The organism is Acidiferrobacterales bacterium (assembly GCA_028820695.1).
Lineage (GTDB): Bacteria > Pseudomonadota > Gammaproteobacteria > Arenicellales > JAJDZL01 > JAJDZL01.
Window position 1 is genome coordinate 1 of record JAPPIB010000013.1, and the last position, 57,671, is coordinate 57,671.

Annotated in this window: 47 protein-coding genes, 1 tRNA gene and 1 pseudogene (1 of these 49 running past the window's edge); 23 read left to right on the plus strand and 26 right to left on the minus strand. The window is 48.3% G+C overall.

Features of this window, described 5'->3' with window-relative positions:
- Nucleotides 1-87: 87 nt before the first annotated feature.
- The 9 genes and pseudogenes from OXI60_01800 to OXI60_01840 all read left to right on the plus strand — a co-directional run bounded on the left by OXI60_01800 (nucleotide 88) and on the right by OXI60_01840 (nucleotide 12,653).
- Nucleotides 88-534, plus strand: a pseudogene (locus OXI60_01800) (DEAD/DEAH box helicase family protein).
- A 195-nt stretch (nucleotides 535-729) separates the two neighbouring features.
- Nucleotides 730-2,880, plus strand: coding sequence for a helicase-related protein (locus OXI60_01805; GenBank protein MDE0308553.1), 2,151 nt, complete (start codon nucleotides 730-732; stop codon nucleotides 2,878-2,880).
- Nucleotides 2,881-3,212: 332 nt separating this feature from the next.
- Nucleotides 3,213-7,535: an HNH endonuclease signature motif containing protein gene (locus tag OXI60_01810; protein ID MDE0308554.1), complete on the plus strand. Its 4,323-nt coding sequence runs from the start codon at nucleotides 3,213-3,215 to the stop codon at nucleotides 7,533-7,535.
- Between the two features lie 137 nt (nucleotides 7,536-7,672).
- The gene (locus OXI60_01815; GenBank protein ID MDE0308555.1) at nucleotides 7,673-8,233 is read left to right on the plus strand and encodes a hypothetical protein; all 561 of its coding nucleotides are present in this window, start codon (nucleotides 7,673-7,675) and stop codon (nucleotides 8,231-8,233) included.
- Between the two features lie 233 nt (nucleotides 8,234-8,466).
- Entirely contained in the window at nucleotides 8,467-9,138 is a 672-nt protein-coding gene (locus tag OXI60_01820) for a hypothetical protein (protein ID MDE0308556.1), read from the plus strand.
- Nucleotides 9,139-9,269: 131 nt separating this feature from the next.
- On the plus strand, nucleotides 9,270-9,833 hold the full coding sequence (locus OXI60_01825; GenBank protein MDE0308557.1) for a hypothetical protein: 564 nt from the start codon (nucleotides 9,270-9,272) through the stop codon (nucleotides 9,831-9,833).
- A gap of 8 nt (nucleotides 9,834-9,841) precedes the next feature.
- The gene (locus tag OXI60_01830) at nucleotides 9,842-10,243 is read left to right on the plus strand and encodes a hypothetical protein (GenBank protein ID MDE0308558.1); all 402 of its coding nucleotides are present in this window, start codon (nucleotides 9,842-9,844) and stop codon (nucleotides 10,241-10,243) included.
- 174 nt (nucleotides 10,244-10,417) lie between these two features.
- Nucleotides 10,418-12,088 carry a DUF262 domain-containing protein gene (locus OXI60_01835; GenBank protein ID MDE0308559.1) on the plus strand — a complete coding sequence of 557 codons (1,671 nt, stop codon included), beginning with the start codon at nucleotides 10,418-10,420 and terminating at the stop codon, nucleotides 12,086-12,088.
- A gap of 175 nt (nucleotides 12,089-12,263) precedes the next feature.
- Entirely contained in the window at nucleotides 12,264-12,653 is a 390-nt protein-coding gene (locus OXI60_01840) for a hypothetical protein (GenBank protein MDE0308560.1), read from the plus strand.
- Between the two features lie 313 nt (nucleotides 12,654-12,966).
- On the opposite strand, the gene OXI60_01845 is transcribed toward OXI60_01840, so the two are convergent.
- The 4 genes from OXI60_01845 to OXI60_01860 form a co-directional block, all read right to left on the minus strand.
- Entirely contained in the window at nucleotides 12,967-13,833 is an 867-nt protein-coding gene (locus tag OXI60_01845) for a hypothetical protein (GenBank protein ID MDE0308561.1), read from the minus strand.
- 689 nt (nucleotides 13,834-14,522) lie between these two features.
- On the minus strand, nucleotides 14,523-15,644 hold the full coding sequence (gene mcrC / locus OXI60_01850; GenBank protein MDE0308562.1) for a 5-methylcytosine-specific restriction endonuclease system specificity protein McrC: 1,122 nt from the start codon (nucleotides 15,642-15,644) through the stop codon (nucleotides 14,523-14,525).
- Between the two features lie 9 nt (nucleotides 15,645-15,653).
- Nucleotides 15,654-18,140, minus strand: a complete 2,487-nt coding sequence (locus OXI60_01855; protein MDE0308563.1) for an AAA family ATPase — start codon at nucleotides 18,138-18,140, stop codon at nucleotides 15,654-15,656.
- 125 nt (nucleotides 18,141-18,265) lie between these two features.
- Nucleotides 18,266-18,661, minus strand: coding sequence for a hypothetical protein (locus OXI60_01860; protein ID MDE0308564.1), 396 nt, complete (start codon nucleotides 18,659-18,661; stop codon nucleotides 18,266-18,268).
- Between the two features lie 476 nt (nucleotides 18,662-19,137).
- On the opposite strand from OXI60_01860, the gene OXI60_01865 reads away from it, so the two are divergent.
- Together OXI60_01865 and OXI60_01870 are read left to right on the plus strand one after the other, a co-directional pair.
- Nucleotides 19,138-19,737 (plus strand): DUF6088 family protein, encoded by a 600-nt coding sequence (locus tag OXI60_01865; protein ID MDE0308565.1) that lies wholly within the window; start codon nucleotides 19,138-19,140, stop codon nucleotides 19,735-19,737.
- Nucleotides 19,734-20,777, plus strand: coding sequence for a nucleotidyl transferase AbiEii/AbiGii toxin family protein (locus OXI60_01870; protein ID MDE0308566.1), 1,044 nt, complete (start codon nucleotides 19,734-19,736; stop codon nucleotides 20,775-20,777). The genes OXI60_01865 and OXI60_01870 overlap by 4 nt, the downstream gene beginning before the upstream one ends.
- 226 nt (nucleotides 20,778-21,003) lie before the next feature.
- On the opposite strand, the gene OXI60_01875 is transcribed toward OXI60_01870, so the two are convergent.
- Both OXI60_01875 and OXI60_01880 read right to left on the minus strand, forming a co-directional pair.
- The gene (locus tag OXI60_01875; GenBank protein ID MDE0308567.1) at nucleotides 21,004-21,285 is read right to left on the minus strand and encodes a type II toxin-antitoxin system YafQ family toxin; all 282 of its coding nucleotides are present in this window, start codon (nucleotides 21,283-21,285) and stop codon (nucleotides 21,004-21,006) included.
- The gene (locus OXI60_01880; GenBank protein MDE0308568.1) at nucleotides 21,272-21,535 is read right to left on the minus strand and encodes a type II toxin-antitoxin system RelB/DinJ family antitoxin; all 264 of its coding nucleotides are present in this window, start codon (nucleotides 21,533-21,535) and stop codon (nucleotides 21,272-21,274) included. The genes OXI60_01875 and OXI60_01880 overlap by 14 nt, the downstream gene beginning before the upstream one ends.
- Before the next feature lie 359 nt (nucleotides 21,536-21,894).
- On the opposite strand from OXI60_01880, the gene OXI60_01885 reads away from it, so the two are divergent.
- The 4 genes from OXI60_01885 to OXI60_01900 all read left to right on the plus strand — a co-directional run bounded on the left by OXI60_01885 (nucleotide 21,895) and on the right by OXI60_01900 (nucleotide 24,327).
- Nucleotides 21,895-22,173 (plus strand): type II toxin-antitoxin system RelE/ParE family toxin, encoded by a 279-nt coding sequence (locus OXI60_01885; protein ID MDE0308569.1) that lies wholly within the window; start codon nucleotides 21,895-21,897, stop codon nucleotides 22,171-22,173.
- A 30-nt stretch (nucleotides 22,174-22,203) separates the two neighbouring features.
- Nucleotides 22,204-22,506 (plus strand): HigA family addiction module antitoxin, encoded by a 303-nt coding sequence (locus OXI60_01890; GenBank protein ID MDE0308570.1) that lies wholly within the window; start codon nucleotides 22,204-22,206, stop codon nucleotides 22,504-22,506.
- 530 nt (nucleotides 22,507-23,036) lie between these two features.
- Nucleotides 23,037-23,417 (plus strand): DUF6088 family protein, encoded by a 381-nt coding sequence (locus OXI60_01895; protein ID MDE0308571.1) that lies wholly within the window; start codon nucleotides 23,037-23,039, stop codon nucleotides 23,415-23,417.
- Between the two features lie 25 nt (nucleotides 23,418-23,442).
- Nucleotides 23,443-24,327: a nucleotidyl transferase AbiEii/AbiGii toxin family protein gene (locus OXI60_01900; protein ID MDE0308572.1), complete on the plus strand. Its 885-nt coding sequence runs from the start codon at nucleotides 23,443-23,445 to the stop codon at nucleotides 24,325-24,327.
- Between the two features lie 114 nt (nucleotides 24,328-24,441).
- Here the strand turns inward: OXI60_01900 and OXI60_01905 are convergent, their stop codons facing one another.
- The gene (locus OXI60_01905; GenBank protein MDE0308573.1) at nucleotides 24,442-25,116 is read right to left on the minus strand and encodes a GntR family transcriptional regulator; all 675 of its coding nucleotides are present in this window, start codon (nucleotides 25,114-25,116) and stop codon (nucleotides 24,442-24,444) included.
- A 569-nt stretch (nucleotides 25,117-25,685) separates the two neighbouring features.
- Between OXI60_01905 and OXI60_01910 the strand changes: the two genes are divergently transcribed.
- Nucleotides 25,686-27,626 (plus strand): methyltransferase domain-containing protein, encoded by a 1,941-nt coding sequence (locus OXI60_01910; protein MDE0308574.1) that lies wholly within the window; start codon nucleotides 25,686-25,688, stop codon nucleotides 27,624-27,626.
- Between the two features lie 212 nt (nucleotides 27,627-27,838).
- On the opposite strand, the gene OXI60_01915 is transcribed toward OXI60_01910, so the two are convergent.
- From OXI60_01915 to OXI60_01930, 4 genes are all read right to left on the minus strand, one after another.
- The gene (locus OXI60_01915; protein ID MDE0308575.1) at nucleotides 27,839-29,335 is read right to left on the minus strand and encodes a tripartite tricarboxylate transporter permease; all 1,497 of its coding nucleotides are present in this window, start codon (nucleotides 29,333-29,335) and stop codon (nucleotides 27,839-27,841) included.
- Nucleotides 29,336-29,344: 9 nt separating this feature from the next.
- Nucleotides 29,345-29,863, minus strand: coding sequence for a tripartite tricarboxylate transporter TctB family protein (locus tag OXI60_01920; GenBank protein MDE0308576.1), 519 nt, complete (start codon nucleotides 29,861-29,863; stop codon nucleotides 29,345-29,347).
- A 102-nt stretch (nucleotides 29,864-29,965) separates the two neighbouring features.
- Nucleotides 29,966-30,886: a tripartite tricarboxylate transporter substrate binding protein gene (locus OXI60_01925; protein MDE0308577.1), complete on the minus strand. Its 921-nt coding sequence runs from the start codon at nucleotides 30,884-30,886 to the stop codon at nucleotides 29,966-29,968.
- Nucleotides 30,887-30,925: 39 nt separating this feature from the next.
- Nucleotides 30,926-31,804, minus strand: a complete 879-nt coding sequence (locus OXI60_01930; protein MDE0308578.1) for a hypothetical protein — start codon at nucleotides 31,802-31,804, stop codon at nucleotides 30,926-30,928.
- Between the two features lie 128 nt (nucleotides 31,805-31,932).
- On the opposite strand from OXI60_01930, the gene OXI60_01935 reads away from it, so the two are divergent.
- Both OXI60_01935 and OXI60_01940 read left to right on the plus strand, forming a co-directional pair.
- On the plus strand, nucleotides 31,933-33,402 hold the full coding sequence (locus tag OXI60_01935) for an aldehyde dehydrogenase family protein (protein MDE0308579.1): 1,470 nt from the start codon (nucleotides 31,933-31,935) through the stop codon (nucleotides 33,400-33,402).
- 90 nt (nucleotides 33,403-33,492) lie between these two features.
- Nucleotides 33,493-35,073 carry a sulfatase-like hydrolase/transferase gene (locus tag OXI60_01940; GenBank protein MDE0308580.1) on the plus strand — a complete coding sequence of 527 codons (1,581 nt, stop codon included), beginning with the start codon at nucleotides 33,493-33,495 and terminating at the stop codon, nucleotides 35,071-35,073.
- A 44-nt stretch (nucleotides 35,074-35,117) separates the two neighbouring features.
- On the opposite strand, the gene OXI60_01945 is transcribed toward OXI60_01940, so the two are convergent.
- The 3 genes from OXI60_01945 to OXI60_01955 are packed head-to-tail and all read right to left on the minus strand — an operon-like array spanning nucleotide 35,118 to nucleotide 38,550.
- Nucleotides 35,118-36,401, minus strand: coding sequence for a glutamine synthetase family protein (locus tag OXI60_01945; protein ID MDE0308581.1), 1,284 nt, complete (start codon nucleotides 36,399-36,401; stop codon nucleotides 35,118-35,120).
- Nucleotides 36,402-36,432: 31 nt separating this feature from the next.
- Nucleotides 36,433-37,695, minus strand: coding sequence for a cytochrome P450 (locus tag OXI60_01950; GenBank protein ID MDE0308582.1), 1,263 nt, complete (start codon nucleotides 37,693-37,695; stop codon nucleotides 36,433-36,435).
- Nucleotides 37,696-37,740: 45 nt separating this feature from the next.
- Nucleotides 37,741-38,550 (minus strand): acetoacetate decarboxylase family protein, encoded by an 810-nt coding sequence (locus tag OXI60_01955; protein MDE0308583.1) that lies wholly within the window; start codon nucleotides 38,548-38,550, stop codon nucleotides 37,741-37,743.
- Nucleotides 38,551-38,820: 270 nt separating this feature from the next.
- Here OXI60_01955 and OXI60_01960 point away from each other — a divergent pair, with 270 nt between their 5' ends.
- The 4 genes from OXI60_01960 to OXI60_01975 all read left to right on the plus strand — a co-directional run bounded on the left by OXI60_01960 (nucleotide 38,821) and on the right by OXI60_01975 (nucleotide 43,546).
- Nucleotides 38,821-39,711 carry a fumarylacetoacetate hydrolase family protein gene (locus OXI60_01960; GenBank protein MDE0308584.1) on the plus strand — a complete coding sequence of 297 codons (891 nt, stop codon included), beginning with the start codon at nucleotides 38,821-38,823 and terminating at the stop codon, nucleotides 39,709-39,711.
- A 63-nt stretch (nucleotides 39,712-39,774) separates the two neighbouring features.
- Nucleotides 39,775-40,233 carry a HipA domain-containing protein gene (locus tag OXI60_01965; GenBank protein ID MDE0308585.1) on the plus strand — a complete coding sequence of 153 codons (459 nt, stop codon included), beginning with the start codon at nucleotides 39,775-39,777 and terminating at the stop codon, nucleotides 40,231-40,233.
- 114 nt (nucleotides 40,234-40,347) lie between these two features.
- Complete coding sequence (locus tag OXI60_01970) at nucleotides 40,348-41,280, plus strand: DMT family transporter (GenBank protein ID MDE0308586.1); 933 nt, start codon at nucleotides 40,348-40,350, stop codon at nucleotides 41,278-41,280.
- Between the two features lie 247 nt (nucleotides 41,281-41,527).
- Nucleotides 41,528-43,546 (plus strand): CocE/NonD family hydrolase, encoded by a 2,019-nt coding sequence (locus OXI60_01975; protein MDE0308587.1) that lies wholly within the window; start codon nucleotides 41,528-41,530, stop codon nucleotides 43,544-43,546.
- 88 nt (nucleotides 43,547-43,634) lie between these two features.
- Here the strand turns inward: OXI60_01975 and eutB are convergent, their stop codons facing one another.
- Nucleotides 43,635-44,618 carry a hydroxyectoine utilization dehydratase EutB gene (gene eutB, locus OXI60_01980; GenBank protein ID MDE0308588.1) on the minus strand — a complete coding sequence of 328 codons (984 nt, stop codon included), beginning with the start codon at nucleotides 44,616-44,618 and terminating at the stop codon, nucleotides 43,635-43,637.
- A 386-nt stretch (nucleotides 44,619-45,004) separates the two neighbouring features.
- Here eutB and rpoD point away from each other — a divergent pair, with 386 nt between their 5' ends.
- On the plus strand, nucleotides 45,005-46,774 hold the full coding sequence (gene rpoD, locus OXI60_01985) for an RNA polymerase sigma factor RpoD (protein MDE0308589.1): 1,770 nt from the start codon (nucleotides 45,005-45,007) through the stop codon (nucleotides 46,772-46,774).
- Nucleotides 46,775-46,881: 107 nt separating this feature from the next.
- Here rpoD and OXI60_01990 read toward each other — a convergent pair whose 3' ends face one another.
- The 11 genes from OXI60_01990 to mutY all read right to left on the minus strand — a co-directional run.
- Nucleotides 46,882-48,393, minus strand: coding sequence for a tripartite tricarboxylate transporter permease (locus OXI60_01990; protein ID MDE0308590.1), 1,512 nt, complete (start codon nucleotides 48,391-48,393; stop codon nucleotides 46,882-46,884).
- A 12-nt stretch (nucleotides 48,394-48,405) separates the two neighbouring features.
- Complete coding sequence (locus OXI60_01995; GenBank protein MDE0308591.1) at nucleotides 48,406-48,888, minus strand: tripartite tricarboxylate transporter TctB family protein; 483 nt, start codon at nucleotides 48,886-48,888, stop codon at nucleotides 48,406-48,408.
- Between the two features lie 64 nt (nucleotides 48,889-48,952).
- On the minus strand, nucleotides 48,953-49,936 hold the full coding sequence (locus OXI60_02000; GenBank protein MDE0308592.1) for a tripartite tricarboxylate transporter substrate-binding protein: 984 nt from the start codon (nucleotides 49,934-49,936) through the stop codon (nucleotides 48,953-48,955).
- Nucleotides 49,937-50,121: 185 nt separating this feature from the next.
- Nucleotides 50,122-51,150 (minus strand): sterol desaturase family protein, encoded by a 1,029-nt coding sequence (locus OXI60_02005; protein ID MDE0308593.1) that lies wholly within the window; start codon nucleotides 51,148-51,150, stop codon nucleotides 50,122-50,124.
- A gap of 181 nt (nucleotides 51,151-51,331) precedes the next feature.
- A tRNA-Phe gene (locus tag OXI60_02010) sits at nucleotides 51,332-51,404 on the minus strand.
- A gap of 390 nt (nucleotides 51,405-51,794) precedes the next feature.
- Nucleotides 51,795-52,817: a zinc-dependent alcohol dehydrogenase gene (locus OXI60_02015; GenBank protein MDE0308594.1), complete on the minus strand. Its 1,023-nt coding sequence runs from the start codon at nucleotides 52,815-52,817 to the stop codon at nucleotides 51,795-51,797.
- A gap of 9 nt (nucleotides 52,818-52,826) precedes the next feature.
- Nucleotides 52,827-53,561: an ABC transporter ATP-binding protein gene (locus OXI60_02020; protein MDE0308595.1), complete on the minus strand. Its 735-nt coding sequence runs from the start codon at nucleotides 53,559-53,561 to the stop codon at nucleotides 52,827-52,829.
- Nucleotides 53,562-53,639: 78 nt separating this feature from the next.
- Nucleotides 53,640-54,332 carry an ABC transporter permease gene (locus OXI60_02025; GenBank protein MDE0308596.1) on the minus strand — a complete coding sequence of 231 codons (693 nt, stop codon included), beginning with the start codon at nucleotides 54,330-54,332 and terminating at the stop codon, nucleotides 53,640-53,642.
- A 133-nt stretch (nucleotides 54,333-54,465) separates the two neighbouring features.
- Complete coding sequence (locus OXI60_02030) at nucleotides 54,466-55,443, minus strand: ABC transporter substrate-binding protein (protein MDE0308597.1); 978 nt, start codon at nucleotides 55,441-55,443, stop codon at nucleotides 54,466-54,468.
- A 298-nt stretch (nucleotides 55,444-55,741) separates the two neighbouring features.
- Nucleotides 55,742-56,011 carry an oxidative damage protection protein gene (locus tag OXI60_02035; GenBank protein ID MDE0308598.1) on the minus strand — a complete coding sequence of 90 codons (270 nt, stop codon included), beginning with the start codon at nucleotides 56,009-56,011 and terminating at the stop codon, nucleotides 55,742-55,744.
- Between the two features lie 726 nt (nucleotides 56,012-56,737).
- A protein-coding gene (gene mutY, locus OXI60_02040; protein ID MDE0308599.1) for an A/G-specific adenine glycosylase crosses the window boundary here: on the minus strand, nucleotides 56,738-57,671 show its 3' portion. Its footprint extends 170 nt past the window's final position; only the last 934 of its 1,104 coding nucleotides appear in the window; its start codon lies off the right edge, out of view; its stop codon occupies nucleotides 56,738-56,740.

The window sequence follows — 57,671 nt, forward strand, 5'->3', positions numbered from 1 at the left end:
CCTGCCTTAGCCTATGCCTCATTTTAAAGAAATTGAAATATTTAGACGCACACCCATGCCGCACTCGCACATTGGACCGTTTCATCGAAACCATGCACAATAGTTATGCCAACTGGAACCGGTAAAACAGAAACGATGCTGGCACTATTTACCGCTGTCTATATCAAGAGGTTGATGGTTGTCGTGCCAAATGCGGCGTTGAGGGATCAAATTGCTGAAAAGTTTCTGACACTAGGGATTTTAAAAGGTGCAGGTGTCTTGGAATCGTGTGCCGAGTTTCCTGTTGTTGCTACGTTGAAACGCCGCCCAACTTCGGTAGAGGATGTAGATGAAATATTTGAACGAGCCAATGTTATCGTGACGACGATGCAAATAGCTGGCCAATGCAATGAGAACGTTCAAGAACACATGGCAGAGCACTGCTCCCATTTGTTCATAGATGAAGCACACCATATTGCCGCTCGAACTTGGCAGGTATTCAGGTCAAAATTCGATGCACGAATCGTAGTTCAGTTTACAGCGACACCGTTTCGTACTGATGGAAAAAAAGTTGATGGCAAATTCATTTATGTGTATCCGCTCGCGAAAGCTCAGAAAGAAGGGTACTTCCGAAAAATTCAATTTCAAGCAGTCCAAGGTTTGGATGACGTTGAAGCCGACACCGAAATAATAAAGCTAGTGGGTAACCAATTGAAAGCTGATCTTGCTAACGGATTCGACCATCTTGTGATGGCTCGTGTAAATAAAATCGATCGAGCAATCGCAATTCATAAACTCTACGAGAAAAATCTGCATGAATTCAATCCGGTGATTGTTCATAGCAGAATGAGTGGTTCTGAACGGACTAATGCTATCGCTATGCTACAGAGTCGCAACAGTCGAATAATCGTGTGTGTCGATATGTTGGGTGAAGGATTTGATCTTCCACAACTCAAAATTTCAGGTTTGCACGATCGCCACAAGAGCGTTGCCATCACTTTGCAATTTACTGGTCGATTCACGCGCGATTGTGGAAACATTGGCGATGCGACCGTAATTGCCAACATTGAACAGTCGGATATTGATGATGCTTTGCGTTCGCTCTACGCAGAAGATGCCGATTGGAACTATCTCTTAAAGATTTTGAGCGAAAAAAAAACCACTCGACAACTCAAGCGTGCAGAAGTGTTGGAAGGATTTAATGAGAGTTTGGAGGGGATTCCACTCCAAACGCTCAATCCAAAAATGAGTACAGTCGTTTACAGGACAAACTGTGCGGAGTGGCGACCTCAGAACATCGATGAAATTATGCCAATTGCCAGCGTTTACTCTGGCCCAGTGATAAACGAAGCGGAGCGCCTCGCTGTGTTTGTTACACGGGATCAGACAAATGTTAAGTGGAGTTCTACGAAAGAGGTTGTGAATGTCGAATGGAACTTGTACCTAGTGCATTGGGATCGAAATACGAATCTGCTCTATATAAACAGTACCAAGAAAAATGACCTCCACGAGAAACTTGCGAAAGCTATATGCGGTGATTGCGCGATCCGAATCCATGGTGAGAACGTGTATCGCATACTAGATGGAATCAATCGCTTGATGTTGGCAAACCTTGGTCTAAGCCACCCACTCGGCCGCTACATTCGTTACACGATGTTTGTCGGGTCCGATATTACCACACAGTTGAACGCTGCGTCATACAGCATGAAAAGAAAGTCGAATCTCTTCGGTCTTGGATACAGAGGTGACGGAAAGGTAACGGTGGGGTGTTCGGCAAAGGGGAAAATATGGTCGATGCAGTCTGCTGGAGATTTTAGTGAATGGCTTGATTGGTGTCGGTTAATGGGTTCCAAGTTGATCGATGAATCAATTACAACGAATAGTTTCATCCATAATCTAATTCAACAAGAGGTGATCACGGAGCGTCCAGCAAAACCACCAATAGCGGTACATTGGCCAGAATCGCTACTAGTAGAGTTTGAGGAGCGAATTAAATTCAGGTTCGGTTCAGGAGAATGGGTTGGTTTTCATAATTGTGAAATTGATGTTGCACATCATAATGAATCATTACCGATAAGATTCACAGTTTCGACCGAAACAGCGACCGCTACATTTGAAGTTCGACTCAGCGAAGGCGGTGCCGAGTATCCGCAGATTGATGGACCACCTGTACTGATTGACTATAAGGAAGAGCAGCCGGTTTCAGAGTTGTTTAAAAATGACGCGCCACACATCCATTTCGCAGACGGCGACTTTCTAATTTTCAACGAGTTGTTTAAGTTACCGCAACGGGAGGATCGAATCGTTTTTGATTTAAACAAGATCGAAACACGCGATTGGAGTGGCACTGACTTGAATTCCGAATCTCAAGGTCAAGGCAAAAATCCACGGTCGATTCAGCGGGCAGTTATTGAAGAACTGTTGGCGCTTGAACCGAGGATTGACGTTGTTTTTGATGACGACGGCTCTGGAGAGATTGCAGACGTGGTTGCGGTCTCCGAAAAAGGCGAGCAATTGAAAGTAGAACTATTCCACTGCAAGTATGCGCATGGGGCTGCACCGGGAAATCGTGTTTCGGACCTGTATGAGGTATGTGGGCAGTCGCAAAAATCTGTGCGTTGGCGAGAGAATCCAGGTCGAGTTCTGAAACGGATGGTGAAGCGAGAGAATGATCGGCTCACAGCGGGACAGGTGTCGCGCTTTGAACGAGGAAATCTCGGAATTCTAAAAAGCTTAGTTTCACGCTGGCACGAACTTGAATTGGATTACCGTGTATGGATTGTCCAACCGGGTCTTTCAAAGACGAAAATCGAACCAAAACAGCTAGACTTATTAGCAGCTACTGAGATCTACCTGCTTGAGACTTATAGGATTCCACTTCGAGTGATTGCCAGTAAATAGAATGGCTTGGCGAATTCTCCTGATAAATCGCAATCTCATATTAATTTGTTACAACCTGGGAGCGATATTAGCAGCAATCTATACGGCGTTGGAGCAGAATTCAGGGCAAAGTTTAATGATCTAAATCTGGACAGTTTTCTGGATGTAACTTCATCTTGTTTAGATTGAAAAATTGGATCTGAAATTTTCGAAGAAATCACTTGGTAACGGGAGTTCACGTCTGATCCGTGACAGTAATATTGTGACACAGAAACGTTGTTGGACTTTCTACATTCGACAAACTTGGCTGGGTATTCCAGCAATACTTAATTCCTTGGATGCGGATTAACTGTATGAACGACATAGACAAATACCATGACATTGAGTTAGTTGAAGGCAACGAATTTGTTACAGAAGTAGACGAAATTCCTATCGTCTGGAATTTTTTTGTAGGTCTTGACCGCAATGATCTTATCGCAGAACTTGTTCAAAACGATATTGACCAAGATGCTACTAGGACAACTGTCCGATTTGAAAAAGATCAATTGATTTGTGAAGGAAATGGCCAACAAGTGGATTCCGACGGTTGGGCGCGCCTTAGAAAATTGCAAGGTGCAGGTAACAGTGTGCCGGCAAAACGAGGGAAAATTGGTGTAAAAAACCACGGCCTCAAAACTTCGTTTACTATCGGGGATGAGATTCACCTGTCTTCTGCTGGACAGAAAATAATTCAAACTCTATATGCGGAAGGTAGAGACAAACCACCACGTCCCGGTGCATCTAAGGAACCGGTTCAAGACCCGGATGCTCCAGAAACCGGTTGTCGCGTAGTCATTATGCGGCGTAGTGAAGAAATTACCCCTAGCGTGGGAGAAGCGATTACGCTTGCGGTTACTGATCAAACGGAGATGGATGAATTGTTCGAAAGGTCCTGCCAAAGAATTCCAGATCAGTTCATAGGAATCGTTTCGCCATACGCTATCAAGAAGTTCGAGTTAGAGCTTAGTCACTGGCAACTTGGGACGGTCAGCTTCAAATTCAATTGTTCGTATCCCAAAAAAGTAAAGAGAAAAAACAAATACTTTGAGATCTTTCGCAGGCGTTGTACTGTCAGTGGAAACAAGGACCCACTTCCATCGAAATTAGTAGAAGAAGTTTCAATTCGAACGTTTCCTCTAGAAAGACAGCTTAAGCAGCGCATCCCATTTTTCTATAAACGTGATCGCAATCGTTACTTCGTTGAGGTTTCTTGGTTTGTGAACAGTAGAGGAAAACCTATAGGTGGTGTAGGAAAATACCGATATCCAATTGGCTATCCGGAGGGTTCAACTAACGCATATACAGGGCATGGTATGTCCTTTAGTGCACCGATCGTATCTAATACTGAACGTCACGGTCCTGCAGCGAATGATTCGACAAACAAGCTATTAAGTGGGTTATGTGAAGATCTGTTGGTTGACACTATTGAGTTCCACCTGATTAAGAGGTGGGGAGTGAACGGATTGAATCCCCTTATCCCGAACCTAAAGATAAGTAATAGAGACGAAATAGTACGACCTCTATTGGCAAAAATTGCAAGTAACGGTGCTATGCCTACACTTGCATGGAAAGCTGCAACCCTCCGGGTAACAAAATCCAAGAAACAAAAAACACGGTCTAAGTTATCCGCTGTGCTAAACCGAGTAAGCAGGGAGGATATTCTTGTAAAGCCGAAGTATCAATTCATAATTCCGATTACACTTGGGGAAGAAGTTGAAGAAATCAATGTGCCATTAGCCGCAGTTTCTCCACGATCAGAATTTCAGCTAGATTCAAACATTGACTCTGAACTACTTAAGTTTCTCGTCGATGGCAAAACCGAAGGGTTTTGTGATGAATTCATAACTTTTGATGAGAACGACGCGTTCGCTCGAATTAAACAGGAGGGAAACAAATGGTTCCCTGTATGCACCAATATTGAAGCTGAGTGTGCCGAACCACAATTTGTGCGCTATTACCTTGATGTGATTCACAGTTGGCTTAATCGCAAAGACAAAAATAGCGACAATGATCTTGAGAATGTTTTGCAAGAAACATTATTGCTCCCTGATTCGAATGTCAACCCGGTTCGATTCGATGAGTTGTATGCTAGCGCGCCTCTGCCAAGCGAAATACCAAGTTTGAATTTGCCACATGTTTTACACCCTGACGTGGCCAATCATCCCATATTCAATAGAACGAAATGGCGTAGACCAACATTCAAGTTTAAAGACTTCATTGAGAGCGGGAAAATACAGAATTCGGATCACTTAACAAAGAAACAATTTTGGGATTGGTATTGCCAAAATAAACGAAAGATTTCCAAGCGAGACCGCGCTAAATTGGCTCAAATTGAAATTTGGCCAGACAAAACTATGAATTTCTTCAGAATTTCGGATTTTTGCGCTCCAAAGGATAGGCGAATCGCAAAGATTCTTGAGAACGCGATAAAACAACCGCATGAGAGTGTTCTCAGTTTGAATCTTGTAACTATTGGCAAGAAAGGAAAAACTTCAATTCGATGCATTCCCACACAAAATGAAATCGACACTTGGATATTCAAACGTATCGAGCAGTTTTCAATTGGCGATTTCCCGGATAATCAAGAGAAAGAATCGTTAAAACGATTCGAAACTGAATTAATAGTCCTATTGAAGAATCGAGGCATTGCGAAACTGTTTCAACATAATGAAGCGATACTTCCCGCGTTAGCGAAGGATGGGTCAATTCAGCCTCGAAATCAACTCGTTATTCCGAGCAGAGAGAATAGTCGTATCGAACTGAGAAGCAGGTTCTTGCTGACAAAAAGTTCTGCTAGTATGTCACTAGACAAGATTTCTAGTGCTCTGCCAACACCAAAATTGGATATGCTTCTGTCAACTTTCAAGGAAGACCCTCAAAATGATGGTGCTTTACACGCACGTCTAGATTTGTTCATTAGGCTTACTCAGGATACTGGGGATACACTTCACGAGATCACTGAGACGCCTATCATACCAGTTAGAAACGAGTATAGATCACCTTGCGAACTCGCATTCAAGGCTGGAGGCAGCAAACCTGACTACTACGGAGAGTGGAAAATCCGAATTCCCGGGAAGGGTCTTTCCCAAGATGATCAAACTCGTTACAGGAAAATCGGAGTCACTTCTGCAACACTAAATTCGTCGACAAGCATTAAGTTTTTCAGGTGGTTGTCGAGGCAGAGCAGCGATGTCCTCGAGAAGCACTTAGGATGCATTCTGCATCAATTTAGAGATAAAAATGGCCCCGGTGACTGGATTAATGATTATCCCTATGACTCTGTGATTCCAACATTAAATCGTTCCAATTATCAATTAGTTTCTCTGAACCATGCGAGAAAGAAACCTGTATACATTCCCGATGTGGTTGAATCGCTCGCTAAGAAAGTCAATGAGAATGATCGGTATGTTTCTCTAGCTGTGATTTCGGTTAAAGGGATTCGGAATCCAATTTCAGGGAGTTTGAAAGATTTAGGCGTGCGTTCACTAAAAGAAGCTTTCGGCGAACCTCAGTGTGTCACAGGTCGCGGTGCAAGAGAAGAAAAATCGTCTGAATTTGTAGAAATTTTTCAACGACTGAATGAACGAAAATTTCATAAAGATGTTATGAAAAACTTTGATTCACTTGGAGTCGATTCCGGCCTAATGAGACAAAACTGGCAACACCGACTGTCAACGATTAAGAAGTTAGTTATTGCCGATAAAGTCGATGTGACTTACCGATTCCGACGTAGAAATTACACAATTGAGGAGAAAGCAGGTTTTGACCAACAGTCTGGAGTGTTCTATGTAAACAAGAAGTTTGGTAAGGATACAGAAATAGTGTGCGAGGCAATTGCTCGGCAATTAATTTTCAAATCATCAGCACAAACGATGCACCACTTGACATTAAAGCGGGCCTTGGAAATGGAATTTAAAGATCGAGGATTAGAAGTAACGGCATCGACTGTTTCTAGTGAGAAAACCAGTTCGAACACGGATACCCCAAATGACGGAGATGGTGTAATTATTGACGATACCGAAACTGCGGAAGCAACCTCTGGACATTCTCCATTTGAGCCGGACTCTAAAAAAAACGTTCCGGTACTAGTTCCCTTTTCTGAAGGCGATTCGGGTTCATCAGAACTTTCACGGGCCGGTGCGGATATAGATAATGAAACAAACTCTGGGGAACATCGTAGTTCGTCTTCGAAACAATCAAATATACAATCAACTAAACTTGAAGAAAAGCACAAGAGAGAAATTAGAGACCATTATGCTAATCATTGCCAAGTCTGCCTTTGTGAACAAAATCCAAATATTCTTGCCCCCAAAAAAAGTTATGTAGAATTTTCGGAACTAAGACAAAAATTGATTGAGATTCACCACGTAGACCCAAAACATGCGGAAGGTGCGAGGCACGCTGGCAATTTGATTTCTTTGTGTAAATTTCATCACGATAATTTTGGTCGGAGACTTGCAAGAGAATGGATTACAAGCGCACTCAAAGATAATCCTCAAAGCGAAACAATCCTATTTCCAAGCGATAGAGGCAAATTTAAACTAAAGGGTAAGATAGTGAAAATCAAGTTCCGAGATAAGGGAGATTCCATTTCTATTTTTTTTGATGATCGACATGCTGATTACTGGCTCAACTGAATATTCAGATAAAGTTGAATTGGTAACATATAGGGAATGTGATTGAGGAAAATACTTGTTCAAGAATGATCGGGAAAGATTTGTGAGCCCCAGTGGGCTGAGACAGCGCGGTGTAGGGGCTATAACCTTTTGAATACATGGATTCTATCATCTCTATTTCCGATCAATTGTCTAAAATTAGAGATAGTGTAGAAAACATTCCTGAGCATCTCGGTTCCGGGATTTACGCGATTTTCGCAAAAAATTTAGACTGTCTAGCTGAATTCACCATACCATCGAGTGGAGTAATCTATATTGGTATATCTAATCGACTTGAATTGAGAAATCACTTTAAAGCAAAATATAGTGGATTTTCGACTATACGCCGTAGTATTGGAGCGATTCTTAAGAATGAACTTAATTTGTCAGCGGAGCCACGGTCGAAAGGTAACTCAGAGACAAACTATAGGGATTTTCGATTTACTGGAAACGGTGAAAAGTGCCTTAGCCTATGGATGCAATCAAATTTGGAGTATTCAATTGTCGATCTTGAGGGAGATTTGATCGAAATAGAAACTTGTTTGATTTCGCAAAATGAACCACCACTTAATTTGACAAAGTACGAAAATTACCAAAAGAAACGCATTCGGCACCTAAGAAATCAATGTAAAGAAGAAGCAAAGAAAATTTGGGAATGCAATCATTTGGCCAAGCGATGATCAAATGACTGACACTGTTTTTAGTGAAAAGGACGTAGAAATTCTGTAGTAATTACAAAGAAAGAAAATTTACCAAAATTGGAATTTCAATTTAGATTCGGATACGTTTTTAACCACACCCACCAAGTTGAATTTTCAGAACTCATTGAAATGAAAAAAAACATGAATGGAATCAACTTGTAACTACTTTACGATGCTACGCGTGTTCGCCTACTAAATACCTAGATAACGGAATGCAATCTCAAGAACCTCGCAAAGTTGGAGAAATTACGCTGTTTGAGTTTTCTGTGGTGATCGCAGCAAATTTCAATAATCCGGCAATTCTGAATCCAGATTTCCTGCGTTACAACAAAATTGTTGATAATCAGTACGAAGTAAACGATTCACCTATTACAACTCCAGCATTTTCTCAAGTTAAATTCAACAATGGAATCTCTGTTACTTCAACTCCTGATCAATTAGTTTTCCAACAAATTAGAGACGAATTGAATTCAAATGAAATTTGCTCTCCATCAATTGCGATGCGCTACCTAAAGTGCGTTCCGCATGTTTCTTATAGTGCCGTAGGGATTAATCCGAAAGGGTATTCTGTAAATCGGTCTGAGAATCATGTTTTGAATATGCTGAGAGAGGGGGGCTCATGGATAACCTTCAAAGATACCAGCCCTACTGTAACGTTGAAAACAGCCTATGACTTTGGCGGCAGAAAGATCGCTCTTGAAATATCTGAATCGCATCAGTTGACAGCGAGCAAGAATATAACAGGAACAGTATTCCAGGCAAACTTCCATCACGAATCAAAAGGGCAAAATGTGGGTTCTCGTATCAAACATTTAAATTCCATACTAGAATCGTGGAACCGTGATCTAATAGAATTTTTTGTTCTAGTAGACAAGTATTGTTAAGAAAACTTATGTCTGAGCAAACTACACAACTTACCATTGAAAGTTCGACTAATGAAACTATGCCGTCGTCACAGGCATTTTGGCGAGACCAACAATTGTCTCGGAATTCTCATCCCGACTTTCAATTTACGATGTACAGATTCAATCGTGAGAATTCATCAAATTGGCTTGTGTCTGATTCTGAGTGGATGCCGCTTACAGCACAAGAAATAGATTTACAAGTCGCTGACAATCCTTTCGGAGACGCACTTTTGTTGACGGCTCAACTAATGGTTACGAGAGTTGACCAAAGGTTGTGGGAATCTCTAGCCGAGTATCTTTTACGTGGTGCAAATGGATTTAGGGTGCAACTTGCTCAAGCTTTGAATGAACTTGATGAAATAGTGGATGAAGCAGAGTCAGAGGGATACGAAATTCCAAACAGTACTGCGATAGACAATGCAGAATACATAACAAAGCGCATTTACGATAAATTGTCACACCCGTTTCAAATATATCCAATGCCGGATGGAGAAGTTGCCATTGATGTTACAGATGAAGATGGAAGTTCCGTGTTGATACTATGTCGTCCAGACGGTGGTACGCTGTGTTTTGTGAACATTAATGGAAATCAACGTAGAGCACACTACTCCAACTCCGACGCACTCCCAGATGGTTTCATGTGTGAAGCCCTTGAGGAACTTCAACAAGAATAAATTTCGTAGTGGCGTATCACAGCAAGGTTGATCCGACTGAAGAGCTTGGGCGGGGGATATTTTCAAGTAGCATTGCGAAACGGTCCCGACGTGCGATTCCTAAGAATGTATTTCTTGAAAGGGAAGGGAATGCACGGATATCCGTTGATCGATTGAGTATAGCACCAGCTATCGAATCCATTAGAATTGCTGACGAAGTTGCCGTTCAGCGAAATAGGAAATTTTACGGTTGGGCAATTATCAGTGCTGAGAGTGCGAGCCAGAATGGACGATCGGTGGAAGCTTCTGCACTCATCCACAATCAGTTTCATGCTGATATCGTTTTGCCGCCTGAGGCAAATAAAAGAGAAGAACAAATTATGCATGCGCAGTTGTTGGCTGACCTCTCAAACTGGCGTGCACGCCCATGATAAAACAACGCGCGCAGAATTTTATCCCTAGGCAAATGGTGTATTCTTCGTGTACGTTCTGACGCAACTTATTCTCTAGTTTCAGATATTTACACTCACTTCCGAAGCATCATATTCGCTCGCTCCGGCCCCATCGAGTCGCAGTTATTCGCCAATATGTAAGGAGATTCAAATATGGATATTCAACCACAACTATTGCCATTGACAAAATTACTCGATGGTCGTTTGTTTTCCATTCCCGATTACCAACGTGCATATAGCTGGGGTTCACAGCATAGAGCGGATCTGTTTGAAGATATAGAGAATATTTTCCAAAATGGAAAACATGAAAGTCATTTTATGGCGACAATAGTTTGTTTGCGCAGAGAATCTAAATTTCCAATTGGAACAGACGAATATGATAAACTCGACATAGTGGACGGACAACAACGATTGACAACAATTGTCCTGCTTTTGAACGCTATAAAACTGGAACTGAAGCGATGCGATCAAAGTTATGTCGAAAGAGAGTTACGAGAAATTTCTGAATTATTGGTTAAAGAGAGTAGCGACAATCTTATCCTATTACAAACCAATCAAGACTCATCCTTTTATTTCTTCAACTTTATTCGTTATGGGACGGTGGTTTCTGTAGATCAAGGGAAAACTCTGGCTGATCGAGAGCTCTTGAAGGCGATTGAAGATTGTCAAGAATTCCTGCGTAACCGGAGAATGGATGAACAGAAACTTTTAGAATTGTATTCCTGCATAAAGAATCGATTATTCTTTGTTTTGTACGAGATATCTGAGGAGAAACTTGTATACACTGTTTTTGAGGTTCTCAATAGCCGTGGAATTGAAGTATCTTGGCTAGACCGCCTCAAGTGCATATTAATGGGTAAAGCATATGAGTTGCCCAATTCCAGTGAACAATTGATTCCAGAACTTCACACCATCTGGCGCAACATTTATAAAGAAATCGGTTTACATCAAGGGTTGAGTTCAGAGTCCCTGCGTTTCGCTGCAACACTTTATCAATCCGGCAAGCCAAGTAAACCGCTCAGTGAACCAGACGCAGTTGCTGAGTTTAGAGATAAGGCTGTCGATGCTTCAAGTATTAGAACGGCCGCCCAGTGGCTTCTCAACGTCACTAAAGCCTGCGACAAAGTCTTTGCGGATTCTCGACGAAATGCAATAACAAAAATATCTCAAGCGCGTCTACTGGTTGTCGCAATTCACCTTCGGGATGATATAAATGAGGATGATAAAGAAAAGCTATTGATTTTATGGGAAAAGACCACATTTCGAATCTACGGAATGTTGGGTAAAGACGCTCGTACACAAGTAGGTAATTATGTTCGGTTATCGTGGAGAATTAAAAAAGAGAATCTATCGGTTAAGGAAATTCAATCTGAAATCCAGTCTATTGGCAAAGGATTTCCGATCAATGATGCTGTTGAGTCTCTTCGAAATTTTAACTGCTACGAAGGATGGGGAGAAGAACTAAGGTATTTTATGTTTCGATACGAAGAGTATTTGGCAAAAAAAGAGGGGCAGGATATTTCAAAAAAACAATGGGAACTAATTTGGCAGAAAAGTACATCGGAATCGATTGAACACATCTGGCCTCAGAGTACAGCCCCAGAAGACATTAAGCATAGAATTGGAAATCTTATGATTTTACCGCTAGGCTTAAACAAACAGTTACAAGATAATCATCCTAACCAGAAATTTGCTGCGTATGAAAGGACTGGGCTTTATAGTGCGACAGAGGTACCTCCCAGAACCAGAAGGTGGTCGAAAAAGGCAGTGAACAATAGAGAGCAAAGACTATTGGAGTTTGCAAGAATAGAATGGGGAGATTAGACGCGAGCTGTTCTAAATTTTACTATGTCGTTAGTGCATCGGTGTTGTTTTGCATTATCACCTTTTTCCGTTGAGCCATCCCTCAACATAATTGTGCGATACAAGCATTGCAACCGCAAATGGTTCGTCGTTGGGGGAAAGTCGCCTTGAGTAGCGTGCTGTCCAGAATACAAGAATGAAACAAGATGATTTCAATAGTGGCATTCCAGAGGATGTCTGGGAGTCGGCTAAAGAGGAGGCGCGGAAGGCGATGATCGCTGTTGCAAAACGCAAAGAAGTAATTACGTACTCTGATCTCGTTAACAAAATAGTTAGTTGTCGGTTGGAACCTCGAAGTCAGGAATTAGCGCACATGCTGGGAGAAATCTCATCGAACGAACATGGGGCCGGACGCGGAATGTTGTCAGTCTTGGTTGTACACAAGTCGGGAGACTGCATGCCTGGGCCAGGATTCTTCGAATTGGCGAGTTTGCTTGGAAGCAACGTAGAGGATCACATGGAGTTCTGGATCCGAGAATTGAAGAAAGTGCATGAGACATGGTCATCCGCACCAAGTGCACAATGAATAATGTATTCGGAAAAGACAAATGGGTGTACCGAATATCTTTACTTACGCCACGAAGGAACTATCGCAAGACGCGGTGATTTGCTGGCTAGCGGCTTGCGCGAGCCATGCGCCGCGGGGTGAATTACGTTATTGCGTTCGTTCAATATTTGCAAAAAATTCATTCTTTGTAAAAGTTCGACACAGCCCTTTCGTACATATCAAATCCAGCTAATTGGACCATTGCAAACTGCAATCAGGAGAGGACTTTAGATGACATACCAAGTAGCATACACAAAATTGAAGCTGAAAAATTCTATTGATCAGTAAATTGTTATGGTTTCGACCTTGTTATCTCACACATGAAGCGAATAGCGTCTTTGACGCGAGTTTTTGTGGAGTCTAATTGCGCTAATGAGAATTTTCCAGCGGGACCATGTGTGCCCGCATTTAGTTCACCAAAGAGCATTAAGACATTGTCAATGTCAGCACTGACAAAATTCTCAAACGTGTCATTAGCCCTACCATGTCTATTGAGACAATAGTGAATCTTTGCGCGGCGTGTGGGGGAGCCGTCTTTTGTTTTGTCGCAGTCGGGAGAATGAATTAAAACATCAGATTTCGGTGCGTTTATGTCTAAAATTTGTGTAATTATCTCACGAGAACTAGAGCAAAAATGGCGAGCCGCGTCGGGGTTGTTAGGATTAAGAGCGTAGATTGCACCGTACCAACGACTGTGTAAATCTGGAGAGACGTCAGCCAACTCATCTGCAATTGATGAGTCACAAATATCTTCGTGAGAAATTTTGGGATCTGGTGTATTGTCAATGAGACTATTGAAAACAATTACACTATTGGCAGTTTCCTGTTCCGCAATGTCAGTAAGGAAAGAATCGGTTCCAGATATGTCCAACTGTTCGTACGCATTGGAAAGGATTTCAACAGATTTGTAGAATTTTGAATTTCGGACATCGATGGACTGTTGGGCGAAATGATTCAGTGCTGAATTTAGGCGGTTTTGATTCGCGCGAACGCGAGTGTTGAAAGTTCGTACTTCTTGGTTATATGCAGCAACCTTCCGTTTTTGTTCAGAGTTGAACTTGCGGATCTCACTATTTAACTTATGAACCTGCTGGCGTTGTTTGGATTGCGCCTGCTTGATTCTTGAGCGAATTTGGGAGGAGCTTATACGTTGGACCATGTCAAATTCCCATGGCTAGTTTGTCGTCGGAAGTGACACCAAGTATAACATCATGTTATTTCTGCATAGTTTCGTATTTGAACTTCGACATTTGGCTAACCGAATGCAACCAATGAAGGGTATTTTGAAGCAAAATCAACGAGCGGGATACTGCTAAAATTTACTGAATATTTTTGGCAAAAATATTATTGTGTCGCATCAGAAATTATACTTTGAATTGCAGTTCCACCAAGGTTCGGATACGTTGGAACGCCAGGCTAACTGGCATTAGGGTAGTTGGTGAAAGTCCGATAGATGGTAAATGTTAACCACATGCTGTCGCCGCGAGCCGATACTCGTGAGGGTATTGGTGAAGTGTCGGTAGCGGTACGCATAGCCATGATGATTGAGCATCGAAAACGAAGATGCACAGAGTGTCGAGGCTGTCATCAAGGCCGAAGACAATATCGGCTGTACTGTAATGGTGAGGTACAGTTGAGCTCTGCGGTGTCGGAATGTCACTTCCGACGACAAACTTTACAAAAGTTCCGATGAATACTTTACAAAAGTTCCGGTTTTATGTTGAATTCAACATAACATCGGACTAAATGTAAAGTTTTATTCGGAAGTGACACTATGCTCCAATCTGCAGAAATGAAATATGCGCACATAAGTGTCGGGCGACGAACAGGATGAGACATTCCGTTCATTCAAAATTCTACCTCTACCGCATTTAAGAGCTGTTTTGCGATCTCGACGCAGGAGTCTGCCAAGTCTACCGTTGCAAATCGAATTTCGTGATTCTGAATTTTTACGGCTTCATAAACGGTTCCATCTACTACTGGATGTAGTAGCAAACCTGTTGCATTGCGTGCTAATTCAGATTGTTCTTCCTGGGTTCTTAAATAGGCGTAGATTTGATAGAGATAGCCGCTATTTAATGTTTCTTTACGAAACTGCCCTACCTTCAAAATACTAGTAAATTTGGTGTCGATTATTATTCGTTTTTTAAGCTTTTTATTACTCAACACTATATCAGTTTGCATTCCAGGCAGAATGTCGTCAATTTGAGGGGTTTTACTCTCCAGGTCAACTGGCCAGTAACATCGTTCTCCAGGATAAACCCGCCATCCTTTCTTTGACAGCTTTACATCGTAAAATCCGGCAACACTTTTTTCGAACAGCTTTCGCAGCCATAGCGAATTTCTGTCTGGATTGGAAAGAACCCTAGTGCCAATCATCTCTTCGGGTAAGGCCAAATTGAAAGCCAAGTATGCCGCTTGTAACATTGGACGGTCATTGGCATCGTGCAAACCGAATTGGTTGACTGTTATTGTCCTGTGATTTGGACGTTCACCTATTACGCCCATACGCTCCAAAGTTAGCGCAAGCGATCGGCATTTGTTGACGAGATTGGACTTAGATGACACCACCGTGGACATTTTCCTCAATGCGTCTCGAACGTAGCGATTTCGGGGGGTATCAACGGTAAATTCGTTGTAATGGCAGGCTACTTGTCCTCTGTCAAGCAATCTTTGACGTGCGGTTTGAAATAAATCTATTCTCCCTCGTACTCGGTTGAGAACATCGTTTCTTGCAATGTATCCAAAATTCAGATTTCTACGAATTCGCTGTTCGACTCTGCGATACAGAATTTCCGCTACCAAATCCGGAATATCGTCAGGGTTATCTTCAACCGATTTTTTTGATTGATCAAGGTCTCTGTATAGATCTGATGCATAGAGCATGAGCAGCCAGATATTACGTATCGGAATTTGATCAACGTAGTTTACTTCTTCGTTTTGAATTAAGGGCTTGGTTGCTTGATCCATATTGATTCACTACTCGCGAAGAAGACGTTTCTTTGCATCTCTATATTTTGAGGCGGCATCAAACCAGTATTCTTCAAGCAACGGTCCAATTTCGGTTTTCACTACCTGTTCAAACCATTTCCAAGGATCATCTGGTTTTATATCCGGTGTAACAAAACTGTGCCCAATTTGGAATTGTTTACCGAGATTATCATCATTGGAAATGGTTTCATTCAGCTGTTCTATCCTTGTCTTCAACCTATCGAGAACTTTCTTGTCAATTTGATATTTTTCGTGTACCCACCTGCGCCATTCTTTGTTGAGTTCGGGTTTTAAGTCAATGAAAGCAAATCGTCGACGTAATGCAATGTCCACAAGCGTCAATGACCGGTCAGCCAGATTCATCGTTCCGATGATGAACAGGTTATTGGGAAGGTATACGCGTTCCTCACTTGATTTGCTGTAGATTAGTTTTAGACTTTCTTCAGGCATTCGTTTGCTAGCTTCTATCAGCGTGAGCATTTCGCCGAAAATCTGTGCGGGATTACCACGATTAATTTCCTCTATGACAATTACATAATTGGAATCCACGTCTTGTAGGGCAATATTAACAACCTCCATAAACGGTCCGTCTACCAGATCAAACCCGCTGCTGCCACTTGGTCGCCAACCACGAATGAAGTCTTCATACGACAAACTAGGGTGGAATTGAAGCGCACTAATTTTGCGTGTATCTTTTGCTCCGATCAAGGCGAAAGCAAGCCGTCTCGCGAGCCACGTTTTCCCTGTCCCAGGCGGTCCCTGGAGAATTAGGTTTTTTTTCATTTTGAGACGCTTGTAAATTTCTTCGAGGCGCGATTTCTTAATGAAGCACCCATCTTCAACAATACTTTCAATGTCATACGATTTGAGCACTGGTTTCTTGTCTTCGCCCTTAACCTTCTGCTTGTTTTTCTTTATTTTGACTGGTCTATCTTCATAAGCAGCCAAAGATAGATCTGGGAATGAATTTACTGGGAAATCGTCTTCCAGAAATCGTGTTTGCAACTCCGTCATCAAATTCATATACGCACTCCCATTTATCTGATCATTGACAATCAATTTGTCAGTCGGAATTGCGAGCCTACTTGAAAGATATTTTCGAGACTCTTGGTCAAGGGTTAAGTATTCCCAAGGGCGAATCCAATAAAGACCCATTGAGAGATTCCATTTGACGCCACGGACTCGTGCAACTTCGTCGAAAACTGTCAAGAATGATGATCGAAGGCTGTCGTAATCTGAATCAATCAATTCCAAGGCCCTTTCGAATATCTCCCAAAGCTTGTCAATGTCACTTGTGTTCCGATCTTTTTGAAATGCAAAAAAATACATTGTATGGTTTGAGACGACTGGAATGCCTTCGAACGATTCAGGCACAGGCTGAGACATACCAAACACATCTGCGAATTTACCTGCAATGCGTATTCGATTACGGTCAGTTATCTGCCTGTTGAATCGCGCAAACGCCGAGAAAGGGCAAAAGTCATCCATAGGGAATTCCGAACCGTCCTTACCCCTATCCATTAGAGATGGTTTTTGAAAAACTTGAAACTCAATGTCGTTAATTTCCTTGAGCAATTCCTGACGCCGATTCTTAAATTCAAGGAGTTTGTTAGCAAACTCTTCGTAGAAATTTGTCCAAACAAAACGATTATTTGAGTCTCCGAAACGGTCTTTCCAATAGGAGTTATTGCGAAAAGTGTCGATGTCTTGCTCCTGTCCTTCGAACGCAAATTTCAACAACCTTTTACCGTGTTCTGCCTCCGTACTCACTTTCCAGAAATGTCGATTCCAGTCATAGAAATACCATTTTCGTGGAGTTTGGAATATTTGATGCCACTCAACTTTCAATTTGTGGTCGTCAATTGGATGTTCCAACACTTCTCCAACAGCATCAATAGCCATCACAGGTACTGGAAGTCCGTGATTTTCGAAAGAAAGTTTATCTTTGCTTCGGTATGACTTTTTGAGTATGATTCGATCACCGGCTCTAACGGAGTTCAATTCGTCATAGAAATTGTCCTGAGTTCTATTCTTATTCTCCCAGAATCCATTCTGTATGAAGTCGGATGTGTAATCTGAATTTCCAAATTTACTAGCAACAACCCATATAGGCCTAGTTTCCGAGTCTAGAAAATCGTATGTTTGGGTGGTACTTAAGGCAATTTCTGCATCAATTTGTGGTTTGTAGCGGGGGGAGGGGTCTTTTTCGGGTTCCCATAAACGAAACTCACTTGGCCCCAACTTGTAGAACAGGTCAAACCCCTTTCCTGGTTTTATACTGGAATGATGACGGCGACTATTAGAATTCACCGACATGCCTTCCACGTGCATCTCAACGGTATTGCTTTTGATATTTGGATAGTTGTCGGCGAACCAACGACTCGCATCCTTGCGAGTAAACGCCTGTCCAGGTTTTAGTTCTTGGGCTGCAAATTCGTGCATTAATTCCCTGGTGGGTTTGTCGTAAATTGGCATTCTAAAATTTCTCTTAAGTAGTTCCTGTCAGAAAAATCTCGATTTTAAGCGAGAATTCAGAAAATTTTGACCAACGATGAAACCGAGTCCGGCTAAAAATCAACTATCACAACTGCATTTAACCATCAACAGCCAAAACAGAGCAAAATAACGAATTTTACCAACAACGACCCCTCCGTCACTCGAATCTTACACGCAATAACGAGATAAAGTGCCAAGCCGCGCGCAAGTGCTACTGTAGAGCGAGTTTCTTTCTGACAGCTGGCTCGTTGATTTTTAAGTGCCGTAAACACCATCTTGCTTTTTCTATCAGGTTGATGAGACATCAAACTGCAAGTCAAAAATATTCCTTGAGTTGTTTGCTTTTTCGCCAAACTTCCGATAACTGAGTCATCAATTCGAATCACAAATGACCAATTAAACCGATACTCAAAAATGTTCGCCTGTATTGCGACCGGGCCCACCATCGCAATACAGACGGAACCTTTGTCCCATTCGTCCTGTTCGGACGGTGAGTTCATAAATACAAGAGTATTCAATGAACTGTGCGCAATGAAATACGGCTTGTCGATATTCGAATTTTTTGTTCAAGGGTGATGGGCCAAGAACTTCTCTCAACGCCGAAGCCGATTGAGTGGCGTTTTGTTCAAGCAGGTCTGAAAGTCGATTGATGCGTACCGTTATCCATTCGATTGGAGGGTCTTGGAACACTCTGTGCCGAAATTGTCGCAATTCATTAGGTTCTGACTGAAGTTGGTCCACCTTTCACGCTGCTTTTGTTGACGCTTTGGCAGTAACTCTGCTTCTTCGGCCTTCGCCGACAATATCGATGAAATCCGAGAGCCTACGCTCTTCCAAGTTGAGTCCTGATTCTTTGGGTGGGTTAATTATGTTTGACACATTCTTATCGTAAGAAAATATAATATAAATCTCTGACATAATATCAGAGAGTTGCCATTATGAATGCAGACCAATGACTGGAATAGCTAGCAAAATAATGCGAAGAGTGTCCGAGAGAGAAAACGGAGGCTGGGTATGTACACCGAAAGATTTCCTGGATCTGGGCAGTCGCTATGCTGTTGATCAATCTCTGTCACGACTTGTCAAAGCAGGGCAACTACGCAGACTGGGACACGGCCTGTATGCAGCGTTTAGGTTCAGCGATGTGCTGAATGGTCCGGCACCTGCCAGTCTGGAATCAATCATTGCAGCACTGACACGAAGGGACGGAGCGCGGATTATGACAGATGGAATGGTTGCGGCAAATCTGCTGGGGCTCACCAACGCTGTACCTGCGAAAGTAATCTACCTGACAGATGGTCATTCGAGAACGCTGGATATCGATGGCCGAACCATTTGCTTCCGGCATGCTGGCCCGAACACCATGAAGTGGGCAGGGAAACCTGCTGCGCCAGTAGTTCAAGCGTTGCGCTGGTTAGGTCCTCGCAACACCGTTGAGGGAGGGGCAGCCTTAACTTTGAACCGAATTCTTCCGAATGAGGTGAAGCAAGATTTGTTGGACAACATCCATGACTTACCGGGATGGGCTGTTGCGCTGGTGCGCGAAATCGCTCATGGTGGAGAATCTACTGCATGACTGGCGACATTAAGTCTTTTCTGGAACTTCCGACACAGGACAGAAGGGATGTATTTGAATTGGCAGCGGCGCGTCTGAATACATCGCCAAGTTATGTGGAAAAGGATTTCTGGGTTTGCTTAGCTCTTGACGCATTATTCAAACCGAAACCCGATGGGCATCCGAAACTGCTCTTCAAGGGAGGAACCTCCTTGTGCAAGGCTTTCGGACTCATTAATCGATTTTCCGAGGATATTGACATCGTAGTGTATCGTGATGGTCTCGGGTTTGGTGAAGAGTGTGATCCAACCGTTGCGAAAAATATTTCCAATAAAAGGCGAGCTGCAATGTTCGACGAACTCAGGGCGGCAAGCAGTGAATACATTTGCGGTGACCTGCGAGCTTTTCTTGCGAGCCGAATCAATGAGATTGCACCTGAATGCCGAATCGTTAAAGATAAGCTTGATGTTGATCAGCAGACGCTCTATGTTGAATACTCCACTTTATTTCTTAAACACGAAGTCTCATATGTAGCCCCGCGAGTAAAAATTGAAGGGGGTGCCAGGTCAGCAGTAGAACCGAATCAAGACTGTACAGTTACACCATATATTTCTGATAGCCTTGCGAATTTTTCTTTCGAATCAGGTGCTATACGCGTAATTTCACCTACGCGTACCTATTTGGAAAAGCTATTGATTCTCCACGGTGTTTATTGCGGATACAGAGATTCAGGTCGGTTACCAGCTGACAAAGATCGTATTTCACGTCATTTCTACGATGTAGCAGTATTGACGGGGACTGATGTCGGTGGCTCAGCACTAACAAGTAAAGATCTGCTTAATGCTGTGCGGAATCATAATCTTGTTGCGTTTCGTCAAGCTTGGAAGCGGTTTGACGAAGCCGTGCCCGGATCTGTGAGATTGGTCCCGCAAAAAGAACTTCAGGCGGTGATTGAGAAGGATTATCACGCTATGCAGAGTATGATTCTCGGCGAGAGTCCAGATTTCGGTTGGATTATGAATCAACTTCGATATGCTGAAGTAGTGATTAACCGCATCTAAACTTAACAATATGCTACTCAGACTATCGATGTCGAGACGTACTTGCAAAACAATGGGTAACCTGATCCATGATGCTTCAAATTCTCAATATGCTCAACGCTCACTAGACCCACACAAATGTCGGGAAATACCGATAAGAGTGCGTCTTTAGTGTAGGATTACGCGAAATTCAAGACTCGCAAGAGTTCGGGAACATTCCAACCGGGCCCACCAAATCCAAATAGAATTACAACCCCAATTCGCTGTGGGAACCAATACGCACTAACTGTAAACATTCTTTTCCAACCAATCTATAAATCAGTACCAAATTTGGAGCCAAGTGACAATCACGGTGGTCTCGCCAGTTACCTATGAGAGCGTGATCACGATACTTTTGGTCTAGTGGGATATCGCTAGCCAATAATTTTAAAACTTCATTCAAACGGGATTCGACTATTGGCTTGTACCGACCCTTGATTTCTCGCTTGTAGTCTCGCCTGAACTGGACTGTGCGTTCAATCCGACGCATTTAAGTCGTCAAATAAATCCTCAACGCTATCAAATTTCTGGACTCTGCCTTCTCGCGCATCGTTCATCGCAGCAAGAGTTTTCTTATTTGGAATAAGAGGGTCAAAAACAACAGTTTTTTCTGTTGCTATACGTATCAGCAATAGTCGACATGCATCGGAAACTGACAGTCCTACTTCAGCTAAGACTTCTGCCGCTTCATTCTTGATGCTTTCATCTATGGTCGCACTTATGGTTGAGTTACCTTGCATGCAATCCACCATTTGAGTTTGATGAATAATTCTTCATGTGTTCCTCCAAATACGCGAACTAAATTGCTAAATCTTGAAGATTTTGAATGGTCATTCATATAGTATATCGCTACAGCAGTTCTCATTTTGACCTTGTCATTTTATTTTCGGTTTTTCAATTGTGTGTCCTTGAATTGAAGTAGATGAAAGATTCAGTTGGATCGAAAGTTTGCATTCAGCAATAGTTCGGGAACATTCCAACCGGGCCCACCAAGTTCATCAATATTTAGGAACTTCGAAATTGAAAATAAGTAGCATTCCAATGTTGAGTTTTTCAATTTACGCCTTACGAAAAGCGTAATATAACGTATCATACTTTTGTGATTCGAAGTTTTAGTAATAAGGAGACTCGGCGTTTTTTCGAAGGAAACCGTGTTAAGAAATTCCAGCAATTTGAACATCAAGCTGTTCGAAGACTTACTATTCTAGACAATGCCGAAACGCTTGAGGATTTGGCCAATCTGCCGAGCAATCGACTGAAAACATTGAGCGGTAACCGAGCCGGAGGGTACAGCATTCGAATCAACAAACAATGGCGAATTTGTTTTCGATGGACGTTACAAGGTCCATCCGAGGTTGAAATTACCGACTATCACTGAGGGGAACTGATGATGAGTATTCAAAACGGAATGACACCGGTTCATCCAGGCGAGATTCTCCGCGGGGAACTGGATGAACTAGAGTTATCTGCCAGTAAATTAGCGGAAGCGTTATGCGTGCCAGTCAATCGAATTACATTGATTCTTAATGAACAAAGAGGTGTGAGTGCAGATTCGGCATTGCGACTTGCGAGATACTTTGGAACAAGTCCGGAATTTTGGCTAAATCTTCAGAAATCTTGGGAATTACGCCAGGCAGAAATCGAAAATGGCAGTAGGATCGCCAAGAATGTACTACCTAGGGTGGCGGTAGTCCAAGAGGGTAACTGCTAAATCTGATTCCTGGTACATCTTCAGCACATTGAATTTCTCGACACATGCGGAGCCAGTCCGATTGGGTAATATCCAATCATTTATTTTCTCAAGATATTATTGAACCAGTGCATTGGCACATATTGTTATAGTCGCTACTTTTTTCACCCATATCGGAAGACAGTTTGATTAGCCTAATCTGAGCTGAACATCCATTTTGCTCACGGTTCGGATACGTCGCAACCGGGCCGCCAAGTCTGGATTGTTTATTCTGCTGAACTCGCAGCAGTTAATTCACCAGTTGATTTTTACGTTGCAAAAATTTTCGAATTTTCCAAGTATGACAATGAAACCTCACATTCTTCATCGTTCGACATTTGCAGGATAAAGTGTTCGAATATTCGAACTAAATCAGATAAAATTATTAGATACAGATAATTATGGCACTATATCACTATTATGATGTCGTATAATTGCATCTTCTAAATGTCGTATATTTGTAGAATAGTATTATGGTTCTAAAAACTTTGGAAAGCAGAATCAGATATAGATTGAGTCGCAGCAAAGATTCGGTCTTTACGCCCATGGATTTCTTAGACTTATCAGACCGGGACCAAACAGGTCGAGTGTTGAGAAACTTGGTTGCTGAACAGTCTCTTGTCAAGATTGGCCGCGGTTTGTATGCGAAGACCAAGAAATCCTCAGTAACAGGAAACAAGATCCCTGCTAAACCCCTGCCTGAGCTGGCAAAGGAGGGACTGACTAAAATCGGTGCACGTGTTGTCCCGTCACGTGCTGATCTGGCATATAACTCGGGCAAATCTACTCAAGTGCCAACTGGGAGAGTTTTAGCAATCAAGGGTAAGCGTGTTTCTCGTAAGATTGGTTATAACGAAAATTACATTGTTTTAGAACGTGGCGCTCGACAGTGAATTGATAAACGACGTAGCCACTGAGATGAATGTTGATGCATCATTCATCGAAAAAGACTACTACGCCACCAAGGTTGTTCAAGCAATCGCTAAATGTTCTCATAGCAAGATTGAGCCTGTATTTTGCGGTGGTACAAGCCTCTCCAAAGGTTACGGGATTCTCAATAGATTTTCCGAAGACGTGGACTTTCGTGCACAGTTCAACGTCGGCACAACGCCAACTAAATCGATTCGTAGAAGTTTTAGGCGCGAAATATGCAGCTTGATTGAATCTGTGGAAGGGATTACACCGGATATGGAACAGATGGAAACGGGAGGGGATTATTTCAAAATCCCTTTGATGTATCCACAATTTGCCGATGTCTCGTCAGCATTAAGACCACATTTGAAACTGGATTTCAGTTACACACAACCCAGACTCAAGCCCCAAAGTCTTCCAATATCTTCTTTTCTTACAGAGTTTTCCAACAATCAACCGGATACTAGGATATTGTGTCTCGCCCCGTTAGAGACAGCTGCAGATAAATTCAGCGCACTCGTATGGCGAGTGAATAAAACCAGCCGTAGTGATGAGCACTATGGTCCTGCTATGATCCGACACCTCCATGATTTGTACTTCCTGAGGAACTATGTGTTTTCACAATGTAAAGACTTTAGGGAGATGGTACATGCTTCATTTGAAGCAGATAACAAGAGGTTCAACCGTTTTCTTGGTATGGCTCTACGAGAAGCGATTGAACAGATGTTGGGCACATTGAGTAAAGACGGATCGTATGAAGCAGAGTACGAACACTATGTTTTAAGCATGTCCTATGCCAGGTCACAGGAATTAGCTAGATTTGATGCAGCAATTGATTGTCTAAAGAAACTGTCACGAATATTTCAGATTGATACGGATAAAACCGAGTAGGCTATTGTTATTTCCACCAGGTGGTCGCGACGGATGATGCGCTCAGCAGTTTGGATTTTTCTCATAGTGCAAAATATTTCGCACAAGAGCCAGACTATCCTCGAAAATGCACAATCAGGTCATCGCCTGCTGCAGGTCTGATTGCCGCTGGGTAATATAGAAGTTTATCGCATGTTCTGCGGCTTCTGCGTCGCGCTCTGCGATTGCTTTTGCTACATCATGGGTCATTACTTCATGAGCTTCTGCAATGGAGTGCCAATTTCCGAGCCTCATCGATATCATGAACCAAAGGCGCAGATGTAAGTTCATGATGCGGGGAATCGTTTCTTTAATGAATGAGTTTCTGGCAGCTTCGCCCAACACTTTGTAGTACTCGTTATTGGCACCAACATAGGCATCAATATCATTGTTGTTAGTCGCCTCAAGTAGCAATTGATGAATTTTCATCAACTCATCAGTATGTACCGCACTGGCACGAGCGCATGCCAGACGGCAGGCGGCACTGTCAATAATCCTTCGAAACTCGTAAATTTCCTGTACTTCCGTAAAACTGACTTCAGAGACAAACATACCGCGGTTGATTCTGTGGGTAACAAGTCCTTCCATAGCGAGTCGCTGTAACGCTTCACGTACCGGTGTGCGCCCAATTCCAATATCTTGAACTAAAGAAACTTCCGCAAGTACTGCACCTGGCGGCAGTTCCAAACGGGTGATTCGTTTGACAAGAATTTCATAGGCTTTATCACCAAGTGATTTACTCTGCTCTTCGTTAGGCGTGATTTCATTCATTTTGCAACATCTCGTCTTCCGACTGCTTAATCATTTGTTTGTATTATTCGTGTTGTCGAAACTCCATTTACTCAGGTTTCGGGGTTAACATTCGATTCAAACAAACTTTTTTTGTATCAAATAAAAAGACAAAATGGCCTCATATCGACCACAATAAACGAGTTGACGATCCAAAAAGATCTTGGACCGCGGTAACGTCTCCCTCAAACAAATCCAGAGGCGTTTCAACACACTCAAGGCAGAATTATAAGACGAAGCGGCCCGAACTGACAAAATTCATTGAAAAGCAGGTCACCAATCAAAGTGTGACGCTCAGAAAAGTACATTGGGCAGTTAGGCTCACACCGAAGCAAGGCAGATGTGTGGTCGCGGTGATGACCGCGAGGATTATGCCTGAATTGCGAACTTCCAATTCGATTCCTATTGGACGAGAGAAGTGTTATCGTAGGGCGAATTGAAAGCAATTGCTGCTCAAAGATCCGATACGTTGCGACTGAGTTCGCTCCATCAAATTTGTACTGACAAAAATTCCAGGACCGCGCAGAAAAATTGTACCGAATGATTTTCAAATGGCTGTTGATTCAATTGTCACCGACAGTTCGAGACGTTCTGTGCCGACCTTTGTATCGTTCAGGCATCAGTGGCGGGGTCAACCCACTTCAACTGCCAGCATGGAGCAGCTTCGCTTCAGCCGAAGAGAGAACCGCCTGTTCAGGTCGATAGAAACCGATACCCAAAACGTCACGCTCATACTCTCTCAGCACCTTATGTCGCACCAAGCCAAAAGACAGACTTTGGACCAAAGATGGTACGAAAACAACGCCGAAAAAATTTTCGAGGAATACGAACGACATTCGTTTGAAAGTACCCACAAAGCACTGCTGGATCATCTGCCAACCGAGCCGGCCATCGTATTGGATATTGGTGCTGGAACAGGTCGAGATGCCGCCGGGTTCGCCCGGCTGGGGCATGATGTTGTTGCTGTCGAACCAAACGACAGGCTTCGAACCCTTGCCCGAAAGAAACATCTTTGTGAAAGAATCTGTTGGGTGAAAGACAGTCTGCCCAAACTTGAGAAAGTGCGTCACAAAGGGTTGACTTTCAACATCATGCTTTTGAGTGCGGTCTGGATGCATGTTGCTCCGTCACAAAGGCGTAAAGCGCTTCGTAGATTGGCCAGCTTGCTTTCGCCAGGTGGCGTGATGTGTTTTACTCTCCGCCACGGGCCATCCGAACCCGATCGCGGGTTTTGGGATGTCCATCGTGCCGAAGTGCTTGAGATGGCTCGAGATCTGGGTCTTTTCGAGATCAGCACATTAACCGAGGAAGACCTGCTGGAACGCGAAGGAATCACTTGGACCCGGATCATATTGCAATCTCCCGGCGACGGTACCGGAGCTTTGCCATTGTTACGTGGAGTAATCCTGAATGATGCCAAGAGCTCAACCTATAAACTTGCCTTGCTGCGGGTTTTAGTTCGTATCGCACAGTCTTCTGCCGGATTGGCTCGCCTCGAAGGTGAGGACGACGTCATTCTGCCATTGGGGTTGTTCGCACTGTACTGGCTGCGACTGTATCGTCCGCTGCTGGACAAAGATCTTCCGCAGTCGCCGACCAATACAAGTGGGGCGGTAAGTATCGGATTTGCAAATAATGCATTTGAACAACTTGAGACCACTCCAGAACTGAATTTTCGAGTGGGAATGAACTTTCCATCAACTCCGGCAAATGCGCTGCATCGCGCACTCAATGACATTTGTTCAACCTTGAGCAAAATGCCAATGCATTACATTACCTACCCCGGTAGTTCCGACCAGGTTTTTGTGGCCAAAAAGGAGTCGAGAGTTCGATCGCCTTCATCGATGACACTTGATGCCGATTATCTTTTCAGTTTCGGAACTGTGCGCATTCCGTACGACTTGTGGCAGGCAGCACAGAAGTTCGGTGCATGGATTGAACCGGCAATCGTTGCGGAGTGGAAGGAGTTGATGAAGGGTTATGCGAATCGACAAGGCCGGGAAATCAACATTCAGGAATTGGATCAGGCACTGGTGTGGAATGAACCTAAGCACACCACTGCCTTGTCTCGCGAAAGAGCAAAACAAATGGTCAAAGGGGGGCATGACTTGTACTGTGTCTGGTCTGGCAAGAAATTGATTGCCGGCTATTTTGACATTGACCATTGTTTTCCTTACTCCGCCTGGCCGTGTGATGATTTATGGAATCTGATGCCAGCGAATCCAGCCGTGAACCAAAAACTAAAAAGAGACAAGTTGCCAGGACTGTTCACTCTGGGCGAATCCCGCGAAAGAATTACTGAATGGTGGGAATCCGCGTATATTCAGCACAACGAGATCATCAAGCAAAGGTTTTTCAATGAAGTCCGGGCAAGTTTACGCTTGAATTTCAGTGAGCAAGACCCTGAAGATATCTTTGATTCATTGGAAGTTCAGCAGATACAACTCAAATTCAATCAGCAAATTCCGGAGTGGAATTACCCTCCGCCATAGTGCGTATCAGTGCGTTTTGCGGCAATTGGTCCCGCCGCGACCGTTTCGGAAACAGTTGCGATCGCGCCACCGGATCGGCCAGTCATTCAGGCATCAATGCGAATCTGAATTCTTCGGTTGCCAAATTTGGCAACGATCTCAGGTGGAGCATCGACGTCAAGTGGGAAAATCGACCACTTTCGACATTCCTTATCGGAGACTGCTCGACCACTTCACCGCTCTTCGCCGCTTTTCGCCACCTCCTTTCGACTCTTCAGGTATGAGCCGATATGAATGGCGATAACAAGGACAATCAGGCCGAAAATGATAGCTGCGATGGGGCGGTCAATAAAATCAAGCGGAGTCTTGACCCTGGCCATTGCCGATCGCAGCTTGGTCTCCATGATTCCCCCGAGTACCATGCCCAAAACGATCGGAACGACCGGAAGGTTCAAACGTTTCAGAATGAGACCGAAAATTCCGAATCCGGCAGCAATCGCACAGTCAGTCATGGAGTTCCGCAAGGAGTAGACCCCGACGAATCCCAGTGTCAGGATCACAATTCCCAGAAATCGGGTCGGAATTCGTACGACATGCAACAGTGTGCGCGTGGAAAACGCAAGAAACAGGAGCACGATGATGTTCAGTACGAGAAGCGCGAGATACAGTGCCAGCACAAAATCCATCTGACCGGCAAACAGTTGTGGTCCCGGAATCACATTGTGGATATAGAAAACCGACAGCATCATCGCCGTCAAAGCCTCACCGGGAATTCCCAGTGCAAGCAGAGGAATCATCGCAGCCCCCGGAACGGCATTGTTGGCCGCTTCAGACGCAATCAGGCCTTCCGGGGCGCCCTTGCCGAATTTTTCCGGTTCTTTGGAGGTCTTCTGCGCATAGGTGTATGAAAAGAACTGGGCGGTGAACTCTCCCACACCCGGAACCATTCCCATTCCCACTCCGAATGAGGAAGAGACCGCTGCCACCCGCTTGTAGCCCAGAAGTTCCTTCAATCCATCAAACAGCCCGCCTCTGACCTCTACGGGGTCTGGCCTCTCATCTTTCTGAACCAGCAACAAAAAAGCTTGCGAAAGTGCAAATAGTCCCAGCACGACAACGATCAGATCAAAACCGGAAGTGAGCCAGGACTGGTCAAACGTGTATCGGCGCGTGTACTTGATCGGCTCCAGGCCAACGGTATTGATGAATATGCCAAGGCATGCAAGCAGACCGGCAGCAAAGGTCTGCCCGCGGTGTGCCAATACGACCAGGACAATTCCAAACAACGCAGCCAGGAATATCTCCCGGCTCCCGAAGTGTGGTGCGACGAGTGCCAATAACTGAGCTAGAAACATCAGGCAGATGATTGAGAATATTCCACCGAAAAATGATGCGGAATAGGCCAGGGAAAGGGCGCGTTTGGGGTTGCCGCCTTTTGCAATCGGATAACCATCGTACGTGGTCAATGCGTTAACCGCGGTCCCGGGTGTATTGACCAGGATAGCGGGTATCGCACCACCGTACATGGAAGATCCGTAAATGCCCAGCAGCATCGTCAGACCAACAATCGGTTCCATTGCGAACGTGGCGGGCAGCAGGATTGCAATGGCGACAGCCGGCCCGACTCCGGGAATGGCGCCGATGACCACACCACCGATCGATCCGACCATCAGTGCCAGAAGTACATCCCAGCGAAGCAGAAGTTCCAGTGCAGATGTCAATAACTCCATTTCGCAGCCCTACATATACAGAATCATGAAATTGCGAATTGAGTCCGGAAGATGTTCGTAAAGCAGCGCACCTGGAATTTTCACGGAAAGAAATCCCTTGAAGACGACAACAATGACGACGCTGACCGCGCACGCCATCATGAAAGTGCCCTTGTCTCGATATCCGCTACGCCAGCTCAAGGCGCAGACAAATAGGATCGTGCACAATAAGTAACCAAAAATCGGAACAACCAGAACATAAGCCATAAACCATAAGGCGTACTCAAGCGACTTCGCCCATAGGATGGTTTCCCTGAGGTCCTCCTTGTCCCGATAGGAGAAAAACGAACCCAAAAAGTAGATCAGGGCAAACCCGGTCATTCCGATCAGGCTGACAGCCGGCCAGAATCGGGGTTGCGAGAAGAACTTGGTACCTTTGACCCAAGTTGTCTCGCTTCCGATTTGTGACAGGAGCAAAACCGCGACCACAAGCAAGAAAGACGCGAAATAGATGTCGCCGGGCGAACGACGGCGTTCAGAGCGTCGCATTGATGACTCAGCAGGCATCTTGAGGGGTGTGAGTTGCCGAATTCTGGCGGTAACTCACATCAGGCGACCATGCGGTCGCCTGATGTTGGAAATATCTATGTGTTATTCGAGATTGCCGAGCACTTCGATATCGCTTTCGATCTGGGCGTTCGCGGCTTCGGCGTCCTGCCAATAGACCAGTGCACCGGTTTCGTCAGCAATCTTTTGGGCTGCATCGGAGAGAACCACTTCCTTGGCAACCGCAGCAATCTTGTCCCGGGCGTCCTGAGGGGTATCCTTATGCACAAACAGACCGTTCCATAGCGCGACATTCAGATTCGGCGCGATTTCTCCGACGGTCGGAACATTCGGGGTCAGACCGATTCGTTCATTGCCGATCGACGCCAGAATCTTGAGCTTGTCCATGCAGGGCAGCACCAATTGCAGCGTCGTATTCATGACATCGACATCCCCTGACGCCAATGTATTGCAATCCAGCGCGTCAAAGGCTGCATCCGAACTGAAACTGAACCCCAGTTCCCTGGCCAGCGCCAGCGTGACCTGGGTCGGAATCAATGGCGCACCGAAATGTCCTAAAGCCACTTCATTGCTCTTTGCATGTTCCGCCAGTCCCTGCATGTCGTCATAAGGTGCATTCTCACCTGCGACAATGACAAATGGGTAAGTCAGAAAAATACCCAGCGGTTCAAAGGGGTTGGGATTCAATTCCGGTATGCCGATATTCGGACCGATGGTCGGAACCGCAATAATGAATGATCCGACTGTGTATCCATCTGCAGGTGCATTGGCCACCTCGATGGCGCCGGGGAATGGACCGCCGCCGCCACCGGGCTTGTTCACAACCGCGGCTGCCACGCCATGGGTCGCCTGGAATTGATCGGCGATCATCCGCGTGAGGACATCCTCAAGGTCGCCCGGAGGCCACGGGACAACAAACGAGACCGGTTTTTCAGGATACTCCGCTTGTGCGAACGGCACAAACAGGAACAGCCCGAGTATCATGACTTTCAAAATCTTCTTCATAATTCACTCACTTCCTAAGATCTAACGTACTAAATTGAATCAATGATCATGCCACCCGCGGTCCGGCCGGTCAAACCAGACATGAACCTGACCGGTACCGGTGGCATTCTCGTAATCGCTGAACATTCTTCCTTTTGCCCGGCATGCGTCTGCGCCAAGTGCGCCAACCATCATCAGATAGTGTCCGAACTTTCCCTCCGGCGCGTGTTTTCTATATTCATCCATATGGCTGATTACGGACTTGTGGTCACCGTGATGCCACCATTGCAATCTTTGTTCGTCTGCAGCTCGGGCTTGCGGTGAAATGACATTACATGGATCTGACGTTTCATGCTGTTCAAGTTCGTCCAACGGCCAGAAACGGTGGCTCATGCCGCCGCTCGCAAGCAGGACCACCCGTCGATCGGATGCGGCGATGGCGGCCGCAACACCCCTTCCCACAGCAAGAAAATTGCGATCCTGTGCGGTCTGACACACACCGATGGAAATCCACGCTTCGCCGCAATTGAGGTAGTGTGCGACGTTGATGGTGGGATAGTGAATGGGCAATACACTATCCTCACTTGCGTGGCAGCGAACACCTTGCGAATTGACGTGGTCACAAATCCCCCTCGCCAGATCCGGATCCCCTTTGAGATCGTAGGGAATCCTGGCCATCCCGCGAGGCAGTTCTTCAGAGGTGTAAAGACCCTTTCTTCTGGCATGGGCTGAAACGACAAATTCCACGGTCGTAAACCAGTGTGTATCGAATACCACAATGACATCCGGTCTGAGTTCATCGAGCACCTCAGTGCGCAGTCGTTGCAGTCCGGGAACCAGGCTGATTTCCTTGCCATCATTCATCGCCCGACGCATTTGTTCAGAAAACATGATCGTTGGCGCATGAGATACGAAACCAGCACCGACAACTTTTCCCATTCCCGCATCCCCTTTTCAGGTAAAGACCGACACAATCCTGGAGCGAATTTAACTTCGCCTCGCTCGTGCACAATAATACAATAATTTGCTAAAGGGCACGCTTTATCGGCAACCGTCCGGAATGGAAAATGAATGGATCCGACGCGAGAATCAACATTGACGGTGTTTCGGTGTCTCCGCACCACTTTATCGGTGGCAGACGAATTACGTCAGACAGCAGTTTCGAGGTGCGGTCACCGCTTGACTGGGACATGAAACTGGCTGATGTCTCTCGAGGTGATGAGACAACTGCACACCTTGCGGTTTCGGCCGCAGTTGAAGGTTACAGGCAATGGTCGGCAATGCAGCAGTCGGAGAGAAACGACATTCTGTTCACACTGGCAGACCTGATTGACGAGAACGCTGCACAGATTGCCAAAATCGAGTGTCTCGACATGGCGATGCTCCATGAGAGCCTGAGATTGAGGCTTGTTCCCAGAGGCGCCTTGAACTTTCGCAACTACGCCGAAATGGCTGCCGGGCACGAGGAGAGAAGCTGGAGTTCCAAAGGTACCATCAATCGGGTCATTCGCCAATCAGCCGGACCGGCTGTTGTCATTACGCCGTGGAACGCTCCATTCATGCTTTCCACCTGGAAGGTCGCACCGGCATTGGCCGCCGGAAACTCTGTGATCCTGAAACCCGCCGAATGGGCGCCCCTGTCAGCAAGCTTGCTTGCGGATATGATCAACGAGGCAGGATTCCCCGATGGTACTTTCAACATCGTTCAGGGGTTCGGCAATGAGGTGGGCGCTGCGCTGGTGTCCGACCCGAGGGTTCGTCGAATCTCATTTACCGGCTCCCCGGAAACCGGTCGCGCAATCGGTGTCGCCGCCGCTAAAAACCTGGTTCCGTTCACGGCTGAACTCGGCGGCAAGGGACCGCTGATCGTATTCGCTGATGCGGACATCGATGCGGCGGCCAAGAAGGCGTCAGCCCAGTTTGAGGACTCCGGTCAGGTTTGCCTGGCCGGTACAAGATTGCTGGTGGAAAAAACGATCAGATCCGAATTCATGGAAAGATTTGTTGACTACACCGCTCAGCACCGTTACGGCGACAGCCGGAATATCGAGACCACATTGAGCGCTGCAATACATCCGACTCATCTGCACAAGGTAGAGGGTTTCGTCCAAAGAGCCAGGGCCAATGGCGATCGAGTCATTTTCGGCGGCGAAAGATTCGAGGAGGGGAAGCTGTGGTACAAACCGACTTTGATTGAGCCGGACTCAAACGAATCCGAAGTCGTCCAAAGGGAGATATTCGGTCCGGTACTTACCATACAGACGTTCGACAGTGAAGATCAGGTGATCGCGCTCGCAAACAGTACAGAGTACGGCTTGTCCGGCATCATCTACACATCGGATGCGGCGCGTGCGACAAGGGTGGGACGTGCGGTAAGAGCCGGAACCGTTTGGGTGAACTCCTTTTTGGTGAGGGACCTGACGGCGCCATTTGGCGGCATCGGGATCAGTGGAATCGGTCGCGAGGGTGGAGACTATGCACTGGACTTTCACAGTGATCTGCAGACCTTGCAGATTCTACAAGGTTCAGTGCACTGAATTCGCGAGCCGCTCGACTCGCCCCGTTACTGATTGAAGGCAACCTCGAGCGACCCGAACGATCCTGCCATCTCAAGACGGACTGAACGGATGAAAAACCGACCGAACATAGTATTCATCATGTGTGATCAGTTAAGGCAGGATTATCTGTCGTGCTACGGTCACCGGACTCTTGAGACACCGAATATTGATTCATTGGCCCGCCGCGGCGTGCGTTTTGACAACGCATTTTGCCAATCACCCCTATGTGCGCCGTCACGCGCAAGCTTCTATACCGGCCGCTACCAGTCATCGCACGGGGTCTGCACCAATGATGATGCCACCCGACTGGGTGAATATATGCTGGGAGACTACCTTCGACCCTTGGGTTACCGCACTGCGGTGGTCGGGAAGACGCACAGTTACAAGAGCCAGGACGAGGTCTGGAAAAACGCAATCGACCCGGATTCGGATCTTGCACGAACTGCCGGCAGTGGCGGATTCGAGCCGTACGAACATCATGAAGGCTTGTATCCGGACCCGATTCTGCCCGAGAATCTCGGCTACGCAAGCTATCTGCATTCCGTCGGATATACCGACGACAATCCCTGGCAGACCCGGGCCAATAGCGGAATCGACGAGACCGGCACACTTCATTCGGGCTGGTCACTTCGAAGCTCAGTCTACCCGGCAGCGCTGGCCGAAGAATATTCCGAAACCGCGTTTACCACGACACGGGCGATCGAGTTCATTGAGGAAACCGATGACCGGCCATGGTGTCTGCACCTCAGTTACATCAAACCCCATTGGCCGATCATTGCGCCCGCCCCGTACCACAATCTGTTTCACGCCGATCAGGTTCAGGACGCTGTTCGAAGTGAATCGGAGCGCGAAAACCCTCACCCGGTGGTCGATGCGTTTGTGAAAGCCGAATACAGTCAGAATTATGCCAATGATGAGATACGCGACATCGTTCTGCCCGCCTATATGGGGCTGGTCAAGCAGGTCGATGATCACATCGGACGACTGATGGAATTTCTCAGGCAACAAAAACTGATCGATAACACCATGATTGTCTTTACCTCTGATCATGGAGATTATCTGGGTGACCACTGGCTGGGTGAAAAGGATCTGTTTCACACGCCGTCGGTCAAGATCCCATTGATTGTTGTTGACCCCGATCCGGGTGCGAACATCACGCGAAATACGGTGTGCAGTGAATTGGTTGGGGCGGTTGACGTTGTCCCCACACTGGTTGAGTTTGCAGCTGGCGAAGTCTGCCAGGAACGGGTTGAGGGGAACTCCCTGCTGCCTCTTCTGAGAGCGCCTGCTCCAGTTCAGGACTGGCGCGAATTCGCGATCAGCGAGATCGACTATTCGGACCGAGGTGCGCGTTATGTTCTAGGGCTCCATCATTACGAATGTCGTGCGACCATGGTTTGCAACTCGCACTGGAAGTACGTTTACTATCAGGGATTCCCCCATCAGCTGTTCGATCTTGAACAGGACCCGGATGAACTCAATGATCTGGGCGGGAATCCGAATCTTGCCTCGGTGACCCGACGCATGCAGGACGCATTGTTTGACTGGCAGTACTCGCTCAAGCGTCGGGTTGGAATGGACTACTGCCAGGCTCAGGGGCAGGGTCCAGAGCGGGACGAGGAATACGGAATCATCATCGGTCGGTGGTGAACCCGCCGCCGGATCAGTCCCCCGAACCTCGGGTGGTTTCCAGTCTAGATGTAGTGAATGTAGTAATCCCGAAGCTGTCGCTGATCCATATCAGCGGTACTTTCGAGTTCATATTCCTTGATCACCGCGAGATTTCCGACCAGCTCGGCACCGACTGCGTCGACGAGGTCTGTATCAGCCTTGAGTTCCGCAAGCGCTGCGCCCAGATCGTCCGGTACGCCTTGTGTCGCATCATGATTTTCCAGACAGTCAGCGGTCTCGGCAGGTGGCAGATCATAGCCCTTTTCATACCCCAGCCGGGCCGCTTGCAGCACAGTCGCCGTCGCAGTATAGGGATTGACCGCTCCGTCTGCCATGCGGTGCTCAATCCTGGCCTGGTCGCCTGTCTCACTGCTGATTCGAGTGGTCACACCGCGATGATCCTCACCCCAGTTGCGCCAGTATCCCGATAGACTGGCCGGTTGCAGGCGCATGTATGAATTGACTGTGGGAGCGAGCAATCCAGCCATTGCGCGATGATGATGCATCAGTCCCGCCACACAGCGTCGGCCGAGATCAGAGAGTTTGTCTGCGGCTCCCGCGTCACCGATTGCGTTGGTACCCTGAGCGTCCCACAAACTGAAATTGATGTGCACACCTGAACCACTGAGTTGCGGAATCGGCTTCGGCATGAAAGTCAGCAATACACCGTCCCTGATCGCAATCTCCCGAGCCATCAGTCTGAAAAGAAAAATATCGTCGGCGGCTGTCAGTGCATCGGCATACCGCAGTGTGAACTCGAACTGTGGTGAGTCGAATTCCGATGTAATCATTTCAAGTGGAAATCCGCAAACTTCAGCCTGATGAAAGATCCTGTCCGTCAATTCCAAAGGATCGATGAAAGGTCCGGTGCCGTAAACGAAGGCACCGGGTGTGTCATAGGGACTCCAATTGCCGTCGGCATCGCGAGTGAACGCATAGGCTTCGAGTTCAATACCGACCTTGACCTGGTAGCCGATCTCGTGCCATTGCCCGACTGTGTTTCTCAATAAGGTACGGCCATCCACGGCCAGACTGTTCCCACAACTGTCGAACTGGTCCGCAATGACAACGCTTTCGTCGCCCAGCCACCCCTTGCGCGCTTCGCTGGCATCATACCGGACAACCATATCCGGCAATCCTTCCAGCAGCATTGAACACGGCGCGGGCAATAATTCCTTGTCGTAGGCCAGGGCGTACACGCCCTGGCAGAATCTTGATTCTCCTGAAGCAAGATTTCCGGGCAGATATTTTCCTCGTGCCAGATTGAGATGATCACAAAACAGCACTCTCAGTTTCTTATCGTTCATCAGAGGTTTCCGTATGGGTTGGATAAAATGGTCAGTTCAAAGTCATCCTGACCGGCAATCGTTTTATGCCGCCGACGAAGTTCGACCGCACATACTCGATTTCGTCGACAAGTTCGATCGACTTGATGCGACTGACGAGTTCCTGCAACAGCACTCGCAGTTCCAGCCGCGCGAGCCACATGCCGAGACACACATGCGGGCCACCCTGACCAAACGCCATGTGCCGATTGGGCTGACGCTCAAGATTGACGTCAAACGGGTTGTCAAATCGGTTTTCGTCGCGGTTGGCGGACGCAAACCAATACACCACCTTGTCGCCTTCTTTCACTTTCTTCCCATGCAATTCGAAGTCTTGTGTTGCGGTTCGCCGAAAATGCATGGTCGGGGACGCCCAACGGATGAACTCCTCTGTCGCGGACGCCCATAACCGCTTGTCGGCGAGTTGCAGCTTGTGCAGCAGTTCCGGCTTCATTGCCAGGGCGTGCATGGTTGCTGACAGGGTATAGCGCGTTGTATCGTTTCCTGCTGACACCAGCAGGCAGAAAAAGTTACGAAATTCGGTATCACTGATGACTTCACCCCGCTCATTCGGCTGCAGTACCAGATTCAGCACGCCCTCACTGTCGATCTGTTCGGATGTTTCCTGCATCAGTTTCTTTGCGTAGCGGAAAAGTTCCGCTCCGGCAGGTGAGCGAAATGGCATGTACCGAAACTCATCGGTGTCGGTCTTGTCCAGCACAAAATTGGAGTATTCAGGGTCGGTGTTGGCGATCAGCTCATCGCCTTTCGTAACCAGCCAGTCCAGGTCTTGCGGCGGCAGCCCCAGAATTTGACCCAGCATGCGCATCGGCAATTGCCGGCTGATGTAAACCGCGGCATCAAATTCCTTGCGGGACAGAGCGCTTTCCAGGATATCCTCGCATAAACTGCGAATGACGCTCTCCGATCGATCGATCACTTTTTTGGAAAACGCCTCGCTTACGATCTTGCGTGTGACTGTGTGCTCCGGGGGATCGATTTCCTGAAAGGTCCGCCGGGCGAGATATTCTTCCCGGCTTTGGTCCTCCATGCGAATTCCCTGGGCGGAACTCAGCAATGACGGGTTTCGATTGTGTTGCAGGATGTCGTCGTAGCGGGTCATGGACCAGTAGTCCTTGTACTGCCCGCCGTCGCACCAGGCAAGCGGATCTTCCCGTCTCATTCTGGCAAAGGTATTGTGCGGCACGCCGTTCACAAAGGTATCGTGATCGGACAGGTCGGCGTAGCCATCGTCGGTTGGGTGCCAGATTGTCATGTCATGCCATGCCCGTTGCAACAATCCGTGATCTGAAGCTGATGATCAGTCAATCGCAGGAAGGTTGCGTCGTCGCAGCGTGGTACCGCTTCTCCAGGAGAATGCGATTTCCCGCCAATATCCGGCGATGTTCTCAATCGGTTGCAGTCGCGTCAGCTCTTCAACCGGGGACTCAAACAGCTGCAGATCGAAATTTCCCGTAAATGATCGTCCCACTTCGGCCTGATAGGCGCTCATCGTGACCAGCTCATCCAGGCTGTCTTCACCAACACCCTCAATTGACGGCATCCAGCGGTTGTGGAGCATCGGGTGACTGTTTACAAATCCCGCATGATCACATTCATCGGTAATCTCAAATGTTGCATGAATGAGCTTGTGGTCGTAGGCGCAGACACTTGCACCGAATCTGCCCCCGGGCTCAAGTCTGGGGCCCGCCCGCCCGACGGTAATCGGGCGAGACAGGTAAATTGATGCGAGCTTCTTGGGATACCCTTGATGATGTCCCCGAACCATCGCATAGTCAGAATCAACCCATATGTACACACAGCGCGAATAGGTTTTGCCCTGATACTTGCATCTGACAACAACAAACACCTCCATGTATTGGCTTCGCGCCGGGTCAAGAATTTCGCTGTAGTCATCCCGGCAGTTCTGCCAGTCGGCCCAGATCACCGCGACTGCATCGGGATTCTCGTCGGCAGGTTCCAGGTAATCGGGAAGCAATTCAGTGACGTTTTCGGGTTTCGTCAGGTATTCCAGTGTCAGCGTCGCACCCGAATAGTGCCAGGGAGTGTCCGGCACCAATGAGGACTTGCCGGTCGCGCTTCGGGGGAACATAAAACCTTTCAGGGACATCTCGATTGTTTCACACAGTCTGGTCAAGTCGGCATTGAGTTATTTTATTATGAGTTATTTTCCGGCTCGCAAAAACTGTCGGCAGTTGTTGTTTCCGCTGCGCCGTGAACGTTGTTCAGCGCATAACCTTGCCGTCCGGCAAGCTGGGCCGAATGTCACCGCAATGCAAAAGCCTCAGCATGATTTTACCGGTGACCCTCATCTGATTTGATGTGATAATGTGTACTATACGGCCCATTCAGGGTGTCAGCAAGGCTTGAGGGGAGAGTCATGAGCGAATTTCGTCGAATCCTATTGGCGGGTTATCCGACAGTTGTTGAGCGGTGCGGTGATGAGCTCATCGCGGGTGACGGTCGCACGATCAGCGTTGAGGACGCAGTTCATCTGGCGCCGGTTGAGCCTCGCAAGATCATCTGTGTGCATCTGAACTACAAAAGTCGTGTAGAGGAATACATGACCAGACTTCCGGCAACACCGACTTACTTTCATAAACCGGTTACCGCACTTTGTGGCCATAAGGCGGATGTTGTCAGGCCGAAGCGTTGTGAGTGGCTGAACTATGAGGGCGAGATCGCAATCGTCATCGGCCGGTATTGCCGAAACATCAGCCGATCCGACGCTTCACAATACATTGCGGGGTACGCGGTCGCCAATGATTATGGGCTGCACGATTTTCGCGATACCGATGCGGGTTCGATGCTGCGGGTGAAAGGAACAGATACCCTGTGTCCGGTTGGTCCGGGTTTGGTGACCGGCTGGGATTTTCGCGGCAAGCGAATCCGTACGATCGTCAATGGTGAAGTGAAACAGGATGGCAACACAGATGAGATGGAATGGGATATGCATTATCTCGTCGCTGACATTGCCAGAAACATCACATTGGAGCCGGGCGACCTGTTGCTGTCAGGCACTCCGGCCAATAGCCGTCCGGTGAAACCAGGCGATGTTGTCACGGTTGAGGTTGAGGGTCTCGGTGCGTTGACCAACACTATTGTGGAGGGGCCCGCTTCGATTCGGGACGATGTCGGGCACCAGCCGATGACAACCGAGGAGGTGGTCTCTACGGCAATGGGTGGAGATTGGGAGTTTCGCGGCATTCGCGCACCGCGAGGCCCGGGGGCCGCCCATTACAAGAGCAAACTGGATGGCGATTCGGATTGATGGTGTGATCCAATGCCTCCGAATCAGGTCATCCGAAAGTCATGCCTGACCGCTGAACTTTGATTGCCGCTGCAGCCGGGCAACTATGCCTATGAGCAGGTAATGCAGACAATCCGCGAGCTGGGACTCGGCATGTCTGTCGTTGAACAGCAGTTCCGTCGAACCGTGTTCAATATTGTCGGCCGCAATCAGGACGATCATGTCAAGAACATTGCGTTCTTGATGGATCAGTCTGGCAAGTGGCGTCTTTCGCCCGCTTGCGACGCGGTCTATGCATATAACCCGTCGGGTATTCAGACCCGCGATCATCAAATGAGCATTGTCGGCAACCGCAACAATTTCGAACTTGAGGATTTGCTCAGCTTTGCTGAATCTTTAGGACTGACGAGATCAACCGCTCGCGGTATCATTGCGCAAGTTGTATCAATTGTGACAGATTGGCCGCAATTCGCAAGGCAGGCCGGTATCGATGAAAAGATTATCGCGCGAGTTGGTCAGACTCTTCGAACAAAGCTGCGATGATTGCAGGCCCAGTCAGGCTTGGCCGGCTTTCCGCGCAATCGATCGGGCGCACAATGCGATTGATTGCGGCGGGCGACCGCATCTAGCGCCCGCCTGATTTCGCAGTTTAGCGCCATGGCGATCCGTTTCGCAGCATCCAATCAGCCGTCTCGCGTTCTGACAGGCGGTCTTATGATCATCGGCGCAATGTCCGTGATCGGTTTTGTTGACAACCTGATCCCCTTCATCCAGCAGGAAGCCGGATTATTTCAGTTTCAGGCATTTCGGTCGGCGATTTGCTGCACCATTATCGTGTTGTACTGCTTGATCAGAAAGCAAGGCCTGAGGCCCAAACGATACTGGGCAATCGCAGTCAGGGGGTTCTTGATGGCATGGGCCATCTTGCTCTACTTCGGTGCTTTGTCACTGATGCCGATCGCGGAGGCCGGTGCGACACTGTTCAGTGCACCGATCTTCGTGCTGGTGTTTTCGGTCATCGTATTTCGAATGAAGATAGGCGTGTGGCGCATCGTTGCTGTTGCCATCGGATTTACAGGTGTGCTGCTGGTGTTGAAACCAAGTCCTGACAATATTGGATTTCTGACCGTGTTGCCACTGCTGGCGGGAATTTTCTACGCTCTCGGCCAGCTTGCGACACGCCATCTTTGTTCAGAAGAGAATACAGCTGTTGTCATGATGGGTTTCTTTCTCATGATCGGATCGCTGAGTCTGCTGATGTTGGCAATTCTGCATGTACTTGAGTTGCCGCCTGAGGTGGTGGATAGCGCACCGTTTTTTCTGCAGCCGTGGGAGGTTCCGACCAAACAGTTTCTGTTTTTTGTCTTGATTCAGGCAATGGGATCTATCGTCGGTGTGATGGGGTTGGTCAGAGGCTATCAGATTGCAGAACCGACCTACGTTGGAATTTTTGAGTATAGCTTTCTGATCTTCGCGGGGTTCTGGGGATGGATGCTTTGGGGTCAGATACCGGATGCCGTGGCGTTTGTCGGTATCATAGCGATCGTAACGGCAGGGGTGATGATCGCATTGCGTTCGCGTCAGCAATGACCCAGCCTGCCGGGCCTCACCTAAAGACTCGACACGTTGCTGTGAGAGTGCTGCCTGTGCCCGGAGAACTTCTTGAGCACGGCTTGTGTCAAGCGGTGGAAAGGTAGCATTGTGCGTCCGGCGTTGCGGAAAATCGTCTCCGGTCCAGATATCCTGAACATTAAAATACGACTTGCAGCGGGCAATAGGCCCGCAAAGGCCGAGCGGTTCAATCCCCACAGGACTGTGCTGGCGAAACAGGAGCGAAATGAAGACAGTCACCGACTTTCCCCGCAAGACCACTGTAGTCGAAGGTGAATTCATTGCACTGTCGGATGGCGTTCAGCTGGCTGTCAAGATATGGATGCCTGAAGATGCAGCGCACGACCCGGTGCCTGCTATTGTCGAATATCTTCCCTATCGATATCAGGATGGAACCGCTGAACGCGATGCACTGACTCACCCTTATTTTGCAGGCCACGGATATGCATCGGTGCGAGTCGACATGCGTGGTACGGGCAATTCGACCGGCGTGCTGCTCGGTGAGTATCTCAAGCAGGAGCAGGACGATGCACTTGAGGTTATCGACTGGATTACAGACCAGCCGTGGTGTTCGGGACAAGTCGGGATTATCGGAATATCATGGGGCGGATTCAATGGTCTGCAGATTGCCGCCCGCAAGCCAGATGCCCTCAAGGCGATTGTGACGATCTGTTCAACGGACGATCGCTACGCCGACGATATCCACTTCATGGGCGGAGCCATGCTGACGGACAACATTGCATGGTCGACTTATATGTTTTCCATCAACACGACTCCGCCTGACCCTCTTGTGCACGGCGATGCATGGCGCGACATCTGGCATGAACGGCTCAAGGGCAGCGGTCTGTGGCTGTCCGATTGGCTGGCGCACCAACAGCGCGACGAGTTCTATCGTCATGGATCCGTGTGCGAGAATTACGACGACATCGATTGCGCGGTCTATGCGGTCGGTGGTTGGGCGGACGGGTATTCAAACTCGATATTTCGGTTGCTGTCGAATCTCAAGGCTCCGTGCAAGGGACTGATTGGTCCATGGGCGCACCTTTATCCTCATTTTGCAACGCCTGGACCCGCGATTGGATTTCTGCACGAATGTCTTCGCTGGTGGGATCACTGGCTGAAGGGAGGTGACACTGGAATCATGGACGAACCGCAGTTGCGTTGCTGGATGCAGGATTCCGTCCGTCCGCAAACCCATTACGATTACCGTCCAGGGCGTTGGATTGCCGAAAGTCAGTGGCCTTCGGACAATATCGAACAGAGGCTGTACCACCTGACCGGGGATGGCTTGTCCGGACAAGCGGGCAGCGAGCATGTGATGCGTATCTCATCGCCTCAGACTGCTGGTCGTGCAAGCGGTACGTGGTGTTCATACGGTGTTGATCCGGACGTGTCCGGCGATCAGAGGGCGGAAGCCGGGAGCAGTCTGAATTTTGACTCACTCGAACTCAGTGAAGAGCTTGAGATTCTCGGTGCGCCGGTTGTGAGACTGAAGTTCAATTCAAGCCAGCGCAACGCGTTGGCAGCTGTGTGCCTGAATGAGGTACTGGTTGACGGTTCGGTGACGCGTATCACCTACGGCATACTGAACCTGACACATCGCAATGGTCATCTTGATCCCGAAAACCTGATACCGGGCCAAGACTGCAGTGCCGTGATCCAAATGAACGAAATTGCGCATAAGTTTGCCGCCGGCAGCAAAATACGCTTGTCGCTGACGACCGCTTACTGGCCTGTGGTCTGGCCGTCACCGGTCAAATCCGAACTTGCGCTGCTTGTACCGGCTTGTACGCTCACTGTGCCGTTTCGACCTCGACAGGAAATCGACAATGGTCTTGCCGAGTTTGCCGAGCCGGAAGCCGCACCTGCTCTCAACAAGACTGTCCTTTCGGAGCCCGGAAGTGAGTTTACGGTGACCGAGAACATACAGACCGGAGATGTCACGCTGCGAAAATGGTTCGACGAGGGGATCATTGTCTACGATGACTATCCAGGCTGGACCGTTGCTTCCACACACGAGGAGTTTTTCTCGATTCATCCAGATGACCCCTGTTCAGCGAAGTGTGACATCACCTGGACCGAAAAGTTTTCCCGCGGCAATTGGGAAGTTTCAACCCGTACCAATACCATGGTGACGTCGACACCGAGTCATTTCCATCTGCAAGCAAGACTTGAGGCATGGGAAGGTGATGAGCTTGCGTACGAGCAGACCTGGAACCAGCAGTTCGAGCGCAAATTTGTCTGATCACAATTTGCAGCCAGTCCGGGTATTTCCCCGGCCCGGCCAGGAATCAGTCAGGTCGGATGCCGAAGATTGAATTCGTCATTCAAGATCAGCAGCGTGACAAATCCACATCCTCGCCACAAGTGATCCGATGGTGGAGTCGCATGTCGATATTACCGCCGCTGACCAGGGCGACGGTCGGACCTGTCGGTACGAACTTACGTGAAAGCAGTGCTGCTATTGCGACCGCACCGGCACCCTCGATGATTTGCCTGTCTTCCCAGTAGGCGTGCCGGATCGCCTGCGAGATTTCCTTTTCACTGACGAGTATCAACTCGTCTACCAGGGTTTGTACCGCTTCGAATGTGAAGTGATTGTCCAGTCCGATACCGCCACCCAATGCATCAGCGAGCGAGGGCAGTTCTTCGACTTCGATGGGTTTGCCGGCCTTGATGCTCTCGTACATCGCTGCGCCGTGTTCCATACTGACGCCAATCACCTGGATCTTCGAATTGATTGCCTTCAGGGCGATCGCAATGCCGGCGATCAGGCCTCCTCCGGAAACCGGGACCAAAACCGACTGGAGATTCTCAACCTGTTCTGCGAGTTCGAGGCCGATCGTGCCCTGGCCGGATATGACGTCGGATTGGTCGAATGGAGAAAGATAGGTCAGACCTTCCGACGCGACCAGTCTGTCTACTGTGATTTGGGCCTCATCCTGGGACTTGCCGATTATCCGAACCTCTGCACCAAGCGCCTTGATCGCGTCAATTTTGTTTTGCGGAACCAGTGAGGACATGCATACGATACAGTGCGCACCAACGGTCGATGAGGCATATGCGAGCCCGCGTCCATGATTGCCGGAAGACACGCAGACGATTCCCTTGCTGCGCTGGATGTCACTAAGTTTGCTGACTGCATGAATCGCACCGCGGATCTTGAAGCTGCCGATGCTCTGTTGATTCTCGAGTTTCAGGTAAACAGGGCAGTTCGAGTGTTGTGTAAGCGACGAGGACGAAATCAATCGCGTGTACTGACAGTCATCTGGAATGACTTCGCGGGCGGTCTCAATGTCGGAGAGTTTGATTGACATAACGTTGGTTCGAAGTGCTGCGACCGGTGTGACCGACCGAAAAATCAATCTGTCTGGATTTTCGACTGGTTGCCGATTATGAGCGTGCGTATTGTACAGGTCTTTGCCGGTTGACTTCACATTTGAAAACGCGGCCAAGGGGACATCGTCACATGTCCAATGCGCCAAAAAGTGAAATCGGCGGCTGGGGTTTCAGGTATACTTAATAGGTTTATAGAATGGGCGCGGGCTAATTGTCAGTGCGGTTGATAACTCGAAGGGCGACGTCATATACATGGTTGTCGCCGCGTTATTCCGGATTGCGTCGAATGAATAATAACCGCGTCGTGCCAGTCTGATCGAATATCAATCTGTGAATCAATTCGTATACCTGATTCGGAGTCCAAATGGAACATACCAGAGAACCAGAACTCAAAGACCTCATCATCAAGGGCAAGCGACAGGGATATCTTACCTACGAGGAGATCAATGATCATCTTCCCGACAGGCTGAGTGACGTCGAGCACGTTGAGTCCATTGTCAACATGCTCAACGAGATGGAAGTCCAGGTCCTTGACGCGCCACCGGATCCGGACAGCCTGATCCTGAATGCTGAGGAAAGCATGGATGAGGAAAACGTCGCCGAGGAAGCTGAAGAGGTGCTCAAGAGTGAATTCGGAAGCACGACCGATCCCGTTCGAATGTATATGAGGGAGATGGGTGCCATTGATCTTCTGACGCGGGATAAGGAAATCGAGTTGGCGAAGCGCATCCAGTCAGGATTGCAACAGGCAAAAGAAGCGCTGTCTACGTGTCCGCTCGTGTTCGATAGACTGATCACGATGTTTGATCGGATCGAAGGCGAGTCGATGCGAATTACCGAACTGTTCACAGGTTTCATCACTGATGTCAAGAAACCTGCAGTTTCCAATGATGATGAGGACGATGGAGTTGCCAACAACAACCTGCTCGAAATGAAAGAACGGGCGAGGAAGATTCGTACACACTACAGGAACCTGCAACGGGCGATTGCAACCGAGCCAGATGGCATCCGAAGCCGCAAGGCTGGCAAGTACCGCGGATATCTCGCGGTTCACTTCCTGGAGTTCAAATTCGTACGCAAGCAGTTGGATGACATGTTTGATTTGATTCACGAAACTGACCGGCAATTGAAGGAAAAAAGCAGGATGCTTGAGGAGATCTGTATCGGCAGGGTACGAATTCCCCGACAGAAGGTCATGGAAGTGGTGCAAGGGCAAGCTACACATCGCAACTTGTTTTCGCTGCTCAAGGCATTGTGCAACAAGGAGCAGGCGGAGCAGTTGGAGTGCTATCGGGAAGAAATCTCAGAGATCCGCAATCGCCTGAAAAAATTTGAGATGCGTCTCGGATTGTCGATAGGGGATTTCAAGGAAATTCGTCGTGAGGTTTCGATTGGCGAGACGCGGGCCAATCGGGCGAAGAAAGAAATGATCGAGGCGAATCTGCGCCTGGTCGTGTCGATTGCAAAAAAATACAACAACCGGGGCCTTGGTTTCCAGGATCTCATCCAGGAAGGCAATATCGGGTTGATGAAGGCGGTCGACAAGTTTGAGCACGAGCGGGGTTTCAAGTTCTCTACCTATGCGACATGGTGGATTCGTCAGGCGATCACCCGGGCCTGCGCTGACCAATCGCGAACCATACGGGTTCCGGTGCACATGACTCAGACTCTGAGTACCCTGACCAGAATTCAACGCGAAATCAGACAGGAGGAGGGCCGCGAGGCGACGGTAGAGGAACTTGCGCTGAGAATGGAAGTCAGCGAGGACAAGGTGCGAAAAGTTCTCAAAATCCCCAAAGAGCCCTTATCGATGGAGTCTCCGACCGGAGAGGATGAGGATTCACATGTCGGCGACTTCATAGAAGACAAGTCAGTGCGTGCACCTTTGGAAGTTGCGACAGAAGCAGGACTGCGGGCGGCGACCGATGCCGCGTTGAATTCCTTGTCCGATCGCGAGGCAAAAGTCCTTCGGATGCGATTTGGGATCGGCATGCCGACCGACCACACTTTGGAAGAAGTGGGGCAGCAGTTTGATGTGACTAGAGAAAGAATTCGTCAGATTGAGGCGAAAGCCATCCGTAAGTTGCGCCATCCGTCCAGGTCGGAAAATCTAAAACCGTTTATCGATTCGTAGTCCGGTCGGCTGAAAACTGCCCGGCCGCATTGCCGTGAGGCACTGAAGTTCCAATCTGCCCGGGATTCCAGAACCAATGGAAGTGGTCGCGGTGGTATCGCGAGGGTTCAAAGGCCTTCGTTACCTGCCTTTTCCGCTCGTCTCGCCCGCAGACTCGGCACAACGATCAGAAGGACCGCGATGGCAAGCAGCGCAAGCGTCATCGGTCGTTCCACAATGAACGCAGGTCCGTCATACAGCTGCATGGAGCGCGCGAAATTATCCTCAAGCATTGATCCGAGAATAAATCCGATCAAAACGGGTGCCAGCGGATACCCGGCCATCCGCAAGGCCGTCGCAACAACTCCCATACCAATCAGAATCAGCAATTCCGTAGCATTATTCTGACCGATATAGGCACCCATCAGGGTGAAAAACAAAATGAACGGGATCAGGTAATTGCGCGGAACACTGAGCACCTTGGCGATGTATGGAATGAGCGGCAGATTCAGGATCAGCAGTATGAAGTTGCCGAGATACATCGAGATGATCACGGCCCAAAAGATAGACGGGTTGTCGATCATCAATCTGGGACCGGGTGCGACATTCAGCGCGATCAGTGCCCCAAGCAGAATGGCAGTCGTTCCAGAACCTGGTATACCGAGAGTGAGCAGGGGAACGAATGAGCCGGTCACAGCCGCGTTGTTCGCGCACTCAGGGGCCGCAAGCCCCTTGATTGAGCCCTTTCCGAACTTCTTTTGCTCCTCCTTGCTGGCGATGTTTCGCTCAACTGCGTAGCCTAGAAACGACGATATGGTTGCACCGGCACCTGGCAGCACACCAATCAGAAATCCCTGAATCGATTGTCGGCCAATGACAGGGGCGATCATTTTGGCTTCCCGCTTCGATATCCTCAACCCCTTGATCTTGTCGGTACCCTTCCCGTTCTTCTGTGATCGCTTCGGATCCAGGATCAGAAAAACCGCTTCCGGCAAGGCAAACATTGCCATCGCCAGTGTGATAAATCCAAATCCGCTCTGCAGGTCCTGAATTCCCATCGTAAATCGCGGCAGGTTGAATAGCACACCTTCACCGACCGTAGCCATAATCAGTCCGAGCAGCGCCATCATCAGGGCTTTTGCAATTTGCCCGGACCCGGCAAAAGCTGCAATAGCGGATAGTCCGACCACCATGAGCGCAAAATATTCGGCGGAGTGGAACAGCAACGCGACGCTCACCAATGCGGGTGCAAATATCATCAGTAAGATTGCCCCGAATGTACCGCCTGCAAACGATGCAATCGCGGCAACGGTAAGCGCTTTTCCCGCCTGGCCCTGACTCGCGAGCGGAAACCCGTCAAAACTGGTCGCGACGGTCGCGGACACTCCCGGCGCGTTGATCAGAATCGATGAGGTTGAACCGCCGAAGATTGCTCCGTAGTACACACCGGCCAGCAATATCAGCGCTGCGGACGGGTCGCCGATCGTGATTGCAATCGGAATCATGATGGCGATGATTGACATCGGTCCAAGCCCCGGGAGCATTCCGATGAATGTACCGATCAGGCATCCGCCAATCACCATCAGGAGATTGATGGGTGAAAACACCGCTGACAGCCCCAGCAACATGCCTTCGATCATGACTCGAGACTCCTATAGGAACATGCTCGGGAACGGTCTCATGTAGACCCCCAGCACCCCATCCACAAGGTACCAGACAACGACACTGGCCAAGACCGCGATAAAACACATCACAAGCCACTTTCTCTCACCGAGAATCGCGGTGGCCGCTACGATGAACAGGGTAGTTGAAACCAAAAATCCGGCGGGGCGCAAGATCAGGGCGTAGACGGCCATGAGACTCAGCAACAAGACTGCCTGTCCCAATTTGTACTCGGTAAGCCTGCGATAGTCGATTTCTATTTTCGCGGTGCCGCGGGACTTCTCGAATCCCAGAACAATCCACAAGCTCACCGCAATGCCAAGTACGCTCAGGACTTTTGGAAATGTACTCGGCCAGATCGGATTGCGCTGCATGATGGGCGCCAATCCCTGATCCATGGTAAAAAACGCAGTGTATCCGTAAATGACACACACGACGAGGAAGATCAATGCAATGTAGCGGTCGAGTCCCATGTCAACCTGCCGAATAGGGTGATCACGCCCGCCTCAGGCGGGCGTGAATGCGGAATTTACCAACTCACAGAAATCCCAGCTTGCGCATCAGGTCGCCGATGACTGTTTCCTGATTCTCCAGGAACATGCGAAAGTCGTCGCCGGAATTATGGACGTTCACCCAGCCATTGCGGGCACGGACATCCCCCCACTCCTGTGTTTCGTACATTTTCGTCAATACGTCCTGGTACATTGCCAGGGTTGCGTCAGGCAGTCCGGGAGCCCCGAAAAACCCACGCCAGTTGACGAACATTGTATCGATGCCTTGTTCTTTCGTGGTTGGGGCGTCTTCATAGGCGCCGACCCGGGCATCCGACGTCACGCCGAGAATCTTGACTTCGCCGGCATTCGCAAGCGCGACGGCTTCCGAGAAGCCGGTGCTGAGTGCGGCGATCTCGCCGGACAGCAGTGCGGCCATTGCCTTGCCGCCTGCGTCATAGGCAACGTACTTGACGTTGGTGGAGTCCACACCCGCTGCTTCAAATACCATTGCGGCAACCAGATGGTCCATTCCACCCTGTACCGATCCGCCACCGATCGCGGTTCCGCGCGGGTCGGAGTTGTAGGTCGAAAGCAGGTCAGCCATGGAATTCAATGGGCTGTCCTTTGCCACAACCATCGCCGCGTAATCGCCAATGGTCCCGGCGATCAGCGTGAGGTCGCGAAAGTTATGTGGGAATACGCCTGTCAGGGAACGAATGACGATCGGAGTCGAGTTGACCATCATGGTCCCATGATTGCTGTCGGCATTTTCGATCAGAAAACCGATCGCCTTGCCGCCACCGCCGCCTGACATGTTTTCGTAACTTGCCTTCCCGACGAGACCCGAATTCGTCAGCGCCTCACCGGTACCTCGGGCAGTGCCATCCCAGCCGCCACCTGCGCCGCCAGGAATCAGAAAGTGAATACTGTCGACATCCTGACCCACTGCAGACAAACTGACGCCGCAGGACAATATTGCCCCGAAGATTACGGAAATCCAAGGCGATCTGATTCGATATTTACTCATAGTGAACCCCTCTTTGGTTTGAGTTTGCAAAGGCTTTCATTTTACTTTTAAAGCCAAAGGCATTCACTGTGAATGCGGACATTGTGATTGTGATGCTTTTCCCTGGCCGGGAAGTGAACACACCGGTCAGCTGTGACTTAAGTCACAGACTGAATCGTTACCGGTGAATCCGAACATTCGAATCGCTATTTTTTCGATTGCCGCAACTCACGTGCTCGATTTCGCATGGTTGCTTGCAGTTTGTCGTGGGATTGTGCGGTTCCGTCATGAAACGAACTGAAAAACTTATCGAAAGGAACTTCCAATCCACCGTAGTTGCAATGGATGTATCGATGATGCATCTGATGATGGAAGGTACCGAGTGACAGTATTTCCCGACCATTTTTCTCAATGGACTGATACCCGCAATGAGTCGTTGCGGCAGTCAGTGCGAAATACTGCATGTGGAACAGAAGGTGTATGGGGTGGGACAGAATGACCCAGTGAATCAGTGCGCTGCCGAGAAACAGAAGGTGTTCGATCGGATGCATGGACAACCCGGACCAGGGCCCGACATTGCTATTTCGATGGTGGACGTGATGAGCCAGCTGATAAAGCGGCTTCCAGTGCAGCAATCGGTGAATCAGATAGAAATAAATTGTTTCCCAGATTGGAACGAGGAAGAAAATTGCCACAAACCAAAGCGGATTTTGCGACCAGGACATGATTTCAATGTATCCGTTCGCAAACCCCCAGATAATCAGCGCTTCGTAACCGGTCCAGATACTGACACCGCTGACAATGGTCCAAAACATGTTGTCCAGCACTTGGTCTCCGAACAGGAAGGGCCGACCCTTGCCGAATGCTCTGCTGTGGAATCTAAACCTTTGTTTCTGAGCGCAAACAACGTAAAAGTAAAGGTGAAGACCACCCGCAACGATCAGCATCAGAATGAAGTTCCGCAACCACATCAGCGATACCCAGCCGAAACTGAAGTTTCTGGCAATCTCAAGCGATGGCTGAAAGTATGTCCATGAGATATACGCAGTCGCGACCAGTATGAGTTTTTCCGAAACAGGAAACCAGCGTCGCCAAAACCAATTGAGAACTTTCACAAGATCAAGCGGCCACTCGAACAAGGGCGAGACAGCCAGCGGAACGTCAGGTCGATAGTTCCACTGAGAAGAACTTCTGTCCTTGATTGGCGCTGCGGATAGGTTGGCGTCGGTATTCACTGGCTGCACTGCGGAGCAAGACTTACGTTAATCATACTCTGAAAAGCACATCAGGCAGACAGATATGGGCAACTTAATCAGCCAGCCTTAAGTTGGCTGGCTTCAGGGACAAGAGGAGGGGAGAATCGCGTTGAGATGCCGCCAAGCGACGAGAAGCGGTGATTTTCCACATAGAATCAGGTGGCCAGGGGCAGAATCGAACTGCCGACACGGGGATTTTCAGTCCCCTGCTCTACCGACTGAGCTACCTGGCCAGATACAGCAACAAAAGGCAATTTCCGGTTGGAAACTGTGTTGCAGGATTCTCTTTGACTTAGGGCGAAATCGCGCGACCAAGATTTGCATCTGAACAATGCCAAGAGTTCGCAAAATTATAGATTGAAGTCGAGGGAATCGCAACGGCGCATCCCGGTTTCATTGCAATACGCGATGTCAGGATTTTCTGAAGATGACAATGATGGCCGAGTTGACCCGCAAGAGCCATAGGGTTTTCGTCCGCGATCCCCAGGCTCGCGGGACCGGAATCAGGGAGATCGTGCCAGCCTTGACTCATTTTCGACCAATGATTCCGATGGCAAGCGCCGGTGTGCCAAATCAGGTGAATAAGGCGGCCCGACCGTTGCTGCCAAAATTGATGGGCGGTTTTATTGCTGCATTGAAATGACGAGGCGACCTTGGACGTCACCGCGCGCCAATCGTTCAAATGCGTCGTTGATTTTTGCAAACGGCAGGGATTCGACGACACTTTTGACCTTGCCGTCGCTTGCAAGCTGCATCAGTTGTCGCAGTTCTTGCCGGGTACCGTCAGCACTCCCATAAATTCTCAATCCAGATTCAATGACTTGTGAAGCGTTGAAACTAAGGTCGTGATGTGGAAGCGAAACGAGAACGAGCCGCGCCCGCGCCCTTGCACTTTCGATCATCTGTCGCCAACTGGTGACGGATGGCGCAAAATTGAAACTGGCATCGGCTCCGCCAAGCTCTCGAATCCGTTCGACAGTGTCGTCATCGGCGCACATGACGTAATCCGCCCCCAAGGCTTGGGCGAGCTTCAGTTTTTCCTCGGACAAATCAACAGCCACCACGGTCGCCCCGGCCAGTTTGGCAAATTGGATCGAATACAAACCCAATCCGCCAGTACCAAATATCACCGCGAGCTCACCGGGCCGAAGCATTGCCTTGCTGATCGCACTGTAGGCTGCGACTCCGGCACATAGCAGCGGTGCCGCTTCAACTGATTTCAAATTATCCGGGATGACTGTAACCCAGTCTGCTCGCAGGATTGCATACTCGGCAAAGCACCCGCTTGCATCAACACCGGTGCATAACACTTCGGCACAATGTGTCTCGTGCCCGGTCAGACACTCTCTGCATGTTGTACACGTTCCGTACACATACCCGATTCCAACCCGGGTGCCAACGGCAATTCCTGTCACGTTCTCGCCGACTTGCACCACTGTACCGATACCCTCGTGCCCAAGAGTTGTCGGCATCCCGCGGGGCAAGTCATGCTCACCAAGCCAGAAATGCACATCGGAGTGACAAAGTCCGCAGACTTCGGTTTTGATCAACACCTCGCCGGGTCCTGGCGCGACAATCGGCACTTGCTGAAATTCCAAAGGTTTTCTGACGTCAACCATTTTCGCGGTCGTCATATACTCAGTCATGATTCAATCTCAAGTCAGCGGCGAATCGGCACTCGCATTTTGTTCAACCTCGCGATGCAGATAAGCCATGATTTTACGCTTTAACTTTATGAAATGATCGTCAGTTACGACTTCGTAATGACGGGGACGCTCAAGTTCGACTGTGATGGAATCAATAATCGTCCCGGGTCTTTTTGACATCACGTATACCACATCACCAAGAAATAGAGCCTCATCGATGTCGTGAGTGATAAACAAGACGGTTTTCTGCTCGTTTTCCCACACGTCCAATAGCAGTCTCTGCATGATAGTGCGAGTCTGACTGTCGAGCGCGCCGAAAGGCTCGTCCATCAGCAGTACATCCGGGTCATTGGCCAATGCGCGGGCGATCGCCGCTCTTTGTTGCATGCCTCCTGACAACTGGTTCGAGTAGGCATCTTCGAAACCATTCAGACCAACAGCATTGATATAGTGGTCTACGCGTTGTGACCGTTCGCGAGCGGATAGTTTCTGCAACGAGAGCCCAAACTCGACATTTTTACGGACTGTCAGCCACGGAAACAGCGAATAATTCTGAAACACCATTCCGCGGTCTGCTCCAGGCTCAGTGATTAATTTCTTGTTGATATGGCAACTGCCTTGTGACACCTCCGTCAGTCCGGCCACCAGATTGAGCAGACTCGACTTGCCGCAGCCCGATGGCCCTACAATGACTGCGAATTGTTTCTCCGGGATTTCCAGTGACAAATTTTCAAGCGCAGTCACTTTCCCAACCCTCTGGGAGGAAAAGTGCAACGTAACGTCTTTGATCGATAGGTGATTCAAACTTCCAGCCTGCCTCGTCTAACGAATTACAGTCCACGGCAAGAACCAGATTTTTGCCATTTTAAAAGCCTGATCCGTAATCAGCCCAAGAATGCCTATGGTAAAGATGCCGACAAAAATCAACGCTGGATGAAGGCCTCGCATCGCTTGGAGAATCATGTAACCAAGTCCCGATGACGCTGCAACAAGTTCCGCGACAACCAAGAACGTCCACGCCCACCCCATGGTAACCCTGAGCGTATCCATTACGCCTGGCATTGTCGCAGGCAGCATCACCCTGGTAATCACCTGGCGACGGTTCGCTCCCAATGTGTAGGACACGTTGTAGAGGTCATCAGATACATTCGCCGACACATCAGCGCAAAGAACAATTTGCTGGAAAAAAGTACCCAGAAATATGACCGCGATTTTTTCCTCGATTCCGATTCCAATCCACAAGATCAAAAGCGGGATCAACGCAGTGACTGGGAGATATCGCATGAAATTGACGACCGGCTCGATTGCCGCCGCAACTATGCGAAAACTGCCCATGAATATTCCAAGCGGAACGGCGATAATCGAGGAAAGAAAGAAGGCGATGTAGATTTCAGCCAAGCTGACCTTCATGTGCTCAAACAATGAGCCATCTGAGACTACCTGAACGAAAGCCGACCAAACCTCGTCCGGGCGCGGAAGAAAAGTACTGCTGACCAGCTGAAGATAACTAAGCAAACACCACGTAAGCAGTATCGAACCTGCAACAGCAGTACTTATGCTAATTTCAATTGAGCGAGGAATCGATTTCTTGGGCGTAAAAAGCCGTTTCAATCTCTTCCCACCATCTCAGTCATAAAAACCAATTCAGTCAGTTCAAATAGTCAGTCGTCAGAACATCAGCCGAAGTCAATCCGTCAACCTGAACCTTGTCGAAATCGGACCAGATCGTAATTGCGTCACTGAGCGTCTTATGCAGTTGACCAGGTGCATCGGCTGATCCGAACATTTCCATGTTGCGATCCACGTCGAGATATTCGACACCGGTTACGACGGCCTTGAACTCCTCAGGGTCGGAGAGCCAGCCACCGACACCGTCCGCCATGATCTGAAACCCTTCATCGGGGTTGGTCTGAAGAAATTCAAGCGCACGTTGCCAGCCTCGGACAAATGCCTTGAGCTTGTCTCCATGGTTGTCGACAGTTTCCTGTGTGGCTGCCACGACATCAACGATCAATCCCGGAGTCTGGGAACTGTCAATCAATCTGTGCCCATGCTCTGTCTGTTCACCTTGTGTCAAATGCGGTTCCCAGGTCACCGCGGCATCGACACGGGCGGCGACGAAGGCGGCACCCGCATCAGTCGCAGTCATATTGACCATTTCAATGTCATTCTGCGTCAGTCCGGCATTCAGCAGCAATGCATTGATAAAAAATTGTGAAACTGAGCCCTCTTCGAATGCAACTTTGTGCCCCTTGAGTTCGGCGATTGACGTGATATCCTTGTTTGACACGACGCCATCACCACCGTTCGAATTGTCGACCGCGAGAAAATACCTCACCGGAATGTCTGGTTTCATATAGATTGGAAATTCGTCAGCCGTTGAAGCGACCAAATCAACCTGTCCAGCCATAAGCGCTCCCATCTTGAGCGGCGTGTTTTCCATAATTCTAAGTTCTACATCAACCCCTTCTTCGCTGAAGAAACCCTTGTCCCGGGCAATATAAAAGGGTCCGTACCCGACCCAGGTCGAGTGAGCGAGCGTCAGAGTCTCTGCTCGGAGCTCGACAGAAAATAGCATTACAGAAATTGACAGAATTACCGCTCCAAGTCTCTTAATCGTGTTCATAACGCACCTCACAAACGGTTAATTGCTACAACTTTGCTTGTAACTGTAACAGAAAAGACCCACAGGCAGTCGCTTTATTTCGCCCCGCCATCGTTTTCGGTGAATCCGTTTCCGGGAACTGATGTGGGAATCATTTGAGATCGCGGGCGAATCCAAAGTGAGCTTCAGCTCCCAATGACGGGCAGTATGCGAAAGCGATTCAATTCAAGGACACTGCTGTGCAATCCGCATCCGGACTGAAGTTCCTCAAGGTGCTGTGACCCGTGTCCTTGCAGCGATTATCCAATCACTCCATGGGTCACGAAGGCGGAACGTAACCCTGAGGTTTGTCGAAGTCACCGCCAAACAGGAATTTTTCCATCTGTTCCTTGAGGTATTGCCGGTGATCAGAGTTGCCCATACTGAGTCGTTTCTCATTGATCAGCATCGTCTGGTGCTCCAGCCACAATTGCCAGGCCTTGTGCGAAATTTGTGCCTGGATTCTGTTACCGAGTTCACCTGGAAGGGGCGGCATTGGCATGGCAGGCAGCTGCTCGCCCAGAAGTGCACATTTGACTGTTTCAGGCATGACAATTGATCAGTTTGGCCGGTTGAAGAACCTTAAGCTACGATTGAGACGAGTTTCTTGATTCGGGTTTTGGGCTTTGCGTTCATCAGTTGTCAGTTTCCACTTCGCATCACTGGCGCCTGACATCCGTCGCATCAGTATCCAGAAAGGGAACAGTCTTATTTTACCAATACCAATTCGCAAGGTTGAACCGCAAATATTCTAACCTCCATAGATTGCTGAGTGTAGTATATATTTACCGTTGTGTCGAACAAATTAAAATAATATTCCAATATAGTGTCAAATAGATGTAAATATAGTGTGTAATGACTGGCTGAAATTGTTATTATGTTCTATCATAAGTTGATCAAATTCTGGATGATGCAATGAATCGATGGTCTCAACATCTAGACGAAGTGAACGAAACCTATTTCGAACACATGGGCAATGCAATGTCATTTGCCCGGCACATGCTGGCAGGAGCGATCGCCTGTGCAATTCACGCGCTAGCGCCGAACCTTTTCGAATCATCCGGCAGCAGCCGGATTGCGTATTTACATGAGCGAATGCTCGTGACGCGAAGAAATAAACAGGGCAGTTGCGCCGTCTCCCCAGACTATGAATCCAATACCAATCAGTTGAATTAGAGGGTTTCACGAGGAACACAAACCGAACGGTCATAGGTATTGCCGCGTGTGAAGCCTCGGGTGCCATGATCGAATTCAGCGAACCGGGTGGCAGCTGTCTTCATGTACGCACAGGGTTGCCGCGTGTCTGCCCGTCTTCCAGATTTGTCAGCAAGGTCCGTACCGGAGCTGGAATTCCCATCGTCTTGGCCTCTGAAATGGCAAGCAGTGCCAAGTTGTCTGCCTGTGATATGTCACGTTCGGATTCAACCAGGTTTGCGGGTTGTGGTGTGATGACCAGCCGCAAGTGCGTAAAGTCATGAGTGATGCTGCGCCACGGTGAAGCGGTATTGACTCGTACCTTGAGCTGAGAGTGGCACCAGGACCTGACATCGCGGGAATTGCCCGAAAATTCGGGAAAACTCCATAAGTTTCCCCAGACCCCTTCGTCCGGCCGACGCTGCAGCAATACCCGGTTGGCGCCATCCGTAATGATCAGCATGGTCACGTACCTCACCTCGCGGCGCCTTGATGCTTTGCGTCGCGGCAAATGTTCCGTCAGATGCTGACAATGTGCGCAACATGATCGGCTGAGGGGGCAGATCGTACACTTCGGATTCTTTGGCGTGCATACTGTCGCGCCCAAGTCCATAATCAGTTGCGTGTATCTTTGAACGTCATGTTTCGGCGTGTGTTCCTCGGCAATTTGCCACAGACGTCGGGTACGGACGGACTCGGAGTCGTCATCCACGCAGTGGTAGCGGGCATAAACACGTTTGGCATTGCCATCCAGAATGGGTGTCCTCAATCCGTACGCCAGTGCGCAGATGGCACCAGCTGTTGACTTTCCTATGCCGGGCAGTGCAAGTACATCACGAAAGTTATTCGGAAACTTTCCGTGATGCTGATCTCGAATCGTCTTTGCCGCCGCATGAAGATTTCGGGCTCTGGTGTAATATCCAAGTCCCGCCCACAGACTCATGACATGGTCTGTCGAAGCATCGGCCAACGACCTTACGTCGGGAAACTCGTCCACAAACCTCTCAAAGTAGTCG

What these genes read in the sequence shown, in the direction of transcription:
- OXI60_01995 (MDE0308591.1), bottom strand. Translation starts at nt 48,888, where the DNA reads ATGGGACTCGACCGCTACATTGCATTGATCTTCCTCGTCGTGTGTGTC.
- OXI60_01975 (MDE0308587.1), top strand. Translation starts at nt 41,528, where the DNA reads ATGAAGACAGTCACCGACTTTCCCCGCAAGACCACTGTAGTCGAAGGT.
- OXI60_01860 (MDE0308564.1), bottom strand. Translation starts at nt 18,661, where the DNA reads ATGAACTCACCGTCCGAACAGGACGAATGGGACAAAGGTTCCGTCTGT.
- OXI60_01930 (MDE0308578.1), bottom strand. Translation starts at nt 31,804, where the DNA reads ATGGGAAAAGTTGTCGGTGCTGGTTTCGTATCTCATGCGCCAACGATC.
- OXI60_02035 (MDE0308598.1), bottom strand. Translation starts at nt 56,011, where the DNA reads ATGCCTGAAACAGTCAAATGTGCACTTCTGGGCGAGCAGCTGCCTGCC.
- eutB (MDE0308588.1), bottom strand. Translation starts at nt 44,618, where the DNA reads ATGTCAATCAAACTCTCCGACATTGAGACCGCCCGCGAAGTCATTCCA.
- OXI60_01880 (MDE0308568.1), bottom strand. Translation starts at nt 21,535, where the DNA reads ATGCAAGGTAACTCAACCATAAGTGCGACCATAGATGAAAGCATCAAG.
- OXI60_01955 (MDE0308583.1), bottom strand. Translation starts at nt 38,550, where the DNA reads ATGTCCCTGAAAGGTTTTATGTTCCCCCGAAGCGCGACCGGCAAGTCC.
- OXI60_01890 (MDE0308570.1), top strand. Translation starts at nt 22,204, where the DNA reads ATGACACCGGTTCATCCAGGCGAGATTCTCCGCGGGGAACTGGATGAA.
- OXI60_01825 (MDE0308557.1), top strand. Translation starts at nt 9,270, where the DNA reads ATGTACAGATTCAATCGTGAGAATTCATCAAATTGGCTTGTGTCTGAT.
- OXI60_01815 (MDE0308555.1), top strand. Translation starts at nt 7,673, where the DNA reads ATGGATTCTATCATCTCTATTTCCGATCAATTGTCTAAAATTAGAGAT.
- OXI60_01905 (MDE0308573.1), bottom strand. Translation starts at nt 25,116, where the DNA reads ATGAATGAAATCACGCCTAACGAAGAGCAGAGTAAATCACTTGGTGAT.
- OXI60_01935 (MDE0308579.1), top strand. Translation starts at nt 31,933, where the DNA reads ATGAATGGATCCGACGCGAGAATCAACATTGACGGTGTTTCGGTGTCT.
- OXI60_01835 (MDE0308559.1), top strand. Translation starts at nt 10,418, where the DNA reads ATGGATATTCAACCACAACTATTGCCATTGACAAAATTACTCGATGGT.
- OXI60_01920 (MDE0308576.1), bottom strand. Translation starts at nt 29,863, where the DNA reads ATGCGACGCTCTGAACGCCGTCGTTCGCCCGGCGACATCTATTTCGCG.
- OXI60_01820 (MDE0308556.1), top strand. Translation starts at nt 8,467, where the DNA reads ATGCAATCTCAAGAACCTCGCAAAGTTGGAGAAATTACGCTGTTTGAG.
- OXI60_01865 (MDE0308565.1), top strand. Translation starts at nt 19,138, where the DNA reads ATGCGAAGAGTGTCCGAGAGAGAAAACGGAGGCTGGGTATGTACACCG.
- OXI60_01810 (MDE0308554.1), top strand. Translation starts at nt 3,213, where the DNA reads ATGAACGACATAGACAAATACCATGACATTGAGTTAGTTGAAGGCAAC.
- OXI60_02030 (MDE0308597.1), bottom strand. Translation starts at nt 55,443, where the DNA reads ATGAACACGATTAAGAGACTTGGAGCGGTAATTCTGTCAATTTCTGTA.
- OXI60_01970 (MDE0308586.1), top strand. Translation starts at nt 40,348, where the DNA reads ATGGCGATCCGTTTCGCAGCATCCAATCAGCCGTCTCGCGTTCTGACA.
- OXI60_01910 (MDE0308574.1), top strand. Translation starts at nt 25,686, where the DNA reads ATGGCTGTTGATTCAATTGTCACCGACAGTTCGAGACGTTCTGTGCCG.
- rpoD (MDE0308589.1), top strand. Translation starts at nt 45,005, where the DNA reads ATGGAACATACCAGAGAACCAGAACTCAAAGACCTCATCATCAAGGGC.
- OXI60_01940 (MDE0308580.1), top strand. Translation starts at nt 33,493, where the DNA reads ATGAAAAACCGACCGAACATAGTATTCATCATGTGTGATCAGTTAAGG.
- OXI60_02000 (MDE0308592.1), bottom strand. Translation starts at nt 49,936, where the DNA reads ATGAGTAAATATCGAATCAGATCGCCTTGGATTTCCGTAATCTTCGGG.
- OXI60_01845 (MDE0308561.1), bottom strand. Translation starts at nt 13,833, where the DNA reads ATGGTCCAACGTATAAGCTCCTCCCAAATTCGCTCAAGAATCAAGCAG.
- OXI60_01915 (MDE0308575.1), bottom strand. Translation starts at nt 29,335, where the DNA reads ATGGAGTTATTGACATCTGCACTGGAACTTCTGCTTCGCTGGGATGTA.
- OXI60_01925 (MDE0308577.1), bottom strand. Translation starts at nt 30,886, where the DNA reads ATGAAGAAGATTTTGAAAGTCATGATACTCGGGCTGTTCCTGTTTGTG.
- OXI60_01870 (MDE0308566.1), top strand. Translation starts at nt 19,734, where the DNA reads ATGACTGGCGACATTAAGTCTTTTCTGGAACTTCCGACACAGGACAGA.
- OXI60_01950 (MDE0308582.1), bottom strand. Translation starts at nt 37,695, where the DNA reads ATGACAATCTGGCACCCAACCGACGATGGCTACGCCGACCTGTCCGAT.
- OXI60_01990 (MDE0308590.1), bottom strand. Translation starts at nt 48,393, where the DNA reads ATGATCGAAGGCATGTTGCTGGGGCTGTCAGCGGTGTTTTCACCCATC.
- OXI60_02015 (MDE0308594.1), bottom strand. Translation starts at nt 52,817, where the DNA reads ATGACTGAGTATATGACGACCGCGAAAATGGTTGACGTCAGAAAACCT.
- OXI60_01900 (MDE0308572.1), top strand. Translation starts at nt 23,443, where the DNA reads ATGAATGTTGATGCATCATTCATCGAAAAAGACTACTACGCCACCAAG.
- OXI60_01960 (MDE0308584.1), top strand. Translation starts at nt 38,821, where the DNA reads ATGAGCGAATTTCGTCGAATCCTATTGGCGGGTTATCCGACAGTTGTT.
- OXI60_01875 (MDE0308567.1), bottom strand. Translation starts at nt 21,285, where the DNA reads ATGCGTCGGATTGAACGCACAGTCCAGTTCAGGCGAGACTACAAGCGA.
- OXI60_01840 (MDE0308560.1), top strand. Translation starts at nt 12,264, where the DNA reads ATGAAACAAGATGATTTCAATAGTGGCATTCCAGAGGATGTCTGGGAG.
- OXI60_01855 (MDE0308563.1), bottom strand. Translation starts at nt 18,140, where the DNA reads ATGCCAATTTACGACAAACCCACCAGGGAATTAATGCACGAATTTGCA.
- OXI60_01945 (MDE0308581.1), bottom strand. Translation starts at nt 36,401, where the DNA reads ATGAACGATAAGAAACTGAGAGTGCTGTTTTGTGATCATCTCAATCTG.
- mcrC (MDE0308562.1), bottom strand. Translation starts at nt 15,644, where the DNA reads ATGGATCAAGCAACCAAGCCCTTAATTCAAAACGAAGAAGTAAACTAC.
- OXI60_01805 (MDE0308553.1), top strand. Translation starts at nt 730, where the DNA reads ATGGCTCGTGTAAATAAAATCGATCGAGCAATCGCAATTCATAAACTC.